The organism is Bifidobacterium olomucense (genome assembly GCF_012932375.1).
Classification (GTDB): domain Bacteria; phylum Actinomycetota; class Actinomycetes; order Actinomycetales; family Bifidobacteriaceae; genus Bifidobacterium; species Bifidobacterium olomucense.
The window spans coordinates 1-57,671 of the sequence record NZ_JAAIIG010000013.1; the positions used below are offsets into that span (position 1 = coordinate 1).

Sequence of the window (57,671 nt, forward strand, 5' to 3'; positions counted from 1 at the left end):
ACAGAAAACAAAACAGAATAATTAAGTTTTGATTCTCTATGATTATTGGATTCAATAAAGCAAAAAATATTATTAAACCAAATACAAGGTATTTAAAAGCAGAGTTAAAATAATATTGTTCTTTTTGCATTACTCTACGCTTTCCATTTTAATAATATAAATAATATATCAACGTTGATTAAATACAATCCTATTTTGAAAAAAATGTTTTTTTCAAAATGCCTCATTCTTAATCTTCTTTTATGTATCCTGACTAAATTTGAATAATTTTTATTCTTATTCTCAATAATTTTTAATGCTTCTTCGCTTGAATCCAGCATCTTTAACGTATTATTTGATAAATTTTCTCCTGTATATTTATGGATATACAATGTATCAGGATTTATCTTGATTTTGCTATGGTTCATTATCATTAATATCCACAGAAGCCAATCATCGGCACCATTACTAATCAAATTGTTTTCAATCCATTCATCTGGAATTGATTCTTTTTTAATTAAAGCCATACCAGGTGATGTAATCATATTTCCTATATAGAAATAATATTTGATATCTTTTATTCTATTTTGTTGTTTCTTATTCTTAAATAATAACTTTGATTTATGATTTTCCATTTCTACGAGACCATTGCAAACCGATATATCATAATCGTGTATATTATTGTATTGTGAGAAAATGGCATCATCTGTAAGTTCATCATCTTGGTCGAGGAAAAGAACATATTCTCCTTTTGCATGTTTTAAACCTTCGACTCGAGTGCCATGAATACCTAGATTTTGTTTATTCGTTATTACTTCTAGTTTAAAATCTTTGACGTACTTTGTATCAAAAATTAATGAATAATCAGGACTGTCGTTAATTAATAGCACTTCAATTTCTGCATCTGTTGCTTTTTTTGCGTTACGACCGATATTGTCTAATAATCCATTAATATACTTGTTTCCTCTATAAAAAGGAACTATTACCGATATGTCAACCATCTTATATAACCTACTATTTTCTTACTCGTTCAAAGATTTTTTTAAATGTAGTTGATAATCCATTACGCTCTATATACATTCCTACTCTGATAATAAGGCTAGGAATTAATGTAATGGATGAATATAATGATTTTATTAGTCCTAATTTATGTGTATAGGCATTTTGACTTATTATTGTGGCTTCATCAACACCACTTTTTACAAGTAAACTCTTTACTGACTCAAAATCAACAGTGTTTGGAATAATTACATACTGATGAGGAAGAAACTTCATTGTATCAGGCGTAACGATAAGTCGATAATTCACTTTTAAGAATTTTACTTCATCATAATCAGTTAAATATCCGCGAACATTGTATCGAGATGCAAGCAAGGTAATGTCATTAGAAGGACTAGGGAATAAATATCCATCATTCCTAATATGATCTAGCCACACAAGAACTGGTTTAAGCCCCGGTTTTTCAACTCTACTGCGTTCACTATTATAAGCACGAATAGCCATCTCAACACCGGTTTTATATACCCGATCTGCTCTACTCTCATGCGAAAGAAACTGATATTTAATATCAAGAAGATTTGAATCACAGAATGACAAATCTATTGGATCTTCTATTATGACATCTTCATATCCACCGCGTGAAATTTCCATTACTGTATCATGCATATTCTCGCCATGCTCAATAGCTGCCATTTGATTAGTGCGTTGCGCAGTTTCGATATTATTCTTCATTGTAGCTATATCTCGCATGGTATAGCACATAGTTTTAGCAATTATCTGTTCTTCACTAATTGCACGATAATGAGCTAATCGAATGTTATTTAAAATCGTAATTTTAGCATTATTATTACCAAATACTTTATGATGCCCCATAGAAAGAGTTAGATTCATTTTACGATAATACTGAGCAGGTATTATAGACTTAGTTTCTGGTACGTCAGCTCCTTTGTTTTGCACAGGAGATACAAAATGATGCTTTATTCTTCTAGGCACTAAACAATCATCATAATTGTCTTCATCGGTCATGACATACCATTGCCAATGCACATAATAAATAGAATCAAGTGAAAGTTTTTCTAGCAATGTGCGCGGATTCTGGTCCCCCGTCAAAAACTCATCAGCATCAAGAGGAAGAATCATATCGGGAGAATACTCATCAATTATTTTGTTTAGATATTTATTATCTAATCTAAATTGATCATACGCGGATAGCGACTCATCATAGATTGTTATGTTATATCCTTCGTTGATCAGTTTTCTTAAAATGTTAATAGTATTATCTGTGCAACCATTGTCAATGATGAACATTCTATCAACAAAATTGTAATTATAACGAATGAAAGATTCAATAATTTCACTTTCGTTATTAACCATAGTAAAAGATACAATATTCATTTTCTCTCACTTAATCATTTCTTAATGTATCTCTTTAACAAATCGATACTTAATCGATATCGACTATCTATCATGTGAGAAATATTTCCATGTGTGAACGAGGAAATATTGTTATTATGGCGACGATATAATCCAAGAGTTTTTTGGCATAGTGTTACTTGACCATATAACTCATTGATTAGCCCAATCCATTGATCATGCATTGGAACATCACCGGGAATAGGACTGATATATCGAAGCATTGAACGTCTAAACGCCATTGCGCTTCCCATATAGGAATTCTTAATCAGATTATTGATAAATCCTGTCTTTGATTTTCTTAATGAGAAAAAGGAAGGATTGATTACTTGTAGGTCCTGATCTACAACTTCCACGTCGTGTAGCATACATGTAATGCTATTATCGGCATCAAAGATGTTACGTATTACTTTGATTTTATCAGGTTTCCAAATATCGTCTTGGTCGGAAGGAACAATAATATCATTGCTTGCGAAGCCAAACCCATAGTCAAAGTTCGCTATAACCCCTTTACAAGGACCCTTCACGTAAATAACTCTCGTATCCTGTAAAGCATATTGTCGGATAATAGAAACCGTGTTATCGGTTGATCCATCATCGGATATTATTAATTCATCTTTTTTATCTAATTGATTCAGAATAGAGTCAATTTGTGCCTGTATATACTTTTCCCCATTGTAGGAAGCCATTACAACGCTAATTGTTGCCATCACATATCTCCGGCTATGTGGTACTTAAAGTTAATTTGTATTCCTTAGTCTCGTTTGTAGAGGTCGCGGGTGTAGACCTTGGTTTGCACGTCGTCGAGGCAGGGGTCGTACCGGTTCGCGAGGATCGCGTCGCTGCGCTTTTTGAACTCCTCCAGGTCATTGACCACCGGGCTGCCGAAGAACGTGCTGCCGTCCTCCAGGGTCGGCTCGTACACGATCACGGTCGCGCCCTTCGCTTTGACCCGCTTCATCACGCCCTGGATCGCCGACTGGCGGAAATTATCCGAGTTGGACTTCATCGTCAGCCGGTACACGCCGATGGTCACCGGCCTCTCGCCCGCGGCCTTGTACTCGTTGTTGTCCGAATACCCGTAGGCGCCGGTCTTCCTGAGCACCTGGTCCGCGATGAAATCCTTGCGCGTGGCGTTCGACTCCACGATCGCGCGGATCAGGTCCTCCGGCACGTCCGCGTAGTTTGCGAGCAACTGCTTCGTGTCCTTCGGCAGGCAATAGCCGCCATAGCCGAACGACGGGTTGTTGTAATGCGATCCGATGCGCGGGTCCAGGCACACGCCGTCGATGACCTCGCGCGCGTCCAGACCCTTCGCCTGCGCGTACGTGTCCAATTCGTTGAAATAGGAGACACGCAACGCCAGGTACGTGTTCGCGAACAATTTCACAGCCTCGGCCTCGGTGAACCCCATGAACAGGGTCCTGATGCCCTTCTCCAGAGCACCCTCCTGCAACAGGGCCGCGAACGTGTGCGCCGCCTCCACCAGACGCGGATCCTCCGGGTCGGTACCCACGATGATGCGCGACGGGTACAGGTTGTCGTACAACGCCTTCGACTCGCGCAGGAACTCCGGGCTGAAGATGATGTTCCGGCTTCCGGTCTTCTCGCGGATGGATTTCGTGTAGCCCACCGGGATCGTGGACTTGATCACCATGATCGCGTCCGGGTTCACCCGCATCACCAGGTCGATGACCGCCTCCACCGCGCTCGTGTCGAAGAAGTTCCTCGCGCTGTCGTAGTTCGTCGGCGTCGCGATGATCACCAGATCCGCGTCCGCGTACGCCTTCTCCCCATCCAAGGTCGCCGTCAGGTCAAGGGTCTTCTCGGCGAAGTACCTCTCGATGTACTCGTCCTGGATCGGAGACTTCCTCCGGTTGATCAGTTCCACCTTCTCCGGCACCACATCCACCGCGGTCACATGATGATGCTGCGACAACAGGGTCGCCAGACTCAACCCCACATACCCGGTACCAGCAACCGCAACACGCAAATCAGCGAAACCACGCATACAAACCCCCTAAAAACAAAACAAATTAATTGATGAATTGATGACTTGATGAATACGAATCAGCTCTTATGTGTGAAGAGTTGTTTGTATTGGTTGGCGATGTGCTCCCACGAGTACGCGTCATGGATGCGTCGCCTGGCCCTCACACCCAACGCGCGGATCTCCTCCGGATCCATCGCGTCCGCCCGATTAATGAGAACGGCCAGGTCACCCGGCTTCTTGCTCCAATACAGGGCACCGTCCTCGGCGACCTCCCGGTTGAAGCCCACGTCCAGCAACAGGTTCAAATCGGTGGACGCCAACGCCTCCAACAGGCTCGGGTTCGTGCCACCCACCTCATGGCCATGGAAATACGCGTACGCGTTCTCACGTATCTTCATCAACAGCTCACGGTCGTAGACCGTGCCCACGAACCTGATGCGAGAATCCTTATCGAAACCGGTGCGTTGCTTTAGTTCCTCGAGGAACTTATCGGACACGTTCGTGACCAGCGCGAAATCACGCTCGGAACCGCTGGCCATGAACTCGCGGATCATCGTCTCGTAGTTGTTCTCCGGCACGAACCGGCCCACCACCAGGTAATACGACTTCGGGGAAAGCCCATGCTCCCGGTACCAGCCGAGCAGCTTCGGATCGTCATCGGACAATGCGCTTGGACGCGCGTCCGCCCCATACGAGATGAACGTCGTCTTCGGCGAATACTCCGAGTACTCCTCGCGGATGTACCGCTCCATGTTCACCGAATCGCACACCATCAAATCGCTGTGCCTGGTCATCAGCTTCTCGGACCACTTCCAGTACGCGCGCACCGGACGGCTCCACTTCGCGCGCATCCACTCATGACCATCCGGATTCACATACAATTCCCCGCCCAGCTTGTGGATCACGCGCTGGAAATGGGCCGTGAACGGCCCGATCCTGCACGCCAGCACATACACGACCGGACGGGGGATCCGGTTCCTCCTGATATAGGAGACGCAATCATGCAACGCTGCCACGTCATACCAGATCGCCTGCGCCGGGCCGATATCCGGCACGTTCACGTCGAAGCAGTCCGCGTTATGATAGACGAAACGCTTCGAATCCCTGGCCTTGCACGCCACGTGGTACTTCAGCGACAGGTCATCCTGGTGACGCTCGGTCAGACGGTCCACGAACGTCTCATAGCCCCCGTACGAGCCCGGGATCCCCTTCGACCCCACAATGAACACATGACGAGGCCCGCTCGCGCTCACCGCACACCCCCGAAAACACAGGCGAGAGAACGCACACGACCGGCAAGAGCAAATCTGACATAACCGCCCTTATCGGCTAATCCGCGCCTACACATATCCCACTCTCCCGTGCGTTTCCACTTTTCGGACAATTCTCATGGTAAGTATACGCCGAGGTGTCTCCAAGGATTCGCTCATCTCATACTTCTACTGCCCCCTCACAATGGCAAGTGATTACCGATCTGACTGCCACTGGATCAGTAGAGGAAGCAGCCGTTTTCGGTATGCTCACGTTCGCCGGAAGCGAGGTCTCCAGCAAAGTAGAATCACAACTAATTAGCCAAGGCGGCAAGTAGTTGGTCGCGGACCAACAAACGATCATTCAAGTTCGATGTCTCCATCATTGGCGAGAAACTCAATCAAATTGCGGTGCCGTACGCCATCTTTCTGCAGGGGAAGTGGATCAAGTGTGAACAGATACCGTGGATAGGCATCCTGAATCATCATGAGCGGCCTGTACTCCCGTTCTTCTACTTGAGGATCGAGAACACTCATCGATACCTGAACATAGGCGTACCGGCTTTGCTTGCGGACAATAAAGTCGCACTCAAGTTTGCCAATCCGCCCCACGCTGACCTGATACCCCTTTGCCCGGAGATGCAGGTAGAGCACATTTTCGAGCGCTGGCCCGTAACTTAGCCTAGTGTCAGTATTGCGAGCGAAATATATGCCTGGATCGGCAATGTAGTATTTCTCTCCGCCTCTGAGGGACTTTCTTGAGCGAAGATCGAACCTAGGACATTTGTACAGAATCTTGGCGTTCTCCAGCATCCGCACATACTTGGCCAGTGTTTCACGCTTGATGGAGATATGTTCGCTATGCTGCAAATACTGAACAATATGCGTCAGATTCGTAGGAGCGGCATAGTTATTGATGAGGTATGTCTGCACTCTCTCGAACGTATCGCGATTCGTGATTCTGCTGTGTGCGGTTATGTCCTTTTCGAAAATCTGACGAGTAACGTCCTGAATATACATAGCTTTAGCCTCTGGATCCAAGTATTCCAGCGATTTCGGGAACCCGCCATAAGTCAGATAGTCATTGAATGATGCAATACCGTTCTCAGCGGGGGATCCTAGGAACTTTTTCATACCCAGATATTCGCCGTAAGAAAGCGTATACATCTCCAGTTCCACATATCGCCCGGTCAATTTGGTTGTCAGCTCTCCAGACAGAAGATATGAGTTGGATCCTGTGATGAAGATGGAGAATCTGCCTTCTTCACGGTATGCATTGATTACGGTTTCGAATCCTTTAACATTCTGAACCTCATCGATGAATAGGTAGACAAAACCTTCTTGCGGGGACCGCTCCTCAATAACATGATCAAGATCGTCCGTCGTGTCCACCTTGCGCAACTCTCGGCTATCGAGGTTCAGAAAGACAATCCTTTGTTCGTCAACTCCACGTTGTTTCAATTCGTTCGCAACACACGACATCAAGGATGATTTCCCGCATCGGCGTATGCCGGTAATTACCTTGATCAAGCCGGCATCATTGTAGAAAGGACGAAGCCTGTCAAGATACCATTCCCTTGGATACAGCGTCATGTGCACTGTCCTCTCTCTATCGACGCCTCCATTTGATTATTATCTTCCGGGGGGCAAAGTTATGGTTTTTATCAATTTTGCCCCCCGGAACGGACGGAGGGCTACTTCTGCAATGATCAATGGCCAATGGTCGATGATCAATGGTCTCGGAATTTGCATTTCCATGTTTACGACATGTCTTCTTCTGCGCCGCGCCCATCAGCATCTTTATAGTTAATGCTGATCGGCGTGTGTGATTGCGGGACAACGCGTACATAGAAATAGTAATTGCTGCGGGCGGCTCCCTTCGCACTGGGACTTCACCACCCAAAATCCATATTGCGGGCATCTTCTTACTATATGAGACAGTGAATTTGATTCTGTACCGCCATTGCCGCACCGGGTGAAGCGCGGGGACTGCGAACCGAAAGCACAGAAAAGCCTGTGTTTTCATCAGTTTTCGTCTGATATCCCGTTTCCGAAGCCGACCGATTAGCCGATAAGGGCGGTTATGTCAACTATCGCCTTGAACTTCACTCCCCTGCTGTGTGATTTGGGGTTGTTTCGGTGATGTCGGCTATGTCGTCTCCTATTCGCGTTGCCCAAGTCGTCGGGAGGATGATGGGCGGTGGCGTCGAGGCCACTGTGATGAACCATTACCGTCATATCGACCGGGACAAGGTCCAGTTTGATTTCATTGTCCAGGACGATTCCACCGTGGTACCCGTCGACGAGATTGAGTCTCTCGGCGGACGCGTGTTTACCATTCCCTCGTACAAGCAGCTGCCCTTATATATAAAGGAGTGCGAGAAGCTGTTTCGCAAACTGCATCCGGTGATTGTGCATTCGCATATGAACGCGCTGAGCGTGTTTCCCCTAGGCGCTGCCAAACGGGCCGGAGTTCCGGTACGGATTGCACACAGTCATTCCACATCCAACCCGCGCGAATACGCGAAGACTGCAGTGAAAATGTGTTTGCGTCCCTTCTCGCGCGTGTACCCCACGCATTATGCGGCCTGTTCTCATTACACCGCGCAATGGCTTTTTGGCTCGCAGCTGGACAAAGCCGGCAAGGTCAAAATCATCCGCAACGCCATCGAGCCCGAGACTTTCCACTTCAATGCTGCGGTGCGTGCGGCTAAGCGCTCCGAGCTGGGCATTGGCGATAATCAACTGCTTATCGGCCAGGTCGGCCGCATGTGCTTCCAGAAGAACCAGCTGTTCACGTTGGATGTGTTCAAGCAGGTCTTGGAGCGCCGTCCGGATGCGATTCTCGCCCTCGCCGGAGACGGCGACATGATGGATGAAGTTCGGAAGCGCATACACGAGCTCGGCATCGAACGTTCGGTAAAAGTGCTCGGCATCCGCAAAGACATGAATCAGCTCTGTCAAGCATTCGACGTACTCGCCCTGCCTTCCACCTACGAGGGACTATCCGTGGTCGCCGTGGAAGCGCAAACCGCCGGACTGCCGATCCTCGCCTCCACGAACGTGTCCAAAGAGACCGACGTCATCCCTGGACTCATACAATTCATCCCGCTAAAAAACAAGGCGCAATGGATCAACGCCATGGTCTCCGCCCCTGTTGCCGAACAGCACCAGGACACTCACAACCTCATACGCCAAGCCGGATACGACATCACCAACAGCGCACAACAACTAAGCGGATGGTATCAAAAGCTGTTTTCGGAGGTTCAGAACTGATGGCAAATCCATTGGTATCGGTAGTAGTGCCTGTATATAACGTTAGTAAATATCTTCCTGCATGCATTAATAGTCTTTTATCACAGTCTTATTCTCCGATTGAAATCATTCTTGTCGATGACGGGTCGACAGATGACAGCGGTAAAATCGCTGACGAGTACTCGGCTCAATCCCCCTCAATTCGCACATTTCATAAACGCAATGGCGGTCTTTCCGACGCAAGAAATTACGGTATTAAGCATGCGAATGGCGAATTTCTTACGTTTGCCGATAGCGATGACTTCGTCTCTCCAAATTATATTCAACACCTCTATGATGCTCTTATTACAAATAAGGCTGATCTCGCGGTGACACCGCTCCATTATTTCACTGATGGAACAGATGAGAAAAAACTACTTTCAGGTAAATACAATAACAAACAGGATATGAGTGGTGAAATAATAATCTTCAACTCATGTGACGCATTAGAAGATATGCTTTATATGAGGCATATTGAACCAAATGCTTTCGCGAAAATATGTCGAAAAGAATTATTTGACGGCATTTGGTACCCAACAGGAAAACTGTATGAAGACATCGCCACTTCAACTCGACTTATTGATCGATCAAACCGTATTGTTTTTACACAATATGCAGATTATTTCTATCGCCAACGTGTGAATAGTATTCAATCAAGTTCGTTTACACCGAGAAGTATGGATCTGATTGATCAAATCGGAGAAATACAAGATTTGGTAGAAAAACGCTATCCATCAATTCAACCGGCGATTAACTGTAAACTACAAAGTGCATATTTCAATTTACTTATGAAAATCAAGCCGAACGATATGAATAACAAGAAATATGCCGAAGAGCTTTGGAGAAGTATCCAACACAATCGTTGTCGTGTTTTGAAAGACAAGAATGCAAGACACGATGCTCGCATCGCTTCCTTACTCTCATATCTCGGCCAACCAACCTGCAGATTTATATATCAGATGGTTCGTAATCATAGCATTCATTAAATTGAGGAGACACCTGACGCATGAAAGTCGAAGTAATCACATTACATTCCATCAGGAATTATGGATCCGTATTGCAGACACTCGCCACCCAAGAGAAGTTTAAGCAATACGGATGTGAAGTTGAATTTATCAATTATATGCGCCAAGATGCATTAGAGAAGAATTTCTACCGCGAATTTACACTCAATGACAACCCAGTAAAATCTGCCGCTAAGCGAGCAGTTTTATACCCAACCATTCATCGCTGGAGGCATGTTTTTGATGGTTTTCTTAGCAAGAATGTTACGCTTACCAAGCAGACTTACACATCTGAAGCACAATTAGAGACAAATACCCCCAAGGCAGATATCTACTGCACAGGCAGTGATCAGGTGTGGAACAGCGAATGGAATCGCGGTCTAGAAGAGGCTTTTTATCTAAAGTTTGCTCCCGATAACGCAAAGAAAATTGCGTATTCCGCCAGCATCGGCCGTGATGATTTTGCTGACTGGGAGAAGCCGGAAGTCACTAAGCTACTTTCGCGATATGATGCCATCTCCATGCGAGAAGAAAGTGCCGTCACAGCCGTACGCAACCTAGGTATAAATAATGTATGTCATGTTTCGGACCCTACCCTACAGCTTGAACGCTCATATTGGGAAAAAATGGCTACACCGCCTGTCGTGAATGACGATTATGTATTGATTTATCAGCTCAACAAAAATAAATTGTTCGATGATTTCGCAATCCGTTTTGCTAAACGTCACCATTGCAAACTTATGCGTGTGTGCGTTCGGTATGATCAGATGCGGCTTCCAGGCTCTCCTATTCTGATTCCAGAGGTCGAAGAGTTTGTTTCATTAATCGCTAATGCACGTTTTGTAATCACCGATTCGTTCCACGCAACTGCATTCAGTCTCAACCTCAATCAAGAGGTCGTTTGCATTTACCCAGGGAAGTTCAGCAGTCGACTGTCCAACATTCTAAAAGCTACGAATATGACACATCGGCATCTTACTGATTTTAATCGGTTAGACATTGCCGATAAGCATACAGATTTTAGCTTTATCAATCAATACTTCGATAACGAAAGAAAAAGAGGGACAGATTTCCTAGATAAAGTCCTTGCATAAAAAAACTGTAATGCACCTAAATTAAATCTAAAAACAGTAATGGAATAACTAATGATTTACATACTAGTCTTTATAATTTCAAGTATTTTTTCATGTACAAAACTAAGGTTATTCCTGACGCAGAAAAAGTCACTCTATATAGATTTTTCATTATTACTGACAATACTTCCAATAACTATATTGGCTGGGTTAAGGAACCACACAGTAGGAACTGATGTAGATACATACGTGATAGGTATATATGAACGCGTCAATACATATATAAATATATCCCAAGTATTGAACAATCATAATGTTGAAATCGGATATGAGATATTTGCATTTTTAATTGCACATGTATTCCATGATGTGCATTGGTTACATTTCCTCACAACATTCGTAACAGGTTTCGCAGTATATTCGTTTCTTAAACTATATGAAAATGAAATCTCTATTCCGCTAGCCTGGTTTTCCTTCTTATGTCTACACTTCAATGAAACACTAAATATAGTTCGTCAGTGGTTAGCACTGGGAATTTGCTTACTTTGCATCGGAGCGATTCTTAAAAAGAAAAAAATATTATCATTTTTTCTCGCCCTTCTTGCAATATCATTTCATTCATCAGCAATAATAATTTTTGTCATATATGCTATATATAAGTTTTTAACAAGAGAATATAAAATAAGCATAAATAGATATCATAAATATTGTACATTTTTGATAATAATGACATCAATAGGCGCAGCATTTTTCCGACCAATCTGCATGATGCTATTAAGCTTTGGGATATTGCCGTTAAAATATATTCATTATTTTGACCTTCCGGAGGGTATATCCTCTCCAACAATGCTTGTTCTATCAATTATCCCTTTTATAATACTTTGTCTTTTTGTATATAAATATCAAAAATGGAATAACGAACAACCCGATTTTATAATAATATTCACCATAATAAGTTGCATACTTACATTTTTATCAACCAAATTTGGATATGCAGCTAGAATAGGACTATTCTTCAGTGTTTGGAGACTTATCCTAATTGGAAAGACATCATTTATAATCCAAAAACGTTGGCCCAAGCAAATTGCATTTTTTATGAAAATACCATTTATTGCTCTTCTTATAGCATATTGGTGGTACAGCTTTTATTACAGAGGGTTTGGTGACACAGTTCCATACATTTCCGACATATTTCAATCTGTCAACTGGACGTTTTAATTAGGAGAATAAATGAGCAAAAAGGAAAAGCTTACAAATTCATTTATCAATATGTTCACTACAAGTCTGAGAACATTAAGACAGTCATTGCTATTAAGACATGACTATCTACGACAAGCTGCTCGGTTTTCGCGTAACTATTCTCCTTTAAAACCAAGGACTAAAGCCCAATTTGAGAGTCGAATTATCTTTCTTACGCATCAAATTGAAAAAGGCTTAAGTCATCGTGATTTTCGATATGGCTTCGGAAAAAAAATATTCAATTCCTTACCATCAATGCTTACCGGCCTTGAAAAGATTGATGCCAATGCAAAGAATAATTTCGTTTATGCATACAGCATCTCCGTATTACACGAATATGTACGTCGACATCAAATTATCGGCTACGATCTCGGTTGGCAAAAGAGTCTTTTTTCTTCCGAGCAATGGAATTCTATAATCAACGTCCCCGACGATCCAAAGCATGCTTGCATCGAAATTAATCGAAACGATAAGTTACTTAATTCGACACTTCCTTTTAACCGATTAGCTCGAAATCGGCATTCCATTCGAGAATTTTCCAATCAGAAGGTCACGGCAGAGGAAATAATGGATGCAGTCGATTTAGCTATGACAACTCCATCCGTATGCAATCGCCAACCCACAAGAGTACATATTGTACTTAATAAAAAAAATATCAGCGATTTATTACGCCTACAAGCAGGAATTAATGGCTATCCCACTCCTCCTGCATTATTAGTCATCACCTCCGATCTTTCAGCTTTTATGACGGAGTATGAACGAAATGAAGGGTACGTTGACGGAGGATTATTCAGTATGAATCTTCTTTACGCCTTGGAGTCTCATGGACTCGGAACATGCCCGCTTAATACAATGTTCACAGCGAAAGTCGAAAAACTAACTCGTAATATTTTGCAAATTCCAGATAATGAGATTTTCGTTTTATATATTGCCGTTGGTCATTTCCCCGAAATAACGAGAACATGCCAATCTCTACGTTTTAGCGCTAAACAAATAACAACAATTATCAAGTAAATATACATCTATATTGCAACTAATAACTTGAAACGGAATATTATGTCTACAAAAATGGTCGCCTACACCAGGAGCGGGAAGACAAGCCCATCTAGCAATTTTCGAATACTCCAATATCTGCCGTATATTAAAACAAAAATATCAGCACGAAAACTATCTTCTGACTATTTATACCAGCATCATGGTAAAGCCTCGACTATATTCCAGAAAATGTATTGGTATTCACTTTACTATCTTCAAATACAATTCCGACTCACGTTTTACCTTCTTATGGATATAATTAATCCTCCACGTTGTATAATCATCCAGCGGGCTCTTTCACCGAAATTTGTTTTTCCCTGGAATAAAGCATTAATGATCTTCGTTATTAAGAGAACAAAAACGATTATCTGGGATTTCGATGACGATATTTCTTGCAGTAAAGAAATTACATCATTCGAAAATAAGCTTCTTGAATCCAATGCGGATACCATTGTTGTAACCGGTAGCATATTAAAGAAAAGATTGCCTAAAAATATTCAATCTCGTGTAAAAATATTACCAACAACTGATGGACAGATGGTTAGGAATGATTCAATTACTCTAATTAATCAAAGAAAGAATTCCTATAATAAAGCAATAGAACTTTTATGGCTTGCAACCGCAACAAGCCTTCCGTTTTTGGAAAAAATAATTGATGAATTAGAAAAAGCTGGCGAAATAATTCTTGCCAAATATCAAAAGAAACTTACTTTACATGTTGTCTGTAATAAACCACTTAATTATATCGGAAAAAACTTTTTTATCGATAATGTCGAATGGAGCGAACAGTCTGCCCACCAAATGATGATTCAATCTCATATCGGACTAATGCCTTTATTAGACACCGATTTTTGCCGTGCAAAAGGCGGATTTAAATTGCTCCAATATAAGGCGGCCGCATTGCCGTCGGTTGCTTCGGCAATAGGAATCAACACTATGTACGTGAATGATGGAATTGACGGTTTCCTTATTGGAAAAAATTATCCGAACTCTTGGAGCAGCGCGATTGTTCATCTTGCAGATAATTGGACTCGATATAGCATCATGAGCGAAAATGCCCGAGATAATTGGGATAACAATTATTCATTCAATAATAATCTTGAACAATGGAAACTTATGCTTCAATAGGTTTCAATCATATTACATACCTAAGCACTAATAATGAGTATAAAACAAAGGAATAATACGGCAACAAGCAAGTTTAAATCAAATTTAGGCTATGCTTTCTTAGCGCAAGGAGTTGCACTGGCTCTGAGTGCTTCCGTAAATTTTATTTTGCCTAAATTCATTGGAGTCACCGATTTCAGCTACTGGCAACTTTTCATCTTTTATTCTCAATATCTACCTTTTCTTGCGCTTGGACTAAATGATGGTGTCTATCTCCGTTATGGTGGTATAGCCTTACCGCAAATGGATAAAGCCGCAATTAAAGGACAATTCTTATATGGTATTGTGTATCAGACCATATTAGCGGTATTACTTTGTATAGTTTCATGGTTTGTCATTGGGAATGGTGTCCGCTTATCTATTATCATTACCGCATCTCTTTATTTTGTTTTCTTTACGATGCAAAACTTCCTTGGATACATATTTCAGGCAGCAAACGAGACGTCTTGGTTTTCGAAATCAACTCTGATTCAGCAGCTAGCCTTCATTTTCATGATCATTGTCTGCATAACCTGCAAAGGACGCACATTCTGGCCATACGTTATTGCATACACCATCGCGCAAGCTCTTTCACTTGCATATTGTTTCCACAAAGGCAAGAATCTGTTCTCTGCTCATGCACTGAAGCACAGGCTGGTCTTTAGGGAATTAAGAGAGAGTATCTCCGCTGGATCTAAACTCATGTTTGCGAACATTGCCAGCATGCTCATCTTGGGCATTGGGCGTCAAGCAATTGATATGAACTGGGGAATTGTGGCATTTGGCAAAGTTTCTATGGCAATCACACTTACCAATTTCGCATTGGTATTCGTACGCCAAGTAGGCATGGTAATGTTCCCAATGCTGCGCCAAGTGCATAAAGACAAGCAAAAAAGTATCTATGCACTATGCAACGATGGCTTATTTCTATTCCTTCCCGTTATGTTCTTGTTGTATTTCCCCGCAAAAATTATCCTTGAACTTTGGCTTCCTCAATACACCGACAGCATTAGATACGCAGCACTTTTGCTCCCTATTTGCTACTTTGACGCGAAAACGCAAATGCTATATAACACCTATCTCAAGGTATTCCGCAAGGAGAAGATGCTTCTCTATCTCAATCTTCTTGCGATGGTCGCAAGTCTTATATTTTCAATTATAGGCGTTTTAGTAATTAAAAATATGACATTCATCATTCTCTCAATGACCGCTGCAATTGTAATTCGCAGCGTAACATCCGATGCCTACCTATCTTCCTTGTTATGCAACGATAGAAAAAAAGATGCAATAATGCTGACCCAAGAAATAGCACTCACACTCATTTTTATGACAGTAGCATGGCACATTAATGAATGGATTGCATTTATCGTCACCTGTATTGCATATACGCTTCTATTACTCTTCAACCACAACAAATTAACTCTTATTATTCGGCATATTTGGGAAAAATAGGTACGCGGTATACAAATCCTATAATCATATAGAATCTAAAAACATAGTAGAAAGAAACCTAATCTAGCAATAATCAATCAGACCAAATTTTAAAAAACCTATCCTATTTAATACCTTTAGTTCAATACACATTTATGTGATGGAATTCGAAACCTTATCACTTTACTTCAAAGGACTTGATAATGAACGACCAATTCATCACCGTTAACAACGGCATTATCCTTCCAATTACGGAAAGCAAAGGTGGCGTTCTCAATAAGGGAGGTGTTTTAAGGGATGACGGCAAATTCGTTGAAGAATCGAAATATATCGGAGATTGGTTTAGATTCGGAGCCCCCTACCCCTTCGATAGGAGCGGCGTACATCACGCTGACTTGAAAGTCATTTTCCTAGGATATTTCGTAAAGCAATGGGGACATTTTCTTGTCGATTGTCTAAATAGAGCATGGTTTCTTTGTGAAATTGATAAGGCTAAATATAAAGATTATAAAATAGTCTTTTTAAATTCCGACAATATACTACCTTCAGGTAACTATCTGAAATTCTTTGAGTTACTCGGTTTTTCAAAAAGGGATTTCGTTCTCGTCGATTCTCCTACCTGTTTCAAAGAGATAGTTATACCTACGCCGGCCAATCCCGAAACTTCGAAAAATCTATTTGTTGAACCTTTCAAAAAAGCATCTTCCGCGGTCGTTTCGGATAAATATCATGGGGATAATATATATTTATCTAGACTTCATTTCCCTGACGCAAGAAAAAAGGAACTTGGAGAACATCCCATACAGCGTTTATTTGAAGACAATGGTTTCAAAATTTTATATCCAGAGTCTATGTCGCTTGATGATCAAATCGATGTCTTCAACAATGCCACAACAATTGTTTGTATGAATGGTACTATCCCATTAAATGTCATTTTTGGAAATCCAGGCATCAATCTAATTGTTTTAAACAAAACTAGTCTCAGACATTCAAATTTAGAAAAAGTATGCCGCTTGATAGATATTTCACCAATATACATCAATGTTTATTATGAGCCAATAAAAAATCATCCTAGATATTTGGGAGAGGGACCATTCTGGATGATTCCAGGCGATGAATTAAGAGAATACTTCGATTCACATGAAATGTCATTCGACTATTCTCATAATTTGTTGATTGATTGCGCTTACTTCTGCCGATATTTTTATTTATACATTAAATATAGGGCAATTGCTTTATTGAAAAAACTCTATATCAAATCTCATCTTGTTCGTGGCATGTATCACTTACTTAAATCAAGAAAATCACCTAACTGAACTTTCCCACTTTTCTGTTGTGTTAGCTCATTTTTTGCGAACACCTCCTTTTTACCTATCCCACGGGTATAGGATTACGGCACAATGTCGAGCTGGATTGGCAATGGTGTGTTGGACCGTTTCTAGAGGGTTTTCCTTGTTGTGTGAACTCCACGGGGCTCAGGTACCCGAGGGTCGAGTGGAGCTGTTGAACTCCTCCTCGTAATGATGGGGATGATTTGAATCAGCCATGATGATCAAACCCCTCATCGCGCGTCCCGCATGGAACCGTCCAACACAGTGCAGCCAATCTAAGGTACAGAGGCTCTATCCCCCAAATACCTTCTTTGCAAAGTCATATGCTCTTTTGCCTTGTAAAGCATGATTCCTGCCACAACGTCCACAAAACGGCGGAATTCCAACGAAATCTCTTTTGCCTGCCATTTGCTTCTCTTTTGCTTTTAGAATCAAAAGAAGCTATTGTATAAGCATACTGCGTTTAGCACTTGGGAGGCTCAGCCATGCCGGAAGATCTTATTGCGCTTATCACCGCATTAGCCAGTCAAGACAACGAAAACGAATGTCTCGAATTCAAACATGGCAACACCGATCCCAATCGCATCGGCCGAGATATCTCCGCTCTCGCGAATTCCGCAGCTCTGCTAGGACACACTTTTGCCTATAAGGTGTGGGGCATTGACGATTCCTCGCATGAACTCATCGGCACATCTTTCAATCCCAAAACCACAAAGGTAGGCAACCAAGAACTTGAGCTATGGCTCCGCCAACATTTATCCGACAATGTTGAATTCCGGTTCGAAACGGTGGAGGCATTTGATAAAAAACTCGTACTTCTGCGCATATGGCCCGCCCAGTATCGGCCTGCGCTATGGCAGGGACTGGCATATATTCGCACCGGTTCATCCACACAAGAGCTCAAACACGGTTCTCGCCGCGAAGAAGAACTCTGGAACAGGACTCGAGCGGAGGTTTTCGAACTGCAATATGCATTAAGCGGTCTTACCGCAGAAGAGGTGTTCAGAAAACTGGATACGGATTGGTATCGGCAGGAATTCGGCATAGCACAGACTGCATCAGCCGAACAGACATTGCATATGCTCGTAAGTGAGCAGCTCATTGCTTCACAAGACAGCGGCCGCTACGCCATCACCAATCTGGGTGCACTGCTCTTCGCCAGAGACCTCAACGAGTTCCCTACCGTATCCCGCAAGGCATTGCGAATCATTCGCTATGAAGGTCAATCGTCCGTTGCCCCCTCACGCAGCCGCACATTCACTACCAGCTATACCAAACTTGACCAGATGCTGGAGTATCTCGAAGCGCTCCTACCGGAAAAAGAAATAATTCAAGGAGCACGTCGCACCACACTGCGTGCATTCCCTCATATAGCTCTTCGCGAACTTATAGCGAACATGCTAATCCACCAAGATCTCTCCATCACCGGCGCCGGACCAATGATTTGCATCTTCGACGGCCGTATCGAATTCACCAATCCGGGACGTTCACTAGTAGACATCGCAAGACTTATCAACGATCCACCGCACTCGCGCAATGAGAAAATGGCCGCCATCTGCCGACGTCTCCATTTATGCGAGGAAGCCGGTTCAGGATGGGACAAAATCGTGCTGGACTGCGAGCGCTATCATCTACCAGCCCCTCAGGTGGAAGAGCCCGGAGACAATATGCGAGTAACACTCATGCAGGCAACACCTTACCGGGAACTCACCCAGAGGCAACGCATGGATGCAGCATACTGGCATGCCTGCGTGCAATATGCACAACGACTCCCTATGACCAATTCAACGCTTCGAGAACGTTTCGCTCTTCCGACGAGCGGCTCTTCTCAGATATCGCGATTAATCAAAAGCTGTCTTGACGAGAATCTACTCAAAGTCGCCGACCCGGATGCAGGTAAGCGATACGTTCGCTATTTGCCGTATTGGGCATAAATCTCTTTTGCCTCGTAAAGTACGATTCCCGTTGCAACGACCGTAATACGGCGGAATTCCAACGAAATCTCTTTTGCTTGTCATTTGCTTCTCTTTTGCTTTTAAAAGCAAAAGAGAAGCAAATGACAAGCAAACACACGACGATACCGCCTACCTAGCCATTTGCGCTTGCCACGGTACTGCCGGCAAGAGAACCCAGCGGCCGCACTTTGATGAGCGGCTACGGCCATACCCCCTCAAAAATCACCGAAGAACGTAATAAGTACCTCGCCCCGACCCTCCTGCTGCACAAGCCCTTCATCTACAAGACGCTTGAGTATGTACTTGGCTTTTGGATGAACTTACCCCCACCAATCGCTCAACCTGTGAACGAGTTATGGTTTGAGCTTCACGCAAATACGTAATAATCGTTTCGCGAACCGACGAGACATCATTTACAGCTCGCTCCACCACGGAAATCAATGCGAACATTTTCAGCAGCGTAGGATTTCTTGAATCGGATAGGGCCTGTCCCGTTAAGTGTGTAACCACTGGTTGGATTGGCACCAGTGAATTGGGCAGAACCAGTAGAATCCAGAATAACCCTTGGCGAGCAGCACAGATGCAAGCATTCCATTAATATCTCCTATAGAGAGAACACGAAATTATCTCATCGTTCCAGGAAGTCAATACCAAGAATTCGTTTTTTGCAAAAATCTCTTTGCTTATATTGGCTGGTTTCTTTCGTACAGGAAGAACCAGTCAACAGCTCATCAAACCACACAACCAATCAATCACATTGGTGATGACGATACCTTCCGAAGTTACTCCCCCGCTGTACCAGTCGAGCGTAAGGACAAGCCTTGGGAAGGCGCTGTCGAGTTTTTGTAGTGGCGCAAGTTCGCGCTGACGGGTGTGCTCCTCGGTCATATTGAGCGTGACTTGGATGTATTGTTTTTCCGCATTGCGCTGCGCGACAAAATCAATCTCGCCACTCGGCAGGGTGCCGACGCTCACCCTATATCCGCGGCGCTTCAGTTCCATGAACACGATGCCTTCCAGTTGAGCACCACGATCTGATCCGTTAAACCCGGTGGCCAGATTGCGAAGCCCGTTATCCACCGGATAATACTTGCGCTGCGGGCGCAATAGTTCTTTGCCACGTATGCGCGATTGCTCTGCGCAGTACACGATAAATGCCTTCTCCAATGCATCAATCTGGTTATCCACAGTGGCATGAGTCACGTCTATTCCTGTGCTTTTCAACGTTTTCACCACGTTGTTTACGGAAAACAAGTTTCCCGAAGTCGAGAACAGATAACGAGTAAGCTTCTCCAAAGTCGACAAATCACGAACACCGTAACGCTGTACCACATCTTTGACCACCACGGACTCATACACCGCAGTAAGCATTTCCGTGGCCTTCGCCTCATTCGGCAAACCGGTGACGAACAAACCCGGCATGCCTCCGAACATCATGTACTGCGCAAACAGTGAATCCACCGAGTCATTCGTCCCCTGGGATTGCCTATATTCCCGGTACTCGGCGAAAGACAGCGGATACACCGGTATGGCGATATACCGTCCAGCCAGATAAGTGGCGAGCTCTCCAGACAGCAACCATGCGTTCGATCCGGTGATATACACATCCGTATCTTGCCTAGTATGCAATCGGCGCACCACTTCTTCCCAACCCGGTACGTCCTGTATTTCGTCGAGGAAAACATAAAACGGCCCCGGCTGAGCCTGTGCAATCGCGTGAGTCAGATCAGACTGCAAATCCTTGGCATCGTAGCCGATCGGCACATCGAACGCATCGAATCTCTTTGCAAAGATGTTCGACTTTGGCACTCCGCTGTGTTCAATAAGCTCAGCGTATTTTGCCAACAAAGTGCTTTTGCCGCAACGCCTCACGCCAGTAAGTACCTTGACCTCAGGAGAATCTCGGTGCTGCAACAGTGAAGCAATCAATTTTTCACGTTTAATAAAATTCATACGCCTTAGCCTCTCTAATTTCTAGTATACTCGAAATTAGAGAGGTCAAGAAACACAATTTTTAGTTCGTTAAAAATCGATAGACACTTCTCAAAGACAGACGTCGCAATCCATGCTTTCGGTTTAATACTTATGAGTATCTTTCTGAAAAGAGACATAATGTTTGTCAAGCGCGAACATGAACCGAGCACACTCAACCGGCTCTGGGAGCGCGACGGATTCCAGACGCTGGTGCTGCACGGGCGTCGGAGTATCGGGAAGACCGCGCTGCTGGACGAGTTCTCTTGCGATAAGCGCACCCTATATTTCACGGCACAACAGCAAACACCTGCAGCGAACTTCAGAGATTTTTCACGAACAATCTATCGCTTCTTCTCCACCCCCGACATCATTGCCTTCTTTTCTTTCGCAGCGGGATACCCTTGACTACATCGTGGGGCAGGCAAGAACAAGGTCCAATCAAACAGTCGCCTCAAAGCAACACAGGTCCGACCGCCGACACACACGGCGTGTCCAGCGAAAATCCAACGATTTAGTACAAGGTTGTACTTAAGGGACTTGCGCGAACAGATGCAGCGGGGTATAGTTATAAACATCAAAAGTACAAGGTTGTACCCAATACAAACAAGACACTAAAACCCAGCAAACCGCAACACGACACGTACTTACGCTCGGTAAGTACAACGTTGTCTCACTGCGGTAGCACACTGCACCACACCGAAAGGAACGGCCATGACCAAGCAACCAGCCACTGGCACAGCCACTCTGACCATAGACGACCATTTCACCATCGCTCCGGTCAACGACCGCCTGTTCGGTTCCTTCGTTGAGCACCTCGGCCGCTGCGTCTACACCGGCATCTACGAACCGGGACATCCCACCGCCGACGAGAACGGCTTCCGTCAAGACGTCATCGATTTGATCAAAGAGCTCGGCGCAACCGCGATCCGCTACCCCGGCGGCAACTTCGTTTCCGGATACCGCTGGGAGGATGGCGTCGGCCCCAAGGAGAGCCGCCCCCGTCGCCTCGATCTGGCATGGCACTCCACCGAAACCAACGAGTTCGGTCTGCACGAAATGGCCAAGTGGCTTGAAAAAGCCGGCGGCAACGAGCTCATGGAAGCCGTCAACCTCGGCACGCGTGGCACCCAGGAAGCTCTCGACCTGTTGGAATACGCCAACGTGCCCGGCGGCACAGCGCTTTCCGATCAAAGACGCGCCAACGGTGCCGAACAACCGTTCAACATCAGAATGTGGTGTCTCGGCAACGAGATGGACGGCACTTGGCAGCTAGGCCATAAGGAAGCCGACGATTACGGCAAGCTGGTGGCCATGACCGCCTTGGGCATGCGTCAGCTGGATCCGGACGTTGAACTAGTCGCCTGCGGTTCGTCGAATCATTACATGCAGTCGTTCGGCACATGGGAAGAAACTGTGCTGCAGCACGCTTACGAATACATCGATTTCCTCTCCTGCCATTCGTACTATCACATCGACAACGGCGACATGGCCAGCTTCCTGGCCTCCGGTGAAGATATGAACTCCTTCATCAAGGAGGTCGGCGCAATGATCGACACCGTCAAAGCCAAGCTGAAAAGCGACCATGAGGTTCATATCTCGTTTGACGAGTGGAACGTCTGGTACTCCGAGAAGGAAGACACCAATCCTCACGGCATTGGCAATTGGCCTGTCGCCCCACGTCTGCTTGAGGAAATCTACCCGGTCAGCGGCGCTGTGGTCTTCGGAGATCTGCTGATCGCCCTGCTGAAGAACGCAGACCGCGTCCGCTCTGCAAGTCTCGCACAGCTGGTCAACGTCATCGCCCCGATTATGACCGAACCGGGTGGTCCTGCATGGAGGCAGACCACGTTCTATCCGTTTGCAGAAACGGCACGGCTTGCCAAAGGTGGCACCGTATTGGACCCGATTCTGCAATGCGACACTTACTCCACTCAACGATATGGTGAGGTTCCTCTCGTCGATTCAGTGGCCATACGGCGCGCCGACGGTTCGGTGGCGGTGTTTGCCGTCAACCGTTCCCAGGAACAGGCAATCGATCTCACCGTTACGTCCGGAGCCGGCACGGAGTGGACCTCCGTTTCAGCCCAGACCTTGCATGATGACGATCTTGAGGCGCGCAACACGCTTGACGATCAGAATCGTGTGACCCTGCACGACAACACCACTGTGGCCATGGCCCCGGACGGCGTACATGTCACGCTTCCACCGGTGTCCTGGACCGCTCTTCATATTCGCTGATGTTCGCTGATGAACGAGGAAACTGAAGTAACGTCTGAGTTCCCGACTGCGTTTCAACCGGAATCCAGCCGAAACTTGGTCTGAATTCCAGCCCTGATCCCACACCAGCACATATCCAAAGGAGGATAAGAGAATGAACAAGAAGTTGCCGAAGATGCTTGCACTTATTGCTGCCGGATGCATGACGATGTCGGTCGGAGCCTGCAGCTCGCCGGGCGCACCATCCGCCTCCGGCGGCAGTCAGACCGTCAGCAACGACGCCAGCGCCAACGACAATGCCAAGTGCCAGAACACCGTCAAGAAAGACGGCGTCGAGAAGGTCACCATCTGGGCATGGTACCCGGCCTTCGACAAGATCGTGGACAATTTCAACGACACGCATGACGACGTTCAGCTGTGCTGGACGAAGATGCCGGACGGCATGACCACCTATCAGAAATTCAGCACGGCCATCAAAGCGAAGTCCGGCGGACCGGACATCATCCAGCTGGGCTATGACGCCATGCCGCAGTACGTGTCCGGTGTTGAGCAGCATCTGATCGATCTCAAGCAGTTCGGCGTGGAAAAGATCAAGTCCGATTACACCGAAGGTGGCTGGAACAGCGTGACACTGGGATCGGACGCCGTGTACGGCGTACCAGTCGACGCAGGACCATTCGTAATGATGTACCGCAAGGACATTTTCGACAAGTACGACGTCAAGGTGCCGACCACTTGGGCCGAATACGAGCAGGCCGGCAAGGAACTGCGTGAGAAAGGCTTCGAGGGCCATATCGGCAACTTCGAGGCAAACGGCACCGGTTGGAACCTCGCGCTCTTTGCGCAGAAAACCGACGACGTGTACTCGTACTCTGCCTCGAATCCGGAGCAGGTCAGCATCAACTTCGAATCCGAGGGCGTCAAGAGCGTGCTTGAGTACTGGCAGCGTCTCGCCAAGGAAGACGTCGTAGCCACGGACGACAGCTTCACCGCCGAATGGTACAAGAAAATCGTCGACGGCTCCTACGCCAGCTACGTCAGCGCTTCGTGGGTGACCGGCTACATCAAGGGTGTCAGCGGCGCCGAGGAAGGATCCGTCTGGCAGGTCACCAAGGCTCCGGTCTGGGACGATTCCACTCCGGCCGTGAATTACGGAGGCTCCGGCATCGCCGTCACCGATCAGGCCAAGCACACCGAGAAGGCCGCTCAAGTAGCCATGGAACTGTTCCAGGACGACAAGGCCCAGGAAATCGCCGTCACCGACTCCGGTTTGTTCCCGACCTGGGTCAAGAAGCTCGACTCCGATGCATTCAAGAACTACGAGGACGAATTCTTCAACAACCAGAAGGTCAACGCCGTGCTCGCTGAAACCGCACAAGGCTACCAAGGCTACGAATACCTGCCGTTCCAGACCTATGCCTTCGACGAGCAGACCAAGGCCTTCACCAAGGCCGTCAAGGATGGCGAAGACGTCTCTTCCACGATGACGGCTCTGGACAAGACCCTCTCGGATTACGCCACCCAGCAGGGATTCACCGTCAAGTGACCTGCAACAGCCGATAACATCCAATAGCAGAAACACTGCTTGTTGTGAAGGGGTCTTCGGGCCCCTTCACAACAAGGGAGGTATGCGAACATGTCGCAGCAACAATCACAACACACATCCTCCACGCGGTCTCAATCAGCGCGCAAGGTGAACCTGTGGGGCTGGTTCTTCACCGCACCATTCGCCATCATCTTCCTGCTGTTCCTGGTGATACCGCTGGTATACGCCTTCTACGTCTCCCTGTTCACCTATACGCAGGTACGCGGCAGCACCTTCACCGGATTGGCCAATTACGCCCGAGCCTTCACCGATCCCATCTTTCTGGCCGGTATGGGACGAGTCGTTCTGTACACAGTGGTGATGGTTCCGATCCAGCTGCTGTTCGCATTGCTGATCGCCTTGGTGATCGACTCCGTCAAGAACAAGTTCACAGCTTTCTCCCGACTGGTGGTCTTCCTGCCGTACGCCATTCCCGTAGTGATCGGCGCTTTGATGTGGGGCTTCATGTACTCGAAGGATATGGGCCCGTTCGCCACGCTCTTCGACCTGTTCGGACTACCGACCCCGGGCTTCCTGACCCCGCAGGGCATCTTCGGTTCCTTGGTGAATGTCGTTACCTGGCAGTGGACCGGCTACTACATGGTGATCCTGTATTCGGCATTGCAATCCGTTCCGCACGAATTGTATGAGTCAGCACGTATCGACGGCGCTTCGGAAATCCAGATCGCATTGAAGATCAAAACACCGATGATTTCCAGTTCACTGGTCATGGTCACGATCTTCTCTCTGATCGGCACGCTGCAGTTCTACACCGAACCAACTGTGTTGAAGAACAGCGCACCCTCGGTAATCGCGCCGGAGTACACCCCGAACATGTACGCACAGGCGCTGGCCTTCAACTACAACCAGCTGAACTATTCGGCGACCGTATCGTTCGCTTTGGGTCTGATCGTGGTGATTTTCAGCATCTTCTTCATGCGACTGACCCGCAAGCAATCTGGATTGGAGGGCTGACCAATGGCTCGCTCAACAACGCGTTCATCGAAGCAATCCCGCAACACCGGAGCCCCTATCGGCGGCGGACACCACATCCCCTCATACGTGCTGCTGGCAATTTGCGTGGTCTACTTCCTGTTCCCCGTATGGTGGCTGGTCGTAGCCGCAACCAAAACCAATTCGGGACTGTTCGTCGGTTCAGGCGGCCCGATGTGGTTCGATAAGACCTTCAACCTGTGGGAGAACATCAAGGAACTCTCCACCTATGAAGGCGGCATTTACTGGCGTTGGCTGTTCAACTCGTTCCTGTACGCTTTCGTGGGCGGATTCGGTGCAACCGCCGTCTCCGTGATGGCCGGATACGGATTCGCAAAATTCAAGTTCAAGGGCCGCAAGACCTACTTCAACATCGTGCTCGGCTCATTGATGATCCCCACCACCGCACTGGCCATTCCCACCTTCATGCTGATGTCGCAGTTCGGTATGAACGATACGGTGTGGGCAGTGCTGCTGCCGTCGCTGCTGTCGCCGTTCGGCGTATATCTGATGCGTGTATACTGCATGGATTCCCTGCCTGACGAGATGCTGGAAGCGGCACGAGTGGACGGGGCCGGCGAGCTACGCACTTTCTTCCAAGTCTCGCTGCCGATTATGACGCCGGCCATCACCACGGTGTTCCTGTTGTCCGTGGTTGCCTGTTGGAACAACTTCTTCCTGCCTTCGGTGGTGCTGTCGAATACCAAGCTCTTCCCCATCACCGTCGGCCTGACGCAGTGGCAGCAGCGCTCGAACATGGGTGCCGGCGCCGAGCAGATCTGGAATCTGGTAACCTCCGGCGCCTTCGTCTCGGTCATCCCGCTGGTCATCGCCTTCCTGTTCCTGCAACGGTACTGGGTCGGCGGATTGACGGCGGGTTCGGTCAAGGCTTGATTCGCTGAGCTCACGTGATTCGATCAATCGAATCGACTCACGTGAGTTGGCAAATACCGGCAAAGCACCAGTAAATATCAGCAAACACTAGCGCTGAATCGACGAATTCCGGTTTCGGCACAGATGCCGGAGCCGGAATTCGTCATATTGCCCACCAACGCATCACACAGGATGGTGACACATTATGGACAGCAGACAGTCGTACAAGTTCCGTTTCGGAGCGGCATTCTATGCCGAATATCACGCATTCGACACATTGGACGAGGACATGCGTCTGCTTGCCGAAGCGCACTGCAACACCATCCGTGTCGGAGAAGGCAGCTGGTCGCATTGGGAGCCCGAAGACGGCCGGTTTGATCTGGATTGGTTGGAACCGGTGTTGGATAAAGCCCACGAGTATGGCGTGGAAGCCATCATCGGAGTACCGACATTCGCGATTCCCTTGTGGCTTGCTCGTGCATGCCCGGAAATAACGTTGGTGGACATTCACGGGCGGCGTTCGGCATACGGTTCAAGGGAAGAGCACAGTTACACGCATCCGACATTCCGCTATTATTCGCGCCGCATCATCGAAGCGATCGTGCAACGATACCGGAATCACCCTGCTGTGATCGGCTGGCAGCTGCATAACGAGCCAGGCTTGAAAATCGATTACTCTCCGTTCGTATTCGAGGGGTTCAAAGACGAGCTGCGTCGAGAGTATGGCAACGTTGAGGAACTCAACCGGCAGTGGGGACTGGTGTTCTGGTCTCATGAACTGACCGATTGGGATGATCTGTGGGAGCCGTCCGGCAATGATCAGCCGCAATACGACATTGCTTGGCGACGATATCAAGCGAAGCTCACCGATGATATGCTGCGTGAGCAGCGTGATTGGATTCGCGCACTCTGCCGTGATGATCAGTTCATCACTGTGAATTTCGCATTGGCCCGTCCGGCACTCGACGAGGCGAAGTCCGCACAACTATTGGATGTGGTGTCGTTCGATCCCTATTACCAAATGCAGGACGGAATGTTGCTTAACAATCCGGACAGCAATTACGGCACCCAGACCGAAAGCGAGTGGAAAACCACCGGGCCATGGGGATTGAGCCTCAATGGCGATCGCATCTATGCCTTGAAACAGCAGCCATTTGGTATCGCCGAGTGCAATGGCGGACCGATCGGAGGTTCTGCAGATCGATTCCCCGGTTATGATGGCCAGTGGCGTCAAGCTGCTTGGCAGTTCATTCTGCGTGGAGCCCAGATGATCGAATACTGGCCGTGGAGGCAGATCACGACAGGGGCAGAGACATTCTGGGGCGGTATTATTCCCCACGATGGCAAACCGGGGCGCGTCTATCATCAGATTGCCCAGCTGGGAGCCGAACTCGAATCATACGGGACCAAAATTCTGGGATTGCACCCGGATTACGACATCACCATGCTGTATTCGGTGCAGTCACGTTGGGCCATGGAATGCGAGCCCTACCAAGCGGACAACGGCTTCTCTGACGCTCACGACGCACGGAATCCGCAAGCCTATGAGCAACTGTTCCGCACGTTCTACCAAGGAGCCTTCCTTTCCGGCAGACAGACTCGTATCGTATATGACACCCAGATTATCGACGATAACGGCAACCTTCTTTACCCGGCGCAACAATTCGTGCTGCATCATCCGGTTCTGGTAGCAGCCGGAACATATATGATTTCCGATCAACTGACGGATTGGCTGAAAGATTACGTACAGTGCGGCGGCCACCTGATCATAGGCCCGGAAACCGGAATCGTAGATGAACTTGCCCGTGCCCAAAGTCATACGCAGCCAGCAGGATTACAACAGCTCGCAGGCGCTTCCTATCAGGAGACGTCAAATCTGCTCCGTGAGCTTCCGATTCGCGGATGCCGAGGATACGACATGCGCCCGCACAGCGCGGCGACCATAGTTGCACAACATCTCGAACCAACCTCCAGCGAAACATTATGCCAATACGAGCATCCGTTCTTCAGCGGATTTGCGGCGGCGACCACCCATCAGACAGGCGCGGGACGCGTTACCGTTGTAGGCACGATTCCCAATCGCGAGCTGATGACGTCGATATATGACGTCGTACTCGCACCGGCTTCCGTATGGTCCGACTGCTGCAAGGACACAGCAGTAACGCATACATCGGCAGTGAATGAAAATGGCGATCGACTACATGCCTTGTTCAACTGGAGTTGGGACTGCGAGCGCATCACGCTCCCCTCCCCTTGTTCTCCGGCAAACGGCGGGGAGCCTGTGCAAGAAGTCCTGTTACGACCGTGGGATGTTCGCATTCTGGCGGAAAAGCCTGAGCGCACAACCGCTGATGACAGCAAACGGTAGATAAGATACTAATTATCGAATAAGCGAGCGCCGCTGTGCCAATGCAGTCACAGGGCTGCGACGACTTGAGACGAGCGGAAGTTTGGAGGTACCGACAATGTCGACGTCAAAGCGAGTAACCATTACGGACGTTGCCCGACAGGCGGGCGTCTCCATAAAAACCGTTTCCAACGTCATCAACAACTCGGGAAGCATGCGTCCGGAAACGCGTGAACGCGTCCGCAAGACAATCACCAGTATGGGGTATTCCGTCAATTACTCGGCCCGCTCGTTGAAAACAGGCGTGTCCAAGCTGATTGGATTGGCCACGTTCGATTTCACACAGTCGTTCACCGCACTGTTCGCACAGTCATTGATCGAAGTCGCAAGAGAGCGCGATTACGGCGTAGTAATCAACACCTATGATTTAGATGGCACCGGTCTGCCAGAGGCGGTTGATCGAATCCCTTCGCTTGGCGCGGATGGCTGGATCTTTCTTTCCGGCAAACCGCTGGCGAATGAGGGAGCGATATTGCAGCAACAGTATCCGATAGTGTTCGTCGGTGATTTTGACGCCTACGGCAAAGCCGACAGCGTGCGGGTTCCCAGTCGCGAAGCCATGGATGCGTTGGTATCGAGGCTGCTGGCCAAAGGCTTCCGGCGCATCGGACTGATCGGCGCTCCCGAGGGTGTTGACGCCAATAATGTGATGCAAGCTTCAGAGGGTGCCGGGCCTCTGCGACTTCGTGGTTTCGTTGAGGCGTTCTCTCGGCTCGGCATTCCGGTGGATTGGAACCTCGTTATTCCTGAGAGCCGCTGGTTGAGCAGCGACGGCGAGCGGGCGATACGAGATCTGCTGGGCCGCGTGGCATGCCCGGAAATCATCATCTGCTTGAACGACGCTCTAGCGTTCGGCGCGGTGCATGAATTACAACGTATGGGACTGCAAATACCGCAGGATGTGCAGGTGATCGGTTTCGATAACGTGCAGGAATGCCAGTTCAGCACGCCGACGCTGAGCACGGTGGATCTGCATATGGAAGCGTTCGCCTCGGCAGCGGTCGACATGCTGATCGGTCGCATCAACGGCGATACAGGCCCGTTCCAGACGGTGACTACTGACTTCACGTTTGTGGAACGGGCCTCGACACGGGCTTTGCGGTAGCTGCCCCGCCCCGCCCCGCGACGCCCCGCCCTGCTGAGGCTGGCCTCGACCTACTGTGGGCTACTACGGCCCCGCCGCAAGCTCCTCCCCTACTGCGGGTCGTTGGACCCTTCGGCGACCGGACTGAATTCGACCGGCGTTATGGGGTGTTCGGCGTCAGTGTTGAGGTAGACGCTGTAGCGCTCGTGGCCGGCGATGTCGTAGAGCGGGCGCATGTGCATCGCCGCGGCGCGGGCCGCCAGCGCTTCCCCGGCAGCCGGCAGGTCACCTACATTGATATCGACATCCGGCTTGGCCATGAGTACGTCACCGTGCAGTACAGCCACACGAGCCGGGGCACCGCGCAACGCTTCCGTATGCCAGTCGGGCGCGATATGCAAGGTAATCGACTCGCCGTTGTGCCAGTCGCGCTCGATTCGCGCGAAACCGTCAGAGGCGCGGGTCAGGGGTACGTTTGCACCTTCCACCGTATGTGAACGGAATACGAACGCCAGACGCCGGGTGACGTCGCTGCATGTGTCGCCGCACGTGTCGCTACACGTGTCGCTACACGCATCACCGCACGTATCAAACGTCACGCGCAGCGTCGCGCGATCCGACGCAGGATAATCGGTATCCAACGTGCAGGTCACGCCCTGATCGCGCCAATGCAACCGCGAGGGTACGTATGACGTTACCGCCACGGTCGGCACGGTACCGCCGCACTCCCCCGGTTCGACGCTGCTTTCCGGCACGGCCTCGAACCAAATGTTGCGGGCCAGCTCGCTGGCGGCCTCCACACCGGAGGCGGTGCAGCACCAGAATGTGTCGGTCGGCGTGGAGAAGATCTTATATGCGCCGCATCCCATCGGCTGGTGGTATTGCGACAGGCCGTTACGCGGGCTGAAACAGTTGAGCACGGCGTTGAACTTCAGCCGCGCCAGCCAATCGGCGTAACGAATATCTCCCGTCCAGGAGAACAGTCGGCTCATGATGCGCTCGGTGTTGTGGCCGTTGCAGGATTCGCTTTCGCCGAACGTCAAGGCATCGTGAAGATCGCCGGCGGCGCCCCAATGCTCAGCTTTGTCCGAAACACCATATTCCAACGTGAAATGGGTGGCTTTCGAACTGTTGGAACCATTGGCGAACGTACGCGAGTCAAGGAACCCAGCAAAATGCTCGGCCGCCGTACGGTACCGCTCTTCACCGGTGATGTCATACCGATGTTCCGCCGCGGTGATCTGCGGCAGATGGGTATTCGCATGCAAATCTTCCAGCACATCCTCGCCGGCGGTCATCGGTCCGAGGAAATACTCACGATCGAAGACTTTGGCCGTCGCCAGCACATCCGCATCATGGGTGATGTCGTACAGCGCATACAGGGCGTCGCCGATGCCGCCATATTCGTTCAGCGGATTGAGTCGGGTGGGCCGTAGCATGTTGTCGATTTTCCATGCCCCGAGCCCGGAAAGCCGCCGACCGATATACCCGGCCAATCCTCGCGCCAGTCGCAACGCCGTCTCGTTGCCTACGTAACGGTAGGCATCCACCAAGCCTTGCAGAATCTTGTGCAACGTGTAGTAGGGTGCCCAAACCTTGCGATAATCCTTGGATTCCAGCCGGTCGAGCTCGGATTCGGGGAAAGCCGCGAGGTATCCGTTCGGCTGGGCACATTGCGCCATCACGTCGACGATGCGATCGACGATTGCTTTGAATTGGTTGCGCATCTCGACTTGCGTATCGTCGTCCGGCGTATCACAGGCCAATTCATCCGCCGCTTCATCCGCGCTGTACGAAGCGTAGAACTTGGACGCGGCAGACAGGAAATGCCCTACGAAATGACCACGCAATCCGCAGTCCGGCGACTCCCAGCCGCCCAACGGTTCGGCGGCGTCCTTGAATCCCGCGTTGGTGCGGAAGGTGTGCATCAGTCGGTCAAGATCGAACTGCAGCACATAATCACGCACCAGCATCTGACGTCGGCAGAACTCACCACCCGTCAACGTTACGTCGGGCAGATCGAATCCGCGGTATCGCACACTGACAGTGTCATAAGAAGTTTCGGCATCGTAACGGACTGCGCCAGCATGCGCATCCCTGCCGGCAGCGGACCGGACGGTCGTTTTAGACTTCATTGTCATTCCTTTCGTTACGTATCGGCACATGTGTCACTTCATTGCGCCCAATTGCGTGAAGCGACACATGTTGAACCGGTTCAATCTATTGTATGCGTATATGTCTCCCAATTTTCAAGAGCCGGCGGGTGATTGGGGGAAGGTTGCATATGTAGTGGAGGCGATGGGGTTTGGCGGAGTAGCGAGACGTGGGATGGAAATGCATTGGGGATGACTATGCAGTTGCGGACCGTGCACTCATTGCTCGCATGTATTGTCTCGGGACATCATTGACACATGTCTCGGGACAATACAGTGCTCATTACGCACAAGAAATTGAGAATGGCGGAAACAAGCTGATTCGGTAGTGCTTGATGCGGGATGACACGTACGTAAAACGATCGACGGCGATTGAGGCCCGCAGCCGCGCGGGGCACAACGCCAAAACGTCGATCTTATGGCTGCGACCCGTGACCGCGAATGCGTGGTACCAAATGTTAAAAATAGCGATTCTGCGGTTACGTACCACGAGCACACATGCGCTCATTACGCACGCGACATCAAAAATGGCGGAAACAAGCCATTTTGACATTTCACTGATGCGGCACATTACATGCGTAAAACGTTTTATGCGAGTTATGTGCCACGGTCGCGTGGTACCAAATGTCAAGAACGGCGATTTCGTGGTTACGTACCACCATCGTATCCTTGTAGGGGCTCGAAGAGCGCGTTTTTATGCGAATTTTTCGAGTCTTCGCAATTAAGAAGATGCCCCGGGCGGCACTTAGACATCGTCTTTGCCGTGCCGCACGGCTCGCTGGCCATGTACTGCCCCAATGGAAAACCGACCGGGCTTTCCTAGAGGTTGTCGCTCCGATCTGGGACAACCCCCACCGGAGAGCCAGCCGGGAAGCCGGGAAAACAGTCCACCGGACTGTTTTCTGATCCCGGCTTCTAGCTCTTGCGTGACAAGGTCACGCAAGAGCTCCCATCGGATCCCATGCGGGGAGCATGGTGGCGGGCTCTTCCAAGGCCTTCTGGTACTCCTCGGGGAGCATCGACTTCGGGACGGCTACCTCGTAGACGTACTCGGTGAACCAGTCGTCGGACATGGTGAAGTAGCCCTTGTCGGCGATCTTGGTGCCCCAAGAGTTCTCCACGCGCCAGCGGCGGGTGGTGGTGCCGTCATCGGCCACGTCCACACCGGCGAAGGCCATGGCGTGGTTCATCGCCGAATCAGCGAAACGCACACGGGCTTCCTTGTCGAGGTCGAAGTCCACGTCGTACACCTTGCCATACTCGAACAGGTCGGTGGCCCAAGCACCATTCTCGCGGTCCATGAACGGGTGGCAGTCAGCGCCGAACCATACCGGAATGCCCTGCTCGACCAGAATCTTGCGCACGCAGTCCTTCATGAACTGATTCGGCACATTGAGGTACTCGGTGGCGTCACCGCCGGCCACATTGCCCAAGTGCTCGATGCCGATCTTCTTGCCCTTGGCATGCTCGGCGCGCGGATCGTCCACGAGGCACACGTAATCCTCAAGACCGGCCGAACCCACGTACTTGTTCCAGAATTCAACCGGCGTGATCTCGCCGTCGCGATGGAACTCGCCATCCTTGTCGGTCCACTCCCAGTCGAAGGAGACCGGCGGCTCTCCCAGGTGGATGGTCAGAATGCGGTGGCCGGCGGCGGTGGCCTCGGAGATGATCTGCTCGGTCTTGGCGGCATCGTCCTTGGCGGCATACAGGTGAGCCACGGCGGTGTGCAGCATATGGCGCAGCTGGGTGTTCATCTCGCCGGTGTTCATCGAAGAAGCGGTCTCCGGGAACAGATCCTTGGGAACGGCACCGTACTTCTTGTATACGTTCATGGCCATGGTCCACTGGCCGCCGTCACCCATCACATCGGCCAGCAGGTGCTGCATCAGACGGGAGTCGGCGGGCTCGCCGGCAGCCACCAGAGCGGCCACATCCTTGAGGAAGTAGTTGACGCGCTCCAGCTTGTCGAAGTACATCGCATAGTTCTGAGAGAACTCGAACTCCTTCAGGTTCATGTTCTTCTTGGCGATGAAGCGGGCCACGTTCAGGGAGCTGAACAGCCAGCAGCGGCCGGAACGATCCTGGTGGGTGGCTTCGCCGTTGTCCACGATGGTGGAGAAGCGGCGCTGCATCAGACGGGCACGATCATAGTTGCGGGCCACCTTGTCGATGCCGGCTGCGGTCACCGCATTCATCGCCAAGCGATTGGTGCCATTCGCATCGAAATCGTCGCGCAGGGCGTTCAGCGCTTCACCGCTCAACGGTGTCAGTTCACTCATGTCTACTCCTTCTATGGATCAGTGCGCTTGTGACGCGGGATAACAAACGAATACGGCACCTGGCGTAGAACGCACAGGTGCCGTATTCATGCCGCTAGTAGTCTAGTCGAGGGGCTGTCATTCGCCGATACCGTGCCGCATCGGCGATCATGTTCAAGTTCACTACGCGGACAACTCTCGTTTCGCAGCTCCCTGTCAGGCTTCTGGGTAGTCGCAGAAATGAGCGCGCAACGGAACCGTTATTCGGCGGATGTCTCCTCGCCGTCGTTGCCGTCAGCAGCCTCGGCGGACTCAGCTTCGACGGATTCCGTATGGATGACTTCCGTCTTGGCCGTGTCCTCGTCCGCCGCAGCAGCATCTGCGGCTTCGGCATCGCCAGCAGCCTCGTCGGCATGCTCGGCATGCTCGGCATGCTCGGGCTCGGCGGGCTCCTGCGCAGTCTCAGGAACCGGAGCCATCACCGGCAGAGAGGCGGCGGCAGCCTGGGCATCGCCCTGAGCCGCGGCCTGACCGGCCTGCGCGCCGCCGAACGCGAATCCGGCGAACGCCTGGGAGAACATGGAACGCAGCTCGGAAACACGCTGCGTAATCACGGATTCGCGCTCCTGCAGATCGCTGATGCGCTTGGACAGACCATCCAGCTCGCTTTGGGCGGCTGCACGACGCTCCTCGATCTGGGCATCGGCATCCTCACCGGCCTTGTGCACGATGGCTTCGGCCTGACGATCGGCCTCCTCGCGCTTGGCGGCGGCATAGGAATCAGCCTCTTCGCGAACGATCTTGGCCTGACCAACCAGTTCGTCGGCTTCCTTCTTGGCGGATACGCGACGCTCTTCCAGATGCTGCAGCAGCTCGTTGACCTTCTTGGTGGCCTCGTCCTGCTGGGCGGCGATATCGTGACGGATCTGCTCGACTTCCGCGTTGACCTTGCTCATCGTGCTGGTGCGCTTGACTTCGGCATCATCGGTGATCTCCTGGGCCTGAGCCTTGGCGGAGTCGATGATTTCGCTGGCCTTGCGCTGCGCCTCGGTCATCATCTTGGACACCTGTTCGCGCACGTCGGCAAGCTTCTTGTTCGCATCGGAGAGCGCGGCCTCGATCTGATCGTTGGAATCGGACTTGAGCTTGGTGATCTCCTCGTTGGCGCTTTTGCGCAGTGCGGCGACCTGCTGGGTGGCTTCGGCCTTCATCTGGGCGATTTCGCGTTCCTGGGTGGAGCGCTCGGAGGCCAGCTTCTTGATGTGCTCCTCACGCGCGTTGCTCAGCTCCAGTTCAACGGTCTGGCGCTGTTCGGTGATGGTCTTGGTGGTTTCCGAACGCATCTGTTCGGCGTGCTCGTCCGCGGAAGTGGTCACCGACTTGGCCTGCTCGTTGGCGTTGGTCAGGATGGAGGCGGCCTTGGCGTTCGCGTCGCTGATGATGTGCTGGGCATCCAGCTTGGCGTTGTTGATCAGGGTTTCGGCCTGCGCCTGAGCTGTGGTGCGAATGGAGGAGGCGTCCTGCTTGGCGCGTTCAAGCAGCTCGGTGCTGGTCTGCTCGGCGGAGGCCAGCATCTGCTGGGCGTTGGCGCCGAGGGAAGCGAAGCTGTTGCCCTCGGACTTACGATTCTTCTCTTCCTGAAGCTGGGCCTGCAGCTGCAGGATGCGGTCGTCGTCAGCAGCGATTTGCTCGCGCATGCTGGCAAGCGTCTGCTGAGCACGTTTTACGCTCTCCTGAGTGGCTTCAAAGGCGGCATCCACCTTTTCCTTGTCATATCCTCGCAGCACCACCGGGAAACGATCCACCATGGCTGTTTTATCCTTTCGCACATACTTAAGCGACTTGGCACTTCCTTGAAGCACTGTAGCGCATGAGCACGGCACGGAACGCGGGTCATCGCGCAATCGTTACAATGCGTGCGAAACGTGTTCTATATCGAGCGCTTCGGCGGGGTGATTCCAGGCTGTGCTGCGCCCAATCCAGCGCACAGTCAGGCGATCAAAATATCGGAACTGGTGGGTTTGAGATAGTAACACACGGTTTCGCGCACCACGTCACGGCCGGCGGCGATCTGCTGTTCCAACGTAAGTCCGTGCGACGTGAGCCCGTGCCGGCCGGAGTGGGCCGGTATCACCGGCGGGAAACTCACGAATCCGCTGAGCACCCGGTCTTGGGCGGACGTCCAGTTGAGCAGACTGTAGAACAGCGAATTGCACACGAAGGTGCCGGCGTCCGAACTTAAGGAGGCGGGAATCGAATCGTCGGTAAAATCCTTCAGGATGGAGCGCAACGGCAGTCGCGTCCAGTATGCGGCCGGACCGCTGGGATCAATGGATTCGCGGCGCGGGATGACGTTGTCCGCGTCCGGTTTGGCCGCATCCATCAGATTGGTGGCGCAACGCTCCAGCAGAACGCTGCGCGCCGAACGCTTGAGTCCAGTGGCGATGACGATATGCGGGTGCACGGCATCGATGGTCTCCAGCAACGTGGGCCACGCTTTGGCGAAACTCACCGGAAGACTGACGGCGTGAACATGCACTTCGACTTCGCCCAGCAGATCGTCCGGCCCCTCGCCGGCGCCGATACCCTGTTCTGCGATGGCAGCGGGGACTTCGCGAGCCGGATTGACAGTTATGCCGTCATAGTGATCGAATCCTGAAATCACCACATTGAGTTCACGCATAGCGTCCAGTCTATCGCGACCTGCACGTTCGCCGCGGCGAAGCTAGCGACGCATCTGCCCGGCGGCCTGGGCGAGCAACGCATGCATGCGGGCGCGGGCCTCCTCCTTGGGATCGACGGCACCGCGTCCGACGACACCGCTGACACCGTGGGCATCCCGCCCAAGTAGCTGCTCGGCGATACGTTCGGCCGTGGGAATATCGGCCAGCGTAGTGATCTTCAGATTCGTTTCGGCACCGGAGACGATGGCCACGGGTTCGTCGGGCAGATAGTCCACCACCACGCGCGTATCGTCCGTGGGATGGAAGTCCGGGTCGGCTGACGCCAAATCGTAGGCGTGACGAATCGTGGCGAAACGGAAGGATTGCGGGGTCTGCGCACGATAGGTATTCGGGCGGTCCGGCACCGACTTGACCACCTTGCGATCGCCCAGATCCTCGGTCAGCAACACGGTATCGGTGGATGCGAACGCCACGGTGGCCGCCTTGAACTGGTCGAGCGCGTCGATCGAGCCATCGATGGCGGATTGTGCCACGAACGGGCGGACGGCGTCATGGATAAGGATCTTGGCATCATCCGGAATGCCGGCGGCGGCGAGCGTATCCAGTGCCGCAGCCGTGGAATCGACGCGCTCGGAACCGCCGTCGATCACCACACGCACCTTGGCGTATCCGGCTTCGTCGATCAGCGACTCCACTTCGCCGCGTACCTTCGGATTGACCACCACTACGATGTCGCTCACCCGCGCGCACTGCTCGAACGCCTCGATGCTCCAGCACACGATAGGCTTGCCGCCAACGGCGACCAGCTGCTTGGGATTGTCCGGATCGAACCGTGTGCCGAAGCCGGCCGCCAGAACCACCGCCACCACCGGCACATGTTGCGCGATGGGTTCGGATGCCGGTTTGGCCATTGGTTCGGCTCCCGGCTCAGCGTCAGCGTTCACGGCAATATCTCTCTCAGTCATAGGCACCACCGTAGGGTGAGGGCTGCCCGAGCGTGACCCGCGTCACACCTTTCTCCACGGAATGTGCTCGTAGGCAACCCGGCAACCCGCTATCAGTGGCGGATGATGAGGGCGAGGAGGCGGCCTTCGTGAGGCTTGCCAGCGAGCGCGGCGCGGCGATGCGAATACCACAGCGGGTTTTCGAGCGTACACATGCTGCGGTTGATGTGCCGGATGCGTTCGGCAAGATCAACCGGGCCTTCACCGTCGGTTCGGCACAGTTCGGCCAGTTCGGCGTCGGCTTCCAGATATTCGGTGGCGGCGTGGACGCGCGGCATGGAGTCGACGATCTGATGCACGCCGGCGAACGAAAGGTCGATCATCGCCGCTTCGGCAATGTCGATGCCGGCACCGCCGAAACGGGTGGTCGTTTTGGTCAGCGGGAATCGCTTGACGAAAGTGTCGGCGATGTCGTCGCCTACTTCGTAACAGTCGCCGCAGATGCGCGGGCCCAGTGTGGCGATGATGTTCGCCGGATCGGCACCTTTGAGTTTCATCAGTTCGACGGTGGCTTCGATCACCCCGTGCTCAAGTCCGCGGCGGCCGCAGTGCGCGGCACCGATAACGCCGGTGACCGGGTCTGCCATGAGCACCGGCAGACAGTCGGCGGCGAACATACCCAAAGCGATGCCGGTCTGGGAGGTCACCTGACCGTCCGCCTCGATAACGAACGGCTCGTTGTCGTCGGTTACGCCGTGCGTACCGGAAGCGTCAAAGCCGAACGGGGCGTTGGGTTGGAAGACTTCGTCGATATCGGTGGCGACGCCGGAATGCACCTGGCTGACCAAGGACAGCCGTGCGCCGACCGCCTCGGACAGGGCGATGCGATTGGACAGTACGGCTTCGGGATTGTCGCCGGACTTGCCGCCGAGGTTGAGGTTGCCGTATGCGCCGGTGCTCAGGCCTCCCAGTCGCGTGGTGTAGACCACGGTGATGCCGGGGGCAAGTGCGATCGGAATGGTCACCGGAATGGGTCGGCCGGCTTTGTCGGTGGAGCTGATGGCGTTGGAATCAAGGATTTCGTCGTGGTATTCAGTCATGGTCATTCGGCTTTCAACGTGGGCTTTTTGGTGCGGGATCGGATTGCGGCGTTGATGGGCACCGGATGCGGGCAGGGCATCGAGAATACGTGGGCCGGATTGTTGATGGCGGCGACCGGCAGTCCGTCCGCGTCTCGCAGGCCGGATTCCGGCACGGTGAAGGCCAACGGACGTTCGCCGGGCAGCAGGAATTCGACTTCCTGGCCGGGCTCGATCTTGTTGCGGCTCATCAGCGTTACGCGGCCGCCTTCGTCCGCATTCCAGCTCAGTACCTCGCCGACCACCATCCAGGAGCGGAAGTAGGCGGAGCGGTCGGTGTTCTGCGTCACCTTGTGTTCCGGATAGTAGAAGCCGGTGGAATAGTCGCGGTGAGCCACCTTGTCGGTTTCCTCCAGCAGCCATTCGGGCAGTTCGACGTGCGGCGCGGGGCGGACGGCGGCGTGCTGCCAGTCGGTTTCGATGGTTTCCGCTGCGGTGTTGGACTTGCGCCGGGTGGAGCGGGCGCGGTAGCTCAGGTTGTCCGGCTCGGCGGTCGGATCGGATTTCACGGGGGCAGCGGCACCAAGCTGCTCATAGCCTTCGTCGGACACACCGGAGAAGGCGGCGTCGGCGTTACGCATCACCGCATCTTCGGCGTTCGGATCGCCGAAGTCAGGGTCGCCGGGGCGAATCACCTGATCATGGAAAGGCCGTAATACCGTACCGTCGGCGGACTCGAAGCCGCGCTGAATCATATATTCGTTCACCGCGGTCTTGTAGGCGTTGGTCATCGCTGCGATGTAGTACGCGCTTTTCGCGCGACCTTCGATCTTAAGGCTCGTGGCGCCGGAGTCGATGAGATCGTCGAGGTGCCCAAGCATGTTCATATCCTGCGAGTTGAACAGGTAGGCGCCGTCCTTGGTCTGTTCGATCGGGAAGTACTGACCGGGGCGTTTCTCCTCCACAATCGAATATTTCCAGCGGCAGGGCTGCGCGCATTCGCCGTGGTTGCCGTCGCGGCCGGTCAGATAGTTGGAGAACAGGCAGCGGCCGGAGAAGGCCATGCACATTGCGCCATGTACGAAGCATTCGATGTCGAGATCGTCGGGAATGTTCGCGCGAATGTCGCGTACGGCCTGCAGATCCATCTCACGGGCCAGCACCACACGGCGAGCGCCCAGCTCGTAGAACGCGTTGGCGGCCTGATAATTGGTCACGCCAGCCTGCGTGGAAACATGCAGCTCCAGATTCGGGGCGACTTGGCGGGCCATCAGCATCACACCGATGTCGGAGACGATCAATGCGTCCACGCCGGTGTCTTTGAGCTGGCCGACGTATTCGCGCAGCGCTTCGATCTCGTTGTTGCGCGGCAGCACATTGCAGGTCACGTAGACGCGGGCGCCGCGCTCATGGGCGTAGCGGGAGCCCTCCTCGAAGTCTTCAAGACTCAGGTTCTTGGGCGCCGAGCGCATGCCGAACGCCTTGCCGCCGCAGTAGACGGCGTCCGCACCGTAATCGACCGCGGTTTTCAGTCCGCGCAGGTTGCCGGCCGGAGACAGTACTTCCGGCTTCTTGCGTGTGGGGATTCTCATCGTCGTATTCATCAGGGCAATAGTGTAACGACCGGCCTGTAAGGCGTTGCGCGCGCACAGCGTCCCCCCTTACCGCTGCCGGACTGATTATGGACGGGTGCCGGTAGGGTTATGTGGCATGAAGATCGATATCGTGAGCGTGTTCCCCGAATATTTCGAAGTGCTGAATCTGAGCCTGATGGGCAAGGCCCAATCCAAGGGACTGCTGGAAATCACCGCGCATAATTTGCGTGACTGGACCCACGATGTGCATCATTCGGTGGACGATACGCCGGTCGGCGGCGGTGCCGGCATGGTGATGAAGCCGGAAGTGTGGGCGGAGTGCCTTGACGAACTGCTGGGGCTGGATGCTCCGGCCGGAACCGATGCGGCCGGGACCGCGGTACAGCCGACTTCCGAAACCTCATCCGCCGCTCCGGTACTGATTTTCCCTAACCCGTCCGCTCCCCTGTTCACCCAGCGTGACGCCACCGAGCTGAGCCACACTGAGCATCTGTTGTTCGGCTGCGGGCGGTACGAGGGGTACGACTCCCGCATTCCCGACTATTACCGTGCGCAGGGCATCGATGTGCGCGAATATTCCATCGGCGATTATGTACTGAACGGCGGCGAGGTGGCGGTATCGGTGATGCTTGAGGCCATCACTCGCCTGATGCCGGGATTCATGGGCAATCCGGATTCGATTGTGGAGGAATCCTACACCGGCGAAGGCGCGCTGCTGGAGCATCGCCAGTACACGAAGCCGGCAGTGTGGCGCGGCATCTCAGTGCCGGAGGTATTGCTTTCCGGCGACCACGGCAAGGTCGATCGCTTCCGCCGCGACGAAGAGCTGGCCCGCACCAACGAGATTCGTCCGGATCTGATCGCCAGGCTTGACTGCAAGGCGTTGGACAAGGCCGACCGTAAAACGTTGATGGCATTGGGCTGGGAGGTTTCCGCCGCCCATCCGCGCAAGTTGGACCGTTAGTATTCGAGTATTCGCTACTCGCTAATCGCTACTCGGCAATCGGTTCGATGTAGAACACGGCGGTTTCGCCGTAGTTGCGCCGCTCGGTGATCTCCCACCCCACGGGCGCAACGGGGTCGTCGGAGCGAATCGAGCGTTCGAGCATGATCACCGTGCGATCGTCGGTGGCGTTGCCGGCCGCCAGGTCGGCAAGCAATTGGTTGCAGGCGTCGGTTGCGAAGGCGTACGGCGGGTCAATGAAAATCACGTCGAATGCCTCGCCGAAGCCACCTGCCACAGCCTCGGCCTTTTTCACCAGCACGCGAGCGCGCAAATCCTCGTTCCATGAACGATGCTTCTTCAGATCAGCCAACGTTTTGGCGATCAGCGCGGCCGCCGGACGCGAACTTTCCACAGCCACCAACTCACGCGCGCCTCGGCTCAACGCCTCGATGCCGAGTGCGCCGGTGCCGGCGAACAGATCCAGCACGCGGGCATCGTCCAGCACTCCCCACGAGTCAAGGTGCGAGAAAATGGCTTCCTTGGTGCGATCGGTGGTGGGCCGGGTGCCGGTTTTCGGGGTGGCCAGTGCCATGCCTTTGAATCGTCCTGAAATTACGCGCATGACCACCAGCTTAGCCGTTGCTTGCAACTACTCCTGATCGTCCTGCACGTAGATGGCTTGAGTGATCTCCTCGCGCAGCTGCACGAATTCCGGGGTGGCACGCACCTTTTCCATGTTGTCCGGATCGTCGGGATCGCGCGGGATGGTGATCGGAATATCCATCTTCACAGTGCCCGGATGCGCGCTCATCACGATCACGCGCGTGGCGAGGAAAATCGCCTCATCCACGCTGTGGGTAATGAAGAACACGGTGCTGTGGCGTTCGCGCCAGATGCGCAGCAGCTCGTTCTGCAGCTTTTCACGGGTCAAGGCGTCCAGAGCACCGTACGGCTCGTCCATCAGAATCAGGTCCGGTTCGGTGGCCAGCACGCGTGCGATCTGCGCACGCTGCTGCATACCACCGGAAAGCTCATAGGGGCGACGGTCGGCGGCAGAGGTCAGTCCCACCAATTCAAGGAAATGATCGGCCTTCTCCTTGCGCTCCGCAGCCGGCACGCCTTGCATCTTCATGCCGAATTCCACGTTTTTGCGCACGGTGAGCCACGGGTACAGCGGCGGCTTTTGGAAGACCACGCCACGCTTGGGGCTTGGACCGTCAATGACCACGCCGGCGGAGACCAGTTCGCCGTCGGTGGGCTTCTCGAATCCGGCGAGCATGTTGAGCAGCGTGGTTTTGCCACAGCCGGAGCGGCCGACCACACAGATGAAATCATGCTTGTTGATGGTCAGGTTGATGTCGTGCAGTGCGGTGACTTCGTCGCCCTGCTGGGTGGTGAAGCGCTTGTTGACGCCACGGATGTCCACGGCCACGCCTTGGTCGTCCATCGTCTTCTTTTCGGTGAGCTCGCCCCACGTGAGCACGTTGTTGTTCGCCATGATAGGTCCTTTCGCTATGGGCGGCCGGTGTCGCGGACCGCCCAGTCAACTTCGCTGACATCGCCTTCCCCGCAAGAAAGGCGGAACGCGAATCATCTCTTCGCTATTGCTTGGCCACCTGGTCGATGGCGCCGGTGTAGAGCACGCTTGCGTAGTCGCCGCTCACCTTGTCCAAGCTGCCTTGGGTTTTCAGGAATTCGGCGGTGGCCTTGAAGATGCCGGGAAGCTGGCCGTGGAAGATGTCGCTTTGGTCCTTGGCCTGCGGATAGGTGTATCCGGCGAACTGCTTCTTCACGTCATCGACCGAGTTGCCGAGAATCGTGGAGATGGATTCCGCGGAGTCGTCTTCCTTGCTGGAGATCAGGCCGGCGGCATAGTTCTCCACCGCGGTCCAGGTTTCCATGACTTTCGGGTTGGCTTTGATGAAGGAGTCTGTGGCGAGTTCCATATCGTAGGTAGCGGAGCCGGTTTTGGCGGTGGCGGCGCTGGAGGTCACAATGGTGCCGCCGTCCGCCTTCAGCTTGCTCAGGACCGGGTCCCACACCCAGGCCGCGTCGATCTCGCCACGGGTCCATGCGGCGGACATCTTGTCTGGGTCGAGGTTGATGAGGTTCACGCTGGTTTCGTTCATGCCCGCATTGTGCAGGGCGGAGAGCAGCGAGAAGTGCGACGTGGAGCCGAACGGCACGGCGATGTTCTTGCCGGCCAAGTCTTTGATGGACTTGTAGTCGCCGCCGCGGGCCACCAGAGATTCGGCGTCGCCGATGATGTCGTGAATCCAGATCACCTTCACCGGCAGGTTCAGCGGAGCGGACGCCGCCCGCACCGCCGGAGAGGAGCCGGCCAGACCGATGTCCAGCGAGTTGGAGCCGAAGGCCTGAATCACGTCGCCACCGGAGTTGAACTGGCTCCACTGGATCGTGGCGTTCGGCAGACAGGCTTCCAGAAGGCCCTTGTCTTTGACGATCAGATCCGCGTTCGGAATGGCCTGCCATGCGATGCGGATGGTGCCGGTGAAGTCCTCGTTCTTGGCACCCTCCACCGGGCAGTCGGTGACGGCCGCCCCTGAAGTGTTGCCGACCAGTTCGTCTGCGGTGGGCATTTTCGCGCAACCGGCAAGGCTGGTGAGCAACGTAGCGGAAACCAGCAATGCACCAATCTTACGGATTGTTTCACGGCGTGTTCCACGAATGCCAAGCATTGTTCCACAGGTTGTTTCACGCATGTTCGATTCCTCTCTTATGACTACTCGGATGCTCACGCGAGCGTTATTCCTTGCCGACCCACGGAGTTACCAGATGGGTAATGCCCAGAATCAGCCAGTCGAGCAGCAGCGCCGCGATGCCGATCACGAAAATGCAGGCGATGGTCAACGGCGTATTGAGCTCAGTACCGGAGAGGTAGGCCAGCGCGCCGATGCCGGGGATGCCGTTGTTGAGCTCGGCGGCCACCACGGTGGTCCATGCGAAGCCGATGGCCAGTCGAATGCCGTTCATAATGGATGGCAGGGCGCTCGGGAAGACCACGAACAGGAACGCCTTGGGCCGAGATGCGCCGAGGGACAGCGCCGAGTTGACGCGATCGCGGTTCACGCTGTTGATGCCGTCGACGGTGGCCAGCACGATCGGCGGGAATGCGGCCAGGAACAGCAGCCAGATCTTGGTGGTGTCGCCGATGCCGAACCAGACGATCAAGAGGCCAATGTAGCCCAGCGGCGGCAGGGCACGAATGAAGTTGATGTACGGCAGGATGATGCGGTTCAGCCAGCCGATCTCGGCCAGAATGAAGCCGACCAGCACGCCGACCACAATGCCCAAAGCCATGCCGACGCCGATACGCTCCAGAGAGACGACCAGATGCTGCCAGAGGAAGTACTGCTGCTCACCGCAGACGATACGCGAGGAGCCCTCCGACGCCGGCCGGCAGCTGTTGGCCTCGATGAACGCGTCCCACACGGCTTTGGGGCCGGGCAGGTACAGCGAGTTGATGAGTCCGGCCGAAGTGACCGCCCACCATACGGCGATCAGCAGTACGAGGGAGATAATCGGCTGGATTTTCTTCGACTTCATCCATGCCGGCATTGGCTTGCGCTTGGCAGTGGCCTCGCCTTCCACAATCGAGGTGCCGGCCACTGCGGTACCGGCCACCACCGGAGTCGGGGCACCGGTCGTACTGGGAGTCGGTGTTGTTGCATCGCTCATAATCGTCTCTCCTTGTTATCTCAGGTTCTTCTCGTCGGCCCGGTTTCCCGCCGAACGTCACCGGTCGTCTGCCGCTGGCCCCTGCGGGTCGCGAATCGCCACTCCCGTACGGGCGGACAGTTCGCGGGCCTTGTCGAGTTCGTGGAAGTCAGGCCATTCAATCGTGCTGCCTTCCGGAGTGACACCGGTGGGAGTGATGCCTTCGTACTTGACGAGCAGCCGCGCCTCGTCACCGGTCAGGCCCTTGCGCTTGACGCGCAGCACCTCGACGTTGTAGAGCACACGGTCGCGGCTTAAGGGATAGATCACGGCCAAGCACACGAAAGTGAGTAGGAAGAATACGCCCGGCACCAAGGTCGCCACGTTGTACAGCGCGGCTTTGGTCGCCGTGGACTGCACCGCGGTGGCGCCGGACTGGTAGCCCACCCAGTCGAGGGACAGGCCGGCCAGCTCGCCGGCAACCGCCTGACCGATCTTGCGGGCGAACGAGTAGCAGGAGAAGCAGGTCGCTTCCTCGCGGGTGTCTCTGGTGACTTCGATATCGTCGATCACATCGGTGATCATGGCCCAGATCACGAGGTTGAAGCCCATCAGCGCGAAGTACATGAACACCGCGCCGATCAGGAACACCATGCCGTTGCGGGTTTGGATCACGAACAGCAGCAGCATGGCGACGGCACCGAGCGCCGAAGCGAACGAGCAGATCGTCTTGCGGCCGAAACGCTTGGTCAGAGGCTTGACGAACGGCACCACCAGGAACATCACCGCCGTGCCGAGCAGACCGGAGATCGAGGCGAGCGCCGCCGAACCGAACACGTCGGTATACACGTAGGTCATCAGCTGGTTGCTGAACAGCTGGGCCACGAGCAGGCTGAGCGCGGCCGCCACGATGCCGAGCATCGAACGGGAGGAGAAGGCGTTGACGATCATGTGGACCGGCGAGCGCTTCTCCCCTTCCTTTGCGTTCTGGTCCGGGTCGGGGTGTACGCGTTCGGTGACGTTGAAGTAGCAGATCACGTAGCCGATGAACGCGGCGATGGATACGACGGCCGCCACGATGGAGAAGATATGCGTGCCGTCGCCGCCGCGAATCACCTGATGGCCGTTCACTTTCTGGTAGATGACGATCGGGGCCACGATGCCGAGGATCAGGCCGCCGATGGTGCCGCCCATGCTGCGCATGGTGGACAGGCTGGTGCGGTCGTCGGCGTCGGCGGAAATCGTGGAGGCCAGGGAGCCGAACGGAATGTTGACGCAGGAGTAGAAGAAGCACCACACCACGTAGGTGATGGACATGTAGACGATCTTGACCCACATGGCGGCGTCGATGGCGAAGGTCTGGTACATGAGGAAGGACAGCAGCACCAAAGGCGCGGTGAAACGCATCATGGTCACACGGAACTTGCCGCCCGGATGGTCCTTGGAGCGATCGACCACCACGCCGACGGTCACGTCCATCACCGCATCGAGCAGACGGGCGAGCAGGAACAGCGTGCCCACGATGGTGCCGGGAACACCCATCACCTTGGTGTAGAAGATCATGAACCAGGTGCCGGCGAACACGAACATGAAGTCCGTGCCGAAGTCGCCGCACATGTATCCGATTTTGTCTCGCCAACCGAATGGCCGGACGTCAGGCGCGCTTGCCTCCGATGCCGTATCCGACGCGGTTTCCGATGATGCCGCCTTGGCGGTGCTGTGTGTCTTTCCCATAACGATGCCTCTCTTATCGTTGCGTGCCGGCGCGGTCAGCGCTCGGCGCTTATGCCGTCCAAACCGTGGTTCCTTCCTTGATGGTTTCGAGTACATGGAGTTTGCGGACGCGAACCGCGGCTTCGGCCCGGTCCTGCTGCGGGTCATGCGGACCCGGCTGTGTCGACACGGCCAGCGGGTCCGTGTCAAGAATGGTCATGTCGGCGAGTTTGCCGGCTTCCAACGTGCCCTTGCGCGCTTCCTCGCCGTACTGGTAGGCGGCGTTGCGGGTGATGGCGCTGAATGCCTCCCATGCGCCGACGCATTGCGTCTGGTCGAGCGCCACACCGTATTTGGTGACGCGGGTCATCGCGCACCATGCGGCGAAGATGAGGTCCGGCGGCACGATCGGCGAATCGGTGTGGAAGGTGAAGGGAAGGTTGTAGCTCAGCGCATCATGTACGGCGGAGATACGCGAGGCACGCTTGAATCCCAGGTTCTTGATGTGGGCGTCGCCCCAGAACCAGCAGTGGGATACGAAGATGGAAGGAATCATGTGTACTGCGGCCATGCGCGCATACTGGTCGCGGCGAGTGAGCTGGCAATGAACCATCACCGGGCGCAGGTCGAACTTGTCGGGCTTGCTGCTGGCACGGTACGCGGCGGTGTACTGGGTGAGGAACTGTTCGCTGGCGGCGTCGCCGTTGCAGTGGGCCATCACCTTCCAGCCGCGTTCGAGGGCATGGTCGAGGAATGCGCGCATGGCTTCGTCGCTCAGGATGCCCGCGCCGCGATACCCGGCCGGCTCGCTGGTGTTGGTGTTGGCGTTGGCATGCGCGGATGCCGGCAGCGGCTTGTACGGTTCGCTCAGCCATGCGCCACGAGCTTGCGGAGAGCCGTCCACGAACAGTTTCACGCCGCCGAAACGCAGATGGTTCAAATATTGGATGCCTTCGCTGGTGCCGCCGCTGGCATAGGAGCCGACGGAATCGAATACGGCATCGAGATCCTGGCCCATCATCGGGTAGCAGGTCAGATCGAGCTTCAACTTGTGGGCTTCGGCCAGTTTGACGAACCGTTCGGCGTATCCGGGGGCTGTCGCGCCATCCTGGCAGGTGGTGATGCCGTGGGAGGCGTATTCGTCTTGAATTGCGCCGACGAGTCCTTCGATGCCCTTCTTCGGCATTACGGCCGGGTGCATGAGAATAGGCATGATCGCCGGGGTTTCGGCGAAGTAGCCGTTGAGTTCGCCGTTCTCGTCGCGGCCGTACACGCCGCCGGCCGGTGCTTCGGACTGCTGCAGGTCGAGGCCGATAAGCTTGAGCAGCGCGGTGTTGCAGATGATGACATGGCCGGAAACGTGGGCGATCACCGTAGGCACGTCGCCAAGCAGGGCGTCGAGTACATGACGGTCGGGGTGTACGCCTTCAGCCAGCTCGTTTTGGTCATAATTAAAGCCGTGCAGCACGCCGCCAGCGGGCAGCGGATGCGCGGCAAGGAACGTCTTGAGCCGGGTGCCGATTTCGGCGAAATCCGCGCAGCCGGCCAAGTCGGCGTCCGTCAGACGCTGACCCATGCCGGCGAAGTGCGAATGGGAGTCGATGAAGCCGGGCATCAGACATGCGCCGGCCAAGTCGCGCTCTTCAGGGTGACGGGCGCCCACGGTGACCATCGAACGGGCACGATCACGAGCCTGCTCAAGGTCGCCGGCGAAGACGATGTGGCCGCGGTCGTCCGTCAGCAGCGCTTCGACGGTTGCGTCGGGCGCTGTCATGGTGCGGATCGTGCCGCCGGTGTAAAGCGTTGCCATCATCGTCTCCTTGGTGTTCTTACGTAGTTTTGCGGCCCTTGTACGCAGGATTGCGCACTGCTTCCCGCGTCCGGAACGATGCGGGAAGCGCGTGATGCCGCAGGTGATAGGTGAGTTGTACGGCCGGCAACCATCGATTCGGTTACGTAGCGCTTACGATTTGCGAACGTCGCGTTTCCGGTGAGTTACCAGCCGTTCACATACTGGGATCGGAGATATTCGACCCCGTCAGGGCCGGCCGGTCCGGTCGGTCAGTCGGTCGCGGCGAGATGCTCGTACATCTCCTGCAGCATCTCGTCGGTGATTTCGACTGGGTTGTTGTACAGGTTCGGGTGCCGGCTGATGCGCACCAGATCGGCGATCTGGTCGGCGCTCAGGTTGAGGTCCTTCAAGCCCGTACGCAATCCCACCTTGACCTTGAGCTCATGGATGGCGTCGGCCATGGCATCGACATCCTCGAAACCGATGGCGCGGGCGAACTCCTGTACGCGGCCATGCTGGGCGTCCTTGTTGACACGGGCGAACCAGTCAAGCGTCAAACCGCAGGCCTCGCCGTGCGGAATGCCGTGGATGTTGGTCAACGGGAAGGAGCAGGCGTGCGAGGACGTGGTCTTCGGCAGGGTGAACGCAAGCCCTGCGATCACCGAGGCTTCGCACATCTTCTGACGGGCTTCTGCATTGTCCGGTTCGGCCACGGCGATCGGCAGATACTTGAAGACCAGCGGTGCGGCGTGAATGGCGCAGGCGTCGCAGATCGGCTGATGACCCTTGCTCCAGTAGCCTTCGATCGCCTGGCTCAGCACATCCATACCGGTGGAGGCGGTGACGTGCGGCGGTACCGAATAGGTCAGTTCCGGGTCGATGATGGCCACGGACGGGAAGAAACCGTCGGAAACAATCGGCGCCTTCTTGCCAAGCGCACGGTTGGTAAGCACCGAGACGCAGGTGACCTCGGAACCGGTGCCGGCGGTGGTCGGCACGGCGATAATCGGCAGATGCTCCTGAGGCATGGCCTTGCCGGTGCCGTGGTACTCGGTGATGGAGTCGTTCGTGAGCGCGATGCTGGCGGCCGACTTGGCGAGGTCCATCGCGCTGCCGCCGCCCATCGCGACGACGAACTTCAGATGCTTGTCGCGGATCAGGGCCGCGGCCTTGTCCACTTCGGTGACGTCCGGGTTGGGCGAGAAGTCGGAGAAGATTTCGGTGATCGCACCTTCAGAATCCTTGACGATGCGCTCGGCGGTACCGTTTTGCGCGAACAGACGTTCGGAGACGAGCAGGCCGCCTTCCGTCAGTCCCATTTCGGCGGCAACGTCCTTGATCTCACGTACGCGGCCGTTGCCGAAGCGGATAGCGACCGGCTGCTGGTAGTCCCAAAGCATGATCGGTTTCCTTTCCTGCCGGAGCGCGGCTCAGTCGCAGAAGTTTTCGTCGACCCAGGTCAGAACTTCGTCCACCTTGGGCAGTTCGGCCTTGAGTTCCTCGGCGGTGATGGTCAGCGGCGGGCAGATGTTCACGTTGGTTTCACGGCCGAAGGTGAGGAAGCCCTTGTCCTTCAGGGCACCCATGATCTTGCCCATCACCGGGTTGGCGGTGTGGTACGGGCTCATCAGCTCGCGGGTCTCCTTGTTCTTCACGATGGTCATGGCGGAGAACAGACCGATGCAACGGGATTCGCCCACGCACTTGTGCTTGGCTTCCATCTCCTCCAGGAACGGCTTCAGGATGCCTTCCATCTCCTTGACATGGCCGGCGATGTCGTGTTCGACGTAGTAGTTGACGGCGGCGACGCCGGCGGCGCAGGCCAGCGTATGGCCGGAGTAGGTCAGGCCGCACTGCAGCACGTGATCGGTGAAGTAGTCGGAGATCTGCTTGGAGACCACCACGCCGCCCAGCGGCACATAACCGCAGGTGACGCCCTTGGCGAAGGTGAAGATATCGGGCTTGATGTCGAAGTTCTGCCAGGCGAACATCTTGCCGGTGCGGCACCAGCCGGCCATGACTTCGTCGCAGATCATCAGGATGCCGTACTTGTCGCACAGGGCGCGCACGCCTTCCATGTAGCCCTTGGGCGGCAGGATCACGCCGTTGGCACCGACGATGGATTCCATGAGGATCGCGGCCACGTCATCCGGATTCTCGTAGATAAGCTGGTCTTCGAGACGCTTCAGGTAGAGGGCGGTGACCTTTTCGTCGTCCTCGCCGCGGTTGAAGCCGTCCTCATACATGTTCGGGTTCATGAAGTGTACGAAGCTCGGGGCTGCGCCGCCGGCCTCGGTGGCGAAACGACGCCAATCGCCGGATGCGAAGGATGCGCCCAGAGTGGATCCGTGGTAGGAGCGGTAGCAGCTGAAGATCTTCTGGCGGCCGGTGACCATGCGGGCCATCTTGATGGCGTTCTCGTTGGAGTCGGCACCGCCGTTGGTGAAGAACACGCGCTGGTAGAAGTCGTTGCCGGCCAGATCGACGATCATCTTGGCGAGCTTGGACTTCGGCTCGGAAGCGTAGGCCGGGGCCATGAAGCACATCTTGCTGGCCTGGTCCTTGATGGCGTCCACGATCTCCGGCAGTTCGTGACCGAGGTTGGAACACACCAGCAGGGACGACATGTCGGCGTACTTGTTGCCGTCGTAATCGTACACGTAGATGCCCTTGGCGGACTTGACCGGCATCACCGGCTCGCCCTGCTTGTGCCAGGACTGCATTACGTATTCACGGTGCAGCTCGGCCACTTCTTCGCCGGTCAGTTCCTTGGTTGCCAGTGATTCGCTCATCGTCTCGTCCTTTCATGGGGCTTTGGGTAGCCGAACAGATGAGATCCAATGCGCAAAGAAATGTGCACGATACACAATCGAAACAATTGTTTCCGGTGCATCGTTTTGCGTTTCTCAGAAGTCATCCGCTCGGCGACTGCATGAAATCCTTGTGGATTCCTTGGTTGCTTTGCAGTCTATGAGCGAACACGCTGCCGTTCTATATTGCAGAACCTAAAGATGATTGTGCTCCAGCACAATCACTTACCTAGCAATCAAGCACCTCGCGTACCTGCAGCCCTACGGAAAGGAACTCGCGCGTGCGGAAATCAGACAGACTTACTCCCAGAATGTCCTCGATTTTGTTGAGTTTGTAGCTCACGGTGTTGCGATGTACGAACATGCTGGCGGCGGTTTCCTTCACCGAGCCGGAGAACTGGAAGTACGCACGCAACGTTTCGGTCAGATCGGTACCGTTCACGCGATCGTATTCCACCAGCGGGCCGATGCTGTCCTGATAATAATCCTCCAGAATCGCACGATCCGAAACGGCAAGCAGCAGTTTATCGATGCCGGAATTGTCGTACAGCGCGATCTCCCCCACCCGGCCGCGCAGATGCTGCAAACGCTCCAGCTTGAGCGCCTGATTGTAGCTTTTGCCAATGCAGCGCGCGGATCTGGTCACCTTGCCCACACCGATGTACGTACGCTCCAACGCAATGCCGCGACCGCGAATCGCAGCGATGATCTCACGAATCATCAGCTCCACCTGCTCGGCCGTATACCGGGCGAACACCAGCACCAGACGGTCTTCGATATGCACCACGGCCACCCGCCACTGCTTGCGCGTGATCAACGATTCGGCTTCACGCGAGTATTTGGCGGTGAGGTCGGCGTTATGGCTGCTTTGCCCGCCACGCCCCGCTTCGGCGCATGCGCTGAACACGGTGACGCAATAATTCCAGTCCTTGCCAAAGCCGGATTGCTCCAGGTATTCGAGATACATCTCCTCGCGGTCGGGGTGAAAGATCGCGTTCTCCAAGGCCGCAGCCAGCTCCATGCTGTGTTTCTCGCTCATCGTGATGGCCAAGCTGAAGCTGTGCATGATCTGCGCCATATGCACGCTCCACGGCACTTTGAACAGCGGAAAGTCATGATCGTCGCAGAAACGGACGGTCTCCGGACTGATCTGATGGATGAACGGGCCGATGTTCACCACCACGCCCGAAGCGCCGGAAGCATAGGCGCTTTTGACCAGCGGATACAGATCCTCCTGCGTCTCCAAGCCGATGCCGGTGGTGAAGGCGATCTCCTGACCTTCCAAAAAGCCGGCGATCTCCTCGTTCTCCACCATGTGTACCCATCGCACCGGGCGTTCAAGGCCACCCTTGCCGGCCACCAGCACCATGTCTTGGTCAGCGGCCTGCTCGACCAGATCCTTCAGTCGAACCGTCATTCACGTTCTCCTCGCCTTGGTTTGCCGATTGTGGATTGTGATTTGGGGTGATTCGGATTTTCGGTTGTGATTACAGCACAATCGAGGCGCCGGAAATCACCAGCAGCACGTACGTCAGTTTCAGGAACGCCTGCTGGCTGACATGCTGCTGCAACCGATTGCCAATCACGATCGCGACGATAAGCGGCGGAATCGAGGCCGCAGTGAGCATCAGGGCGTGCGGCGTGATCACACCGGCAATCCCCTGCTGCACGGTCAGCACCGTATTCAACGCCACCCATACGCAAGCCATCGTCGCACGAAATTCGTTCTTGTCCGTAAGCCTGACCGCCGCGTAAATCACCAACAGCGCGCCGCCGGAGATGAACATGCCATGAATCACACCGGCCAGCAATACAATGACGATCAGCAACCAGCGAGGCGGCTCGGCATGCGAGGGCCAGATCAGGTTCTTCAGCGCAATCGCGATAATGAACACGCCATAGGCCTTCTGCAGCGGGGCAAGCGGCAACACGGCATACAAGGCGACGCCGGCGGCCATGCCCACCGCCATCAATCCCACCATTTCGGCAAGGATTTTCCACCGGATATAGGCATGATGTTGCACGCCCAGCCACAGACAGGCCAGCAGCGTGGTGATGTTCAGCACCACTTTGGCGGTGTCGGTGCCGAGCAGCAGCATCGAGAACGGCATGGCGAGCACCGTGCCCGCGAATCCGGTGATCGCCTGAATCACATTCGCGGCGAACAACACGATCAGAAACAGCACATCGCGCATGGTCTCGCTCATCGGCCCTCCTTGTAGACAGTCCGCCAGGTAGACTGCCCACACCGTACTGAGTTCAGGTAAACAGGCGCGTTACATGCTCAAGTTGAAGGGTCTTACGGGGATTTCAGCCGGGGCTGTTGACGGATCTCAGCTGGAGGTCAGGAAAGTCTCGTTGCCGCGCGTGAAGTCGAGCACCGCACCGGCAAGCTGCACTTCACCGGTCAGGTCGGGGTCGGCGGCCAACACCTGCCCCGCACGAGCACGGGCGTCGGCGATCATGTCCGCATCCTTGACCACGCGCAACAGTTTGAGACTCGACTTGCCGCCGGACTGAGCATCGCCCAATACGTCGCCGGCACCACGGAATTCAAGGTCCGCCTGCGCGATTTCAGCACCGTCGAGCGAGTTGCGGATGACTTCCAGTCGTTGTTCGGCAATCGATCCGGAATCGGCGCGTGAGATCAGGAACGCCCACGAATTCGTGCCGCCGCGACCCACGCGACCGCGCAACTGATGCAGCTGGGACAGACCATACCGGTCGGCATCAAAAATGACGATGCAGCTGGCCTGTTTGACGTCCACACCCACCTCAATCACCGTGGTGGAGACCAGAACCGGCGTTGTTCCGGACGCGAAGTCAGCCATGACTTGGGTTTTGACTTCGTCTTTATCACGGCCGGTCAGCGTAGCGAATCGGACACCGGCGAACTGCGGGAGTTTCTGCAATCGTGCGGCGATCTCCTCCACCGAATGCAGCGGCGGCCGATCCTCGGTCTCGCCGTTGTCGTCGTAGGTTTCGTAGAGATCGTCGATGCCGATGATGTCGCCGTTGCCGCGGGTACGGGAGGTGCGCGACGTGCGCGACGTACGTAACGGCTCAGGCGACGACGATTGTGCGGCGGATGTGACTGAGCCGGACGTGCCGGCGGCCGACAGTTCGTCTTCGTCCATATCGATGCGCGGACAGACGATGTACGCCCGCTCCCCAGCGTCGATGCGAGCGCGAATATGCGCGAACATCCGGCCCATCGTAGCCGCGTCAGCCTCGTTGACCACGATGGTGCGAATCGGTTTGCGGCCGCCCGGCAACTCGGTGAGCCACGAGATATCGAGGTCGCCGAACCACGTCATGGCGGCGGTGCGTGGAATCGGCGTGGCGGTCATCACCAGCAGATGCGGGGTGGTGCCGTCATCGGACTTCGTGTTAAGGCTTTCACGCTGCTCGACACCGAACCGATGCTGCTCGTCGATCACCACCAACGCCAGGCGTGGGGCTTGGAAGGTTTTGGAGAACGCGGCGTGTGTAGCCACGATGATGCCCGGAACACCACTGGCGGCTGCCGCGAGCGCCTTGCGACGGGCGGCGAGTTTCATGCCACCGGTGACCAGTGTGACCGGTACGGACGGTTGGGTTTCCGGGGTTTCGCCGGCTGCCTCCATCGCGGCGATCATGCGGGAAATCGTGTCCGCATGCTGTTCGGCAAGTACCTGAGTCGGGGCCACAAGCACCGCCTGATACCCGGCACCGACGGCCTGCAGCATGGCGGCGAGCGCCACCACGGTTTTGCCCGAGCCCACCTCGCCTTGCAGCAAACGCTGCATCGGCCAGCTGCGGGAGATGTCGGCGGAGATATCGTCGATGACCTGCTTCTGCCCGGCGGTGAGGCTGAACGGCAGCGAGCCGATGAATCGGTCGCGCAGGTTGGCGTCACCGCTCGGCGGGCATGGGTGTGCCGCAGATTTGTGTGCGTGGGAGCGGGCCTTGAGCAGCGAGGTTTGGGAGATGAACGCCTCCTCATAGCGCAAGGTTTCGATGGCCTGATTGAAGCGGTCGCGCGAATCGGGGTCATGGATGGCGAGGAACGCTTCGGCTCGGTGCATCAGGCCTTTGGCGGCGCGAACCTGTTCGGGCAGGATATCGGGGATGGCTTGGGCGAGAGCGCTGGACGATGAAGACGTTTCTTCGGCAGACTCGGCAGCGGTTGATGTCGAGGTGCGCGCGCCCATCATCCACAGAAGATGCAAAATCGTTTCGTGAATATGTTCGGAAGAAATGCGTGAGCTGGCGTGGTAGACCGGGCGCGGACGCGTGACGCGCAGTATGGCCTCTTCCAGAGAATCGGCGTCGTACTTCAGTTTCGAGCCCGGCTGGACGGCCGGCGTATTCGATGCATTCGCGGCCAATGAGTCGGGGGCGACGGTCAGGAAGTCGGGGTGCGTGAATTGCAGCTGCCCCATGTATTCGCTGGGTGTGCCGGACACCACCAGAGTCGGGCTGGATTTCAGCCGCATGCTGACCCAGTCGATGTAGTTCTTGCGGCCACCGAAAAAAGTGAGCTGTGCCGTGCCGCTGGGCATATTGCGGGTTCTGGCGAAATCGGCGTCATCCACGGTAGCTATCGCGCGCAGCATACGTCCGGGCACTACGCGTACGTCTCGCACCGTGGCCACGAATGCCATCTGCTGGCCAAGCTGCGCCTCGCGGATAGCGCTGAGGCGTACCGGGTCGGTGACGCGGAACGGGTAGTAGGTCAACGCTTCGCCCACTGTGGTGACGCCCAGCGATTTGAGCGCGGACACACGACGCTTGTTCGTGATCAGCGATGCGAGTGCGGTGCTCAACGTAATGCTCATAGCGGCCTATTCTAGTGACGGTTGCGTTTCTTCCGGTGCGTTCTTGCTTCGCCGCTTCCGATGGATGGTTCATTCGCGGCGCGGCAGACGTGTGCGGCAGTCACGGTGCGGCAGGTCCTTCGCACGGCAGACGTGCGCGCGGATCACCCGCCACGGGCAAAACAAAACCCGCCCAGCCGAAGCTAAGCGGGTTGTGATGGACGATTGATTACGTCCGGTACGTTCAGTACACGATTCACGCGGCCACGCGCTGAACCTTGCCGGCCTTGAGGCACGAAGTGCACACGCGAAGGTGAGTGTTCTCACCGTCAATCGTGGTGCGCACAGACTGCAGGTTCGGGCGGAAGCTACGCTTGGTACGACGGTGCGAATGGGAAACGGTGTAACCGGTCTGCGGACCCTTACCGCACACTGCGCAACGAGCTGCCATGATGGACTCCCTTAAACCTTGATGTTTCAAGTCTTTCACGCGTCCGACCGCCGGTTTTGCCCGACATGCCGAACACACAACTTCACAAATATATAGCTCAATACCGACAATCGCAACCCTTGCGTGTACTATGCCGCGGTATTCGCCGACCACGACTTTATCATCCCCACTGCCAGAGCACATCACGCAACCCCGCCAATCCGGGCAGCCGCACATCTCACACCAGCGACGCGACCACTTCGGCGGCACACGCAAACTCTTCCGGCGTCGTGTACGCATAGCTCAAACGCAGCGAGTTGTCGCTGGCGAAATCATAGATATCGCCAGGATTAAGTAGCACGCCATGTTCGAGTGCGCGCTGGAAAAGACGCCCCATACGCACCGGCTCATCAAACGTCAACCAAATGTAAAAGCCGCCTTGCGGTACATTCCAGCGAGCGCGCCCCGAGAACAAGCGCTCCAGCGTCTCTACCGCGGCATCCCGCCGACGG

44 protein-coding genes (1 of these 44 running past the window's edge) are annotated in these 57,671 nt (G+C 53.8%); 17 read left to right on the forward strand and 27 right to left on the reverse strand.

What is annotated here, in order from left to right; translation table 11 throughout:
* Window positions 1-134 precede the first annotated feature (134 nt).
* The 6 genes from G1C97_RS10505 to G1C97_RS10530 all read right to left on the reverse strand — a co-directional run bounded on the left by G1C97_RS10505 (window position 135) and on the right by G1C97_RS10530 (window position 7,227).
* A complete protein-coding gene (locus G1C97_RS10505; RefSeq protein WP_169241695.1) occupies window positions 135-980 on the reverse strand; it encodes a glycosyltransferase family 2 protein in 846 nt (281 codons plus the stop codon).
* 13 nt (window positions 981-993) lie between these two features.
* On the reverse strand, window positions 994-2,373 hold the full coding sequence (locus G1C97_RS10510; protein WP_169241696.1) for a glycosyltransferase family 2 protein: 1,380 nt from the start codon (window positions 2,371-2,373) through the stop codon (window positions 994-996).
* A gap of 14 nt (window positions 2,374-2,387) precedes the next feature.
* Window positions 2,388-3,101: a glycosyltransferase family 2 protein gene (locus tag G1C97_RS10515; protein WP_169241697.1), complete on the reverse strand. Its 714-nt coding sequence runs from the start codon at window positions 3,099-3,101 to the stop codon at window positions 2,388-2,390.
* Window positions 3,102-3,145: 44 nt separating this feature from the next.
* On the reverse strand, window positions 3,146-4,384 hold the full coding sequence (locus G1C97_RS10520; RefSeq protein WP_169241732.1) for a nucleotide sugar dehydrogenase: 1,239 nt from the start codon (window positions 4,382-4,384) through the stop codon (window positions 3,146-3,148).
* Window positions 4,385-4,461: 77 nt separating this feature from the next.
* Entirely contained in the window at window positions 4,462-5,637 is a 1,176-nt protein-coding gene (cps2T, locus tag G1C97_RS10525) for a beta 1-4 rhamnosyltransferase Cps2T (protein ID WP_335341364.1), read from the reverse strand.
* Between the two features lie 357 nt (window positions 5,638-5,994).
* Complete coding sequence (locus tag G1C97_RS10530; RefSeq protein ID WP_169241698.1) at window positions 5,995-7,227, reverse strand: ATP-binding protein; 1,233 nt, start codon at window positions 7,225-7,227, stop codon at window positions 5,995-5,997.
* Window positions 7,228-7,824: 597 nt separating this feature from the next.
* Between G1C97_RS10530 and G1C97_RS10535 the strand changes: the two genes are divergently transcribed.
* The 9 genes from G1C97_RS10535 to G1C97_RS10575 all read left to right on the forward strand — a co-directional run bounded on the left by G1C97_RS10535 (window position 7,825) and on the right by G1C97_RS10575 (window position 19,121).
* Window positions 7,825-8,910: a glycosyltransferase gene (locus G1C97_RS10535; protein WP_240951119.1), complete on the forward strand. Its 1,086-nt coding sequence runs from the start codon at window positions 7,825-7,827 to the stop codon at window positions 8,908-8,910.
* Entirely contained in the window at window positions 8,910-9,914 is a 1,005-nt protein-coding gene (locus G1C97_RS10540; RefSeq protein ID WP_169241700.1) for a glycosyltransferase family 2 protein, read from the forward strand. The genes G1C97_RS10535 and G1C97_RS10540 overlap by 1 nt, the downstream gene beginning before the upstream one ends.
* A 20-nt stretch (window positions 9,915-9,934) precedes the next feature.
* Window positions 9,935-11,026 carry a polysaccharide pyruvyl transferase family protein gene (locus G1C97_RS10545; RefSeq protein WP_169241701.1) on the forward strand — a complete coding sequence of 364 codons (1,092 nt, stop codon included), beginning with the start codon at window positions 9,935-9,937 and terminating at the stop codon, window positions 11,024-11,026.
* Between the two features lie 51 nt (window positions 11,027-11,077).
* A complete protein-coding gene (locus tag G1C97_RS10550) occupies window positions 11,078-12,223 on the forward strand; it encodes an EpsG family protein (RefSeq protein WP_169241702.1) in 1,146 nt (381 codons plus the stop codon).
* Window positions 12,224-12,235: 12 nt separating this feature from the next.
* Window positions 12,236-13,258 (forward strand): nitroreductase family protein, encoded by a 1,023-nt coding sequence (locus tag G1C97_RS10555; RefSeq protein WP_169241703.1) that lies wholly within the window; start codon window positions 12,236-12,238, stop codon window positions 13,256-13,258.
* A 354-nt stretch (window positions 13,259-13,612) separates the two neighbouring features.
* A complete protein-coding gene (locus G1C97_RS10560; RefSeq protein WP_169241704.1) occupies window positions 13,613-14,407 on the forward strand; it encodes a glycosyltransferase in 795 nt (264 codons plus the stop codon).
* A 33-nt stretch (window positions 14,408-14,440) separates the two neighbouring features.
* The gene (locus tag G1C97_RS10565) at window positions 14,441-15,877 is read left to right on the forward strand and encodes an MATE family efflux transporter (protein WP_169241705.1); all 1,437 of its coding nucleotides are present in this window, start codon (window positions 14,441-14,443) and stop codon (window positions 15,875-15,877) included.
* Window positions 15,878-16,059: 182 nt separating this feature from the next.
* Window positions 16,060-17,172, forward strand: a complete 1,113-nt coding sequence (locus tag G1C97_RS10570) for a glycosyltransferase 61 family protein (protein ID WP_169241706.1) — start codon at window positions 16,060-16,062, stop codon at window positions 17,170-17,172.
* A gap of 500 nt (window positions 17,173-17,672) precedes the next feature.
* Entirely contained in the window at window positions 17,673-19,121 is a 1,449-nt protein-coding gene (locus G1C97_RS10575) for an ATP-binding protein (RefSeq protein WP_169241707.1), read from the forward strand.
* Window positions 19,122-19,862: 741 nt separating this feature from the next.
* On the opposite strand, the gene G1C97_RS10580 is transcribed toward G1C97_RS10575, so the two are convergent.
* Window positions 19,863-21,095 (reverse strand): ATP-binding protein, encoded by a 1,233-nt coding sequence (locus G1C97_RS10580; protein WP_169241708.1) that lies wholly within the window; start codon window positions 21,093-21,095, stop codon window positions 19,863-19,865.
* A gap of 159 nt (window positions 21,096-21,254) precedes the next feature.
* Here G1C97_RS10580 and G1C97_RS10585 point away from each other — a divergent pair, with 159 nt between their 5' ends.
* From G1C97_RS10585 to G1C97_RS10615, 7 genes are all read left to right on the forward strand, one after another.
* Window positions 21,255-21,521 (forward strand): ATP-binding protein, encoded by a 267-nt coding sequence (locus G1C97_RS10585; protein ID WP_169241709.1) that lies wholly within the window; start codon window positions 21,255-21,257, stop codon window positions 21,519-21,521.
* Between the two features lie 306 nt (window positions 21,522-21,827).
* The gene (gene arfA, locus G1C97_RS10590) at window positions 21,828-23,354 is read left to right on the forward strand and encodes an arabinosylfuranosidase ArfA (RefSeq protein WP_169241710.1); all 1,527 of its coding nucleotides are present in this window, start codon (window positions 21,828-21,830) and stop codon (window positions 23,352-23,354) included.
* A gap of 133 nt (window positions 23,355-23,487) precedes the next feature.
* Window positions 23,488-24,879, forward strand: coding sequence for an ABC transporter substrate-binding protein (locus tag G1C97_RS10595; protein ID WP_169241711.1), 1,392 nt, complete (start codon window positions 23,488-23,490; stop codon window positions 24,877-24,879).
* A gap of 90 nt (window positions 24,880-24,969) precedes the next feature.
* Complete coding sequence (locus G1C97_RS10600; protein WP_100497255.1) at window positions 24,970-25,893, forward strand: carbohydrate ABC transporter permease; 924 nt, start codon at window positions 24,970-24,972, stop codon at window positions 25,891-25,893.
* Window positions 25,894-25,896: 3 nt separating this feature from the next.
* On the forward strand, window positions 25,897-26,805 hold the full coding sequence (locus tag G1C97_RS10605) for a carbohydrate ABC transporter permease (RefSeq protein ID WP_100497254.1): 909 nt from the start codon (window positions 25,897-25,899) through the stop codon (window positions 26,803-26,805).
* A gap of 184 nt (window positions 26,806-26,989) precedes the next feature.
* On the forward strand, window positions 26,990-29,152 hold the full coding sequence (locus G1C97_RS10610) for a beta-galactosidase (protein WP_169241712.1): 2,163 nt from the start codon (window positions 26,990-26,992) through the stop codon (window positions 29,150-29,152).
* A 97-nt stretch (window positions 29,153-29,249) separates the two neighbouring features.
* Entirely contained in the window at window positions 29,250-30,296 is a 1,047-nt protein-coding gene (locus tag G1C97_RS10615; RefSeq protein ID WP_169241713.1) for a LacI family DNA-binding transcriptional regulator, read from the forward strand.
* Between the two features lie 89 nt (window positions 30,297-30,385).
* Here G1C97_RS10615 and G1C97_RS10620 read toward each other — a convergent pair whose 3' ends face one another.
* From G1C97_RS10620 to G1C97_RS10650, 7 genes are all read right to left on the reverse strand, one after another.
* A complete protein-coding gene (locus G1C97_RS10620; RefSeq protein ID WP_169241714.1) occupies window positions 30,386-32,410 on the reverse strand; it encodes a beta-L-arabinofuranosidase domain-containing protein in 2,025 nt (674 codons plus the stop codon).
* 953 nt (window positions 32,411-33,363) lie between these two features.
* Window positions 33,364-34,710 (reverse strand): C1 family peptidase, encoded by a 1,347-nt coding sequence (locus G1C97_RS10625; protein WP_169241715.1) that lies wholly within the window; start codon window positions 34,708-34,710, stop codon window positions 33,364-33,366.
* A gap of 239 nt (window positions 34,711-34,949) precedes the next feature.
* Window positions 34,950-36,497 (reverse strand): cell division protein, encoded by a 1,548-nt coding sequence (locus tag G1C97_RS10630; protein WP_169241716.1) that lies wholly within the window; start codon window positions 36,495-36,497, stop codon window positions 34,950-34,952.
* A 182-nt stretch (window positions 36,498-36,679) separates the two neighbouring features.
* Complete coding sequence (locus G1C97_RS10635; RefSeq protein WP_169241717.1) at window positions 36,680-37,372, reverse strand: pyroglutamyl-peptidase I; 693 nt, start codon at window positions 37,370-37,372, stop codon at window positions 36,680-36,682.
* A 42-nt stretch (window positions 37,373-37,414) separates the two neighbouring features.
* The gene (locus tag G1C97_RS10640) at window positions 37,415-38,284 is read right to left on the reverse strand and encodes an IspD/TarI family cytidylyltransferase (RefSeq protein WP_169241734.1); all 870 of its coding nucleotides are present in this window, start codon (window positions 38,282-38,284) and stop codon (window positions 37,415-37,417) included.
* Between the two features lie 146 nt (window positions 38,285-38,430).
* Window positions 38,431-39,417 carry a purine nucleoside phosphorylase YfiH/LACC1 family protein gene (locus tag G1C97_RS10645; RefSeq protein ID WP_205832625.1) on the reverse strand — a complete coding sequence of 329 codons (987 nt, stop codon included), beginning with the start codon at window positions 39,415-39,417 and terminating at the stop codon, window positions 38,431-38,433.
* 2 nt (window positions 39,418-39,419) lie between these two features.
* Complete coding sequence (locus tag G1C97_RS10650) at window positions 39,420-40,988, reverse strand: peptidase U32 family protein (RefSeq protein ID WP_169241719.1); 1,569 nt, start codon at window positions 40,986-40,988, stop codon at window positions 39,420-39,422.
* A gap of 118 nt (window positions 40,989-41,106) precedes the next feature.
* Between G1C97_RS10650 and trmD the strand changes: the two genes are divergently transcribed.
* A complete protein-coding gene (trmD, locus tag G1C97_RS10655; RefSeq protein WP_169241720.1) occupies window positions 41,107-41,955 on the forward strand; it encodes a tRNA (guanosine(37)-N1)-methyltransferase TrmD in 849 nt (282 codons plus the stop codon).
* A 28-nt stretch (window positions 41,956-41,983) separates the two neighbouring features.
* Here trmD and rsmD read toward each other — a convergent pair whose 3' ends face one another.
* The 13 genes from rsmD to G1C97_RS10720 all read right to left on the reverse strand — a co-directional run.
* Complete coding sequence (gene rsmD, locus G1C97_RS10660; protein ID WP_165775933.1) at window positions 41,984-42,559, reverse strand: 16S rRNA (guanine(966)-N(2))-methyltransferase RsmD; 576 nt, start codon at window positions 42,557-42,559, stop codon at window positions 41,984-41,986.
* Between the two features lie 27 nt (window positions 42,560-42,586).
* Complete coding sequence (locus G1C97_RS10665) at window positions 42,587-43,435, reverse strand: ABC transporter ATP-binding protein (protein WP_205832622.1); 849 nt, start codon at window positions 43,433-43,435, stop codon at window positions 42,587-42,589.
* 103 nt (window positions 43,436-43,538) lie between these two features.
* Window positions 43,539-44,660 (reverse strand): taurine ABC transporter substrate-binding protein, encoded by a 1,122-nt coding sequence (locus G1C97_RS10670; RefSeq protein WP_205832623.1) that lies wholly within the window; start codon window positions 44,658-44,660, stop codon window positions 43,539-43,541.
* 43 nt (window positions 44,661-44,703) lie between these two features.
* A complete protein-coding gene (locus G1C97_RS10675; protein WP_169241721.1) occupies window positions 44,704-45,636 on the reverse strand; it encodes an ABC transporter permease in 933 nt (310 codons plus the stop codon).
* A gap of 57 nt (window positions 45,637-45,693) precedes the next feature.
* A complete protein-coding gene (locus G1C97_RS10680) occupies window positions 45,694-47,349 on the reverse strand; it encodes an MFS transporter (RefSeq protein WP_169241722.1) in 1,656 nt (551 codons plus the stop codon).
* Window positions 47,350-47,398: 49 nt separating this feature from the next.
* The gene (locus G1C97_RS10685; protein ID WP_169241723.1) at window positions 47,399-49,141 is read right to left on the reverse strand and encodes an amidohydrolase; all 1,743 of its coding nucleotides are present in this window, start codon (window positions 49,139-49,141) and stop codon (window positions 47,399-47,401) included.
* A gap of 248 nt (window positions 49,142-49,389) precedes the next feature.
* On the reverse strand, window positions 49,390-50,520 hold the full coding sequence (locus G1C97_RS10690) for an iron-containing alcohol dehydrogenase family protein (RefSeq protein ID WP_169241724.1): 1,131 nt from the start codon (window positions 50,518-50,520) through the stop codon (window positions 49,390-49,392).
* A 30-nt stretch (window positions 50,521-50,550) separates the two neighbouring features.
* A complete protein-coding gene (locus tag G1C97_RS10695; RefSeq protein ID WP_033890587.1) occupies window positions 50,551-51,912 on the reverse strand; it encodes an aminotransferase class III-fold pyridoxal phosphate-dependent enzyme in 1,362 nt (453 codons plus the stop codon).
* Between the two features lie 247 nt (window positions 51,913-52,159).
* A complete protein-coding gene (locus G1C97_RS10700; RefSeq protein ID WP_169241725.1) occupies window positions 52,160-53,347 on the reverse strand; it encodes a PucR family transcriptional regulator in 1,188 nt (395 codons plus the stop codon).
* A gap of 70 nt (window positions 53,348-53,417) precedes the next feature.
* Complete coding sequence (locus G1C97_RS10705) at window positions 53,418-54,137, reverse strand: sulfite exporter TauE/SafE family protein (protein WP_169241726.1); 720 nt, start codon at window positions 54,135-54,137, stop codon at window positions 53,418-53,420.
* Between the two features lie 126 nt (window positions 54,138-54,263).
* On the reverse strand, window positions 54,264-56,750 hold the full coding sequence (locus G1C97_RS10710) for an ATP-dependent DNA helicase RecG (protein ID WP_169241727.1): 2,487 nt from the start codon (window positions 56,748-56,750) through the stop codon (window positions 54,264-54,266).
* 235 nt (window positions 56,751-56,985) lie between these two features.
* Complete coding sequence (gene rpmB / locus G1C97_RS10715; RefSeq protein WP_100496975.1) at window positions 56,986-57,180, reverse strand: 50S ribosomal protein L28; 195 nt, start codon at window positions 57,178-57,180, stop codon at window positions 56,986-56,988.
* Window positions 57,181-57,397: 217 nt separating this feature from the next.
* Window positions 57,398-57,671, reverse strand: the final stretch of a protein-coding gene (locus tag G1C97_RS10720) for an aminotransferase-like domain-containing protein (protein WP_169241728.1). 1,196 nt of this gene lie beyond the right edge of the window; the window shows 274 of its 1,470 coding nt (coding positions 1,197-1,470); the start codon falls outside the window, past its right edge — the gene reads right to left on this strand; the stop codon is at window positions 57,398-57,400.

Coding starts and splice junctions, on each gene's coding strand:
- G1C97_RS10545 (WP_169241701.1), top strand. CDS start 9,935: ATGAAAGTCGAAGTAATCACATTACATTCCATCAGGAATTATGGATCC.
- G1C97_RS10670 (WP_205832623.1), bottom strand. CDS start 44,660: ATGCGTGAAACAACCTGTGGAACAATGCTTGGCATTCGTGGAACACGC.
- G1C97_RS10540 (WP_169241700.1), top strand. CDS start 8,910: ATGGCAAATCCATTGGTATCGGTAGTAGTGCCTGTATATAACGTTAGT.
- G1C97_RS10695 (WP_033890587.1), bottom strand. CDS start 51,912: ATGAGCGAATCACTGGCAACCAAGGAACTGACCGGCGAAGAAGTGGCC.
- G1C97_RS10645 (WP_205832625.1), bottom strand. CDS start 39,417: ATGACTGAATACCACGACGAAATCCTTGATTCCAACGCCATCAGCTCC.
- G1C97_RS10510 (WP_169241696.1), bottom strand. CDS start 2,373: ATGAATATTGTATCTTTTACTATGGTTAATAACGAAAGTGAAATTATT.
- G1C97_RS10690 (WP_169241724.1), bottom strand. CDS start 50,520: ATGCTTTGGGACTACCAGCAGCCGGTCGCTATCCGCTTCGGCAACGGC.
- G1C97_RS10550 (WP_169241702.1), top strand. CDS start 11,078: ATGATTTACATACTAGTCTTTATAATTTCAAGTATTTTTTCATGTACA.
- G1C97_RS10675 (WP_169241721.1), bottom strand. CDS start 45,636: ATGAGCGATGCAACAACACCGACTCCCAGTACGACCGGTGCCCCGACT.
- G1C97_RS10610 (WP_169241712.1), top strand. CDS start 26,990: ATGGACAGCAGACAGTCGTACAAGTTCCGTTTCGGAGCGGCATTCTAT.
- G1C97_RS10560 (WP_169241704.1), top strand. CDS start 13,613: ATGATCTTCGTTATTAAGAGAACAAAAACGATTATCTGGGATTTCGAT.
- rpmB (WP_100496975.1), bottom strand. CDS start 57,180: ATGGCAGCTCGTTGCGCAGTGTGCGGTAAGGGTCCGCAGACCGGTTAC.
- G1C97_RS10575 (WP_169241707.1), top strand. CDS start 17,673: ATGCCGGAAGATCTTATTGCGCTTATCACCGCATTAGCCAGTCAAGAC.
- G1C97_RS10530 (WP_169241698.1), bottom strand. CDS start 7,227: ATGACGCTGTATCCAAGGGAATGGTATCTTGACAGGCTTCGTCCTTTC.
- G1C97_RS10600 (WP_100497255.1), top strand. CDS start 24,970: ATGTCGCAGCAACAATCACAACACACATCCTCCACGCGGTCTCAATCA.
- G1C97_RS10710 (WP_169241727.1), bottom strand. CDS start 56,750: ATGAGCATTACGTTGAGCACCGCACTCGCATCGCTGATCACGAACAAG.
- G1C97_RS10650 (WP_169241719.1), bottom strand. CDS start 40,988: ATGAGAATCCCCACACGCAAGAAGCCGGAAGTACTGTCTCCGGCCGGC.
- G1C97_RS10595 (WP_169241711.1), top strand. CDS start 23,488: ATGAACAAGAAGTTGCCGAAGATGCTTGCACTTATTGCTGCCGGATGC.
- G1C97_RS10570 (WP_169241706.1), top strand. CDS start 16,060: ATGAACGACCAATTCATCACCGTTAACAACGGCATTATCCTTCCAATT.
- G1C97_RS10685 (WP_169241723.1), bottom strand. CDS start 49,141: ATGATGGCAACGCTTTACACCGGCGGCACGATCCGCACCATGACAGCG.
- G1C97_RS10505 (WP_169241695.1), bottom strand. CDS start 980: ATGGTTGACATATCGGTAATAGTTCCTTTTTATAGAGGAAACAAGTAT.
- G1C97_RS10635 (WP_169241717.1), bottom strand. CDS start 37,372: ATGCGTGAACTCAATGTGGTGATTTCAGGATTCGATCACTATGACGGC.
- arfA (WP_169241710.1), top strand. CDS start 21,828: ATGACCAAGCAACCAGCCACTGGCACAGCCACTCTGACCATAGACGAC.
- G1C97_RS10625 (WP_169241715.1), bottom strand. CDS start 34,710: ATGAGTGAACTGACACCGTTGAGCGGTGAAGCGCTGAACGCCCTGCGC.
- G1C97_RS10665 (WP_205832622.1), bottom strand. CDS start 43,435: ATGGCGAACAACAACGTGCTCACGTGGGGCGAGCTCACCGAAAAGAAG.
- G1C97_RS10585 (WP_169241709.1), top strand. CDS start 21,255: ATGTTTGTCAAGCGCGAACATGAACCGAGCACACTCAACCGGCTCTGG.
- G1C97_RS10620 (WP_169241714.1), bottom strand. CDS start 32,410: ATGAAGTCTAAAACGACCGTCCGGTCCGCTGCCGGCAGGGATGCGCAT.
- G1C97_RS10630 (WP_169241716.1), bottom strand. CDS start 36,497: ATGGTGGATCGTTTCCCGGTGGTGCTGCGAGGATATGACAAGGAAAAG.
- G1C97_RS10605 (WP_100497254.1), top strand. CDS start 25,897: ATGGCTCGCTCAACAACGCGTTCATCGAAGCAATCCCGCAACACCGGA.
- G1C97_RS10680 (WP_169241722.1), bottom strand. CDS start 47,349: ATGGGAAAGACACACAGCACCGCCAAGGCGGCATCATCGGAAACCGCG.
- trmD (WP_169241720.1), top strand. CDS start 41,107: ATGAAGATCGATATCGTGAGCGTGTTCCCCGAATATTTCGAAGTGCTG.
- G1C97_RS10705 (WP_169241726.1), bottom strand. CDS start 54,137: ATGAGCGAGACCATGCGCGATGTGCTGTTTCTGATCGTGTTGTTCGCC.
- G1C97_RS10555 (WP_169241703.1), top strand. CDS start 12,236: ATGAGCAAAAAGGAAAAGCTTACAAATTCATTTATCAATATGTTCACT.
- G1C97_RS10565 (WP_169241705.1), top strand. CDS start 14,441: ATGAGTATAAAACAAAGGAATAATACGGCAACAAGCAAGTTTAAATCA.
- G1C97_RS10535 (WP_240951119.1), top strand. CDS start 7,825: ATGATGGGCGGTGGCGTCGAGGCCACTGTGATGAACCATTACCGTCAT.
- G1C97_RS10700 (WP_169241725.1), bottom strand. CDS start 53,347: ATGACGGTTCGACTGAAGGATCTGGTCGAGCAGGCCGCTGACCAAGAC.
- G1C97_RS10615 (WP_169241713.1), top strand. CDS start 29,250: ATGTCGACGTCAAAGCGAGTAACCATTACGGACGTTGCCCGACAGGCG.
- G1C97_RS10580 (WP_169241708.1), bottom strand. CDS start 21,095: ATGAATTTTATTAAACGTGAAAAATTGATTGCTTCACTGTTGCAGCAC.
- G1C97_RS10640 (WP_169241734.1), bottom strand. CDS start 38,284: ATGGCCAAACCGGCATCCGAACCCATCGCGCAACATGTGCCGGTGGTG.
- G1C97_RS10515 (WP_169241697.1), bottom strand. CDS start 3,101: ATGGCAACAATTAGCGTTGTAATGGCTTCCTACAATGGGGAAAAGTAT.
- rsmD (WP_165775933.1), bottom strand. CDS start 42,559: ATGCGCGTAATTTCAGGACGATTCAAAGGCATGGCACTGGCCACCCCG.